This window comes from Nesterenkonia sedimenti, assembly GCF_012641515.1.
GTDB classification, from domain to species: Bacteria; Actinomycetota; Actinomycetes; order Actinomycetales; family Micrococcaceae; genus Nesterenkonia; species Nesterenkonia sedimenti.
Window position 1 is genome coordinate 56,644 of sequence record NZ_JABAHY010000009.1, and the last position, 57,671, is coordinate 114,314.

General features: G+C 62.5%; 48 protein-coding genes and 1 pseudogene (2 of these 49 only partly in view). 12 read left to right on the forward strand and 37 right to left on the reverse strand.

Annotated elements, in window-relative coordinates; genetic code table 11:
* The 8 genes from HGQ17_RS10240 to HGQ17_RS10275 form a co-directional block, all read right to left on the reverse strand.
* On the reverse strand, positions 1–43 hold the 5' end (the start) of the coding sequence (locus HGQ17_RS10240) for an MFS transporter (protein WP_168887848.1). It extends 899 nt beyond the left edge of the window; 43 of the gene's 942 nt are visible here — the first part of the coding sequence; the start codon lies at positions 41–43; its stop codon lies off the left edge, out of view.
* Between the two features lie 40 nt (positions 44–83).
* On the reverse strand, positions 84–941 hold the full coding sequence (locus HGQ17_RS10245) for an ABC transporter ATP-binding protein (RefSeq protein WP_168887907.1): 858 nt from the start codon (positions 939–941) through the stop codon (positions 84–86).
* Complete coding sequence (locus HGQ17_RS10250; RefSeq protein WP_168887849.1) at positions 938–2,077, reverse strand: ABC transporter ATP-binding protein; 1,140 nt, start codon at positions 2,075–2,077, stop codon at positions 938–940. The genes HGQ17_RS10245 and HGQ17_RS10250 overlap by 4 nt, the downstream gene beginning before the upstream one ends.
* A gap of 7 nt (positions 2,078–2,084) precedes the next feature.
* A complete protein-coding gene (locus HGQ17_RS10255; RefSeq protein WP_168887850.1) occupies positions 2,085–3,185 on the reverse strand; it encodes an ABC transporter permease in 1,101 nt (366 codons plus the stop codon).
* Positions 3,186–3,188: 3 nt separating this feature from the next.
* A complete protein-coding gene (locus HGQ17_RS10260; protein ID WP_168887851.1) occupies positions 3,189–4,145 on the reverse strand; it encodes an ABC transporter permease in 957 nt (318 codons plus the stop codon).
* A gap of 525 nt (positions 4,146–4,670) precedes the next feature.
* Positions 4,671–5,420: an alpha/beta fold hydrolase gene (locus HGQ17_RS10265; protein WP_211090591.1), complete on the reverse strand. Its 750-nt coding sequence runs from the start codon at positions 5,418–5,420 to the stop codon at positions 4,671–4,673.
* Positions 5,421–5,449: 29 nt separating this feature from the next.
* Complete coding sequence (locus tag HGQ17_RS10270) at positions 5,450–6,952, reverse strand: amidohydrolase family protein (protein ID WP_168887852.1); 1,503 nt, start codon at positions 6,950–6,952, stop codon at positions 5,450–5,452.
* A gap of 16 nt (positions 6,953–6,968) precedes the next feature.
* Positions 6,969–8,534, reverse strand: coding sequence for an ABC transporter substrate-binding protein (locus tag HGQ17_RS10275; RefSeq protein WP_168887853.1), 1,566 nt, complete (start codon positions 8,532–8,534; stop codon positions 6,969–6,971).
* 214 nt (positions 8,535–8,748) lie between these two features.
* Between HGQ17_RS10275 and HGQ17_RS10280 the strand changes: the two genes are divergently transcribed.
* Positions 8,749–9,405, forward strand: coding sequence for a helix-turn-helix transcriptional regulator (locus tag HGQ17_RS10280; RefSeq protein ID WP_168887854.1), 657 nt, complete (start codon positions 8,749–8,751; stop codon positions 9,403–9,405).
* On the opposite strand, the gene HGQ17_RS10285 is transcribed toward HGQ17_RS10280, so the two are convergent.
* From HGQ17_RS10285 to HGQ17_RS10305, 6 genes are all read right to left on the reverse strand, one after another.
* Positions 9,402–9,905: a M20/M25/M40 family metallo-hydrolase gene (locus HGQ17_RS10285; protein WP_168887855.1), complete on the reverse strand. Its 504-nt coding sequence runs from the start codon at positions 9,903–9,905 to the stop codon at positions 9,402–9,404. The two genes, HGQ17_RS10280 and HGQ17_RS10285, sit on opposite strands and share 4 nt — an antisense overlap.
* Positions 9,899–10,027 carry a hypothetical protein gene (locus HGQ17_RS15550; protein ID WP_267873188.1) on the reverse strand — a complete coding sequence of 43 codons (129 nt, stop codon included), beginning with the start codon at positions 10,025–10,027 and terminating at the stop codon, positions 9,899–9,901. Before HGQ17_RS15550 ends, HGQ17_RS10285 begins: the two co-directional genes overlap by 7 nt.
* A gap of 5 nt (positions 10,028–10,032) precedes the next feature.
* Positions 10,033–10,830 (reverse strand): ABC transporter substrate-binding protein, encoded by a 798-nt coding sequence (locus HGQ17_RS15555; protein ID WP_324615256.1) that lies wholly within the window; start codon positions 10,828–10,830, stop codon positions 10,033–10,035.
* Positions 10,737–11,324, reverse strand: a complete 588-nt coding sequence (locus HGQ17_RS15560; protein ID WP_168887857.1) for an ABC transporter substrate-binding protein — start codon at positions 11,322–11,324, stop codon at positions 10,737–10,739. Before HGQ17_RS15560 ends, HGQ17_RS15555 begins: the two co-directional genes overlap by 94 nt.
* Positions 11,325–11,712: 388 nt before the next feature.
* Complete coding sequence (locus HGQ17_RS10300) at positions 11,713–13,038, reverse strand: M20/M25/M40 family metallo-hydrolase (RefSeq protein WP_168887858.1); 1,326 nt, start codon at positions 13,036–13,038, stop codon at positions 11,713–11,715.
* A complete protein-coding gene (locus HGQ17_RS10305; RefSeq protein ID WP_168887859.1) occupies positions 13,039–14,301 on the reverse strand; it encodes an amidohydrolase in 1,263 nt (420 codons plus the stop codon).
* 138 nt (positions 14,302–14,439) lie between these two features.
* On the opposite strand from HGQ17_RS10305, the gene HGQ17_RS10310 reads away from it, so the two are divergent.
* A complete protein-coding gene (locus HGQ17_RS10310; RefSeq protein WP_168887860.1) occupies positions 14,440–15,516 on the forward strand; it encodes an ArsR/SmtB family transcription factor in 1,077 nt (358 codons plus the stop codon).
* Between the two features lie 21 nt (positions 15,517–15,537).
* Here HGQ17_RS10310 and HGQ17_RS10315 read toward each other — a convergent pair whose 3' ends face one another.
* Positions 15,538–16,419, reverse strand: a complete 882-nt coding sequence (locus HGQ17_RS10315) for an exodeoxyribonuclease III (RefSeq protein WP_324615251.1) — start codon at positions 16,417–16,419, stop codon at positions 15,538–15,540.
* Between the two features lie 48 nt (positions 16,420–16,467).
* Positions 16,468–17,037 carry a hypothetical protein gene (locus HGQ17_RS10320; RefSeq protein WP_211090592.1) on the reverse strand — a complete coding sequence of 190 codons (570 nt, stop codon included), beginning with the start codon at positions 17,035–17,037 and terminating at the stop codon, positions 16,468–16,470.
* A 70-nt stretch (positions 17,038–17,107) separates the two neighbouring features.
* Here HGQ17_RS10320 and HGQ17_RS10325 point away from each other — a divergent pair, with 70 nt between their 5' ends.
* Positions 17,108–17,446 carry a hypothetical protein gene (locus tag HGQ17_RS10325; RefSeq protein WP_168887861.1) on the forward strand — a complete coding sequence of 113 codons (339 nt, stop codon included), beginning with the start codon at positions 17,108–17,110 and terminating at the stop codon, positions 17,444–17,446.
* Here HGQ17_RS10325 and HGQ17_RS10330 read toward each other — a convergent pair.
* The 4 genes from HGQ17_RS10330 to HGQ17_RS10345 form a co-directional block, all read right to left on the reverse strand.
* Positions 17,443–18,885, reverse strand: coding sequence for an MFS transporter (locus HGQ17_RS10330; RefSeq protein ID WP_168887862.1), 1,443 nt, complete (start codon positions 18,883–18,885; stop codon positions 17,443–17,445). The genes HGQ17_RS10325 and HGQ17_RS10330 overlap by 4 nt on opposite strands.
* 178 nt (positions 18,886–19,063) lie before the next feature.
* Positions 19,064–19,657: a hypothetical protein gene (locus tag HGQ17_RS10335; protein ID WP_168887863.1), complete on the reverse strand. Its 594-nt coding sequence runs from the start codon at positions 19,655–19,657 to the stop codon at positions 19,064–19,066.
* A gap of 69 nt (positions 19,658–19,726) precedes the next feature.
* The gene (locus HGQ17_RS10340) at positions 19,727–21,004 is read right to left on the reverse strand and encodes an ABC transporter permease (RefSeq protein WP_168887864.1); all 1,278 of its coding nucleotides are present in this window, start codon (positions 21,002–21,004) and stop codon (positions 19,727–19,729) included.
* Positions 21,001–21,693: an ABC transporter ATP-binding protein gene (locus HGQ17_RS10345; RefSeq protein ID WP_168887865.1), complete on the reverse strand. Its 693-nt coding sequence runs from the start codon at positions 21,691–21,693 to the stop codon at positions 21,001–21,003. Before HGQ17_RS10345 ends, HGQ17_RS10340 begins: the two co-directional genes overlap by 4 nt.
* Positions 21,694–21,866: 173 nt before the next feature.
* Here HGQ17_RS10345 and HGQ17_RS10350 point away from each other — a divergent pair, with 173 nt between their 5' ends.
* Together HGQ17_RS10350 and HGQ17_RS10355 are read left to right on the forward strand one after the other, a co-directional pair.
* The gene (locus tag HGQ17_RS10350) at positions 21,867–22,862 is read left to right on the forward strand and encodes an ABC transporter ATP-binding protein (RefSeq protein ID WP_168887866.1); all 996 of its coding nucleotides are present in this window, start codon (positions 21,867–21,869) and stop codon (positions 22,860–22,862) included.
* A complete protein-coding gene (locus HGQ17_RS10355) occupies positions 22,862–24,601 on the forward strand; it encodes an ABC transporter permease (RefSeq protein WP_168887867.1) in 1,740 nt (579 codons plus the stop codon). The genes HGQ17_RS10350 and HGQ17_RS10355 overlap by 1 nt, the downstream gene beginning before the upstream one ends.
* Before the next feature lie 114 nt (positions 24,602–24,715).
* On the opposite strand, the gene HGQ17_RS10360 is transcribed toward HGQ17_RS10355, so the two are convergent.
* Both HGQ17_RS10360 and HGQ17_RS10365 read right to left on the reverse strand, forming a co-directional pair.
* Positions 24,716–25,126 (reverse strand): endonuclease domain-containing protein, encoded by a 411-nt coding sequence (locus HGQ17_RS10360; RefSeq protein WP_168887868.1) that lies wholly within the window; start codon positions 25,124–25,126, stop codon positions 24,716–24,718.
* Between the two features lie 768 nt (positions 25,127–25,894).
* Positions 25,895–27,064 (reverse strand): serine hydrolase, encoded by a 1,170-nt coding sequence (locus tag HGQ17_RS10365; protein ID WP_168887869.1) that lies wholly within the window; start codon positions 27,062–27,064, stop codon positions 25,895–25,897.
* Between the two features lie 121 nt (positions 27,065–27,185).
* Here HGQ17_RS10365 and glyA point away from each other — a divergent pair, with 121 nt between their 5' ends.
* The 3 genes from glyA (at position 27,186) to HGQ17_RS10380 (ending at position 31,107) form a co-directional block, all read left to right on the forward strand.
* Positions 27,186–28,484, forward strand: coding sequence for a serine hydroxymethyltransferase (gene glyA, locus HGQ17_RS10370; RefSeq protein WP_168887870.1), 1,299 nt, complete (start codon positions 27,186–27,188; stop codon positions 28,482–28,484).
* 11 nt (positions 28,485–28,495) lie between these two features.
* Positions 28,496–29,380, forward strand: a complete 885-nt coding sequence (locus HGQ17_RS10375; protein WP_168887910.1) for a bifunctional methylenetetrahydrofolate dehydrogenase/methenyltetrahydrofolate cyclohydrolase — start codon at positions 28,496–28,498, stop codon at positions 29,378–29,380.
* Between the two features lie 158 nt (positions 29,381–29,538).
* The gene (locus tag HGQ17_RS10380; RefSeq protein ID WP_168887871.1) at positions 29,539–31,107 is read left to right on the forward strand and encodes an ABC transporter substrate-binding protein; all 1,569 of its coding nucleotides are present in this window, start codon (positions 29,539–29,541) and stop codon (positions 31,105–31,107) included.
* 23 nt (positions 31,108–31,130) lie between these two features.
* On the opposite strand, the gene HGQ17_RS10385 is transcribed toward HGQ17_RS10380, so the two are convergent.
* The 3 genes and pseudogenes from HGQ17_RS10385 to HGQ17_RS10395 all read right to left on the reverse strand — a co-directional run bounded on the left by HGQ17_RS10385 (position 31,131) and on the right by HGQ17_RS10395 (position 33,367).
* Positions 31,131–31,496: a hypothetical protein gene (locus HGQ17_RS10385; RefSeq protein ID WP_211090593.1), complete on the reverse strand. Its 366-nt coding sequence runs from the start codon at positions 31,494–31,496 to the stop codon at positions 31,131–31,133.
* A gap of 45 nt (positions 31,497–31,541) precedes the next feature.
* Positions 31,542–32,263: pseudogene (locus HGQ17_RS10390) on the reverse strand (ABC transporter ATP-binding protein); the annotation flags it as partial.
* A gap of 78 nt (positions 32,264–32,341) precedes the next feature.
* Positions 32,342–33,367 (reverse strand): LLM class flavin-dependent oxidoreductase, encoded by a 1,026-nt coding sequence (locus HGQ17_RS10395; protein ID WP_168887872.1) that lies wholly within the window; start codon positions 33,365–33,367, stop codon positions 32,342–32,344.
* A gap of 209 nt (positions 33,368–33,576) precedes the next feature.
* Here HGQ17_RS10395 and HGQ17_RS10400 point away from each other — a divergent pair, with 209 nt between their 5' ends.
* The 4 genes from HGQ17_RS10400 (at position 33,577) to katG (ending at position 38,919) form a co-directional block, all read left to right on the forward strand.
* On the forward strand, positions 33,577–34,533 hold the full coding sequence (locus HGQ17_RS10400) for a hypothetical protein (protein WP_168887873.1): 957 nt from the start codon (positions 33,577–33,579) through the stop codon (positions 34,531–34,533).
* A 108-nt stretch (positions 34,534–34,641) separates the two neighbouring features.
* Positions 34,642–36,099, forward strand: a complete 1,458-nt coding sequence (locus tag HGQ17_RS10405) for a serine hydrolase (protein WP_168887874.1) — start codon at positions 34,642–34,644, stop codon at positions 36,097–36,099.
* Positions 36,100–36,195: 96 nt separating this feature from the next.
* Positions 36,196–36,585 (forward strand): Fur family transcriptional regulator, encoded by a 390-nt coding sequence (locus HGQ17_RS10410; protein WP_324615252.1) that lies wholly within the window; start codon positions 36,196–36,198, stop codon positions 36,583–36,585.
* A gap of 60 nt (positions 36,586–36,645) precedes the next feature.
* Positions 36,646–38,919 carry a catalase/peroxidase HPI gene (gene katG, locus HGQ17_RS10415; protein WP_168887876.1) on the forward strand — a complete coding sequence of 758 codons (2,274 nt, stop codon included), beginning with the start codon at positions 36,646–36,648 and terminating at the stop codon, positions 38,917–38,919.
* A gap of 69 nt (positions 38,920–38,988) precedes the next feature.
* Here katG and HGQ17_RS10420 read toward each other — a convergent pair whose 3' ends face one another.
* From HGQ17_RS10420 to HGQ17_RS10475, 12 genes are all read right to left on the reverse strand, one after another.
* Positions 38,989–39,342, reverse strand: a complete 354-nt coding sequence (locus HGQ17_RS10420) for a DNA primase (RefSeq protein WP_168887877.1) — start codon at positions 39,340–39,342, stop codon at positions 38,989–38,991.
* Between the two features lie 149 nt (positions 39,343–39,491).
* Positions 39,492–39,698 (reverse strand): hypothetical protein, encoded by a 207-nt coding sequence (locus HGQ17_RS10425; protein ID WP_168887878.1) that lies wholly within the window; start codon positions 39,696–39,698, stop codon positions 39,492–39,494.
* Between the two features lie 369 nt (positions 39,699–40,067).
* Positions 40,068–41,069: a putative sodium/potassium/calcium exchanger gene (locus HGQ17_RS10430; RefSeq protein WP_168887879.1), complete on the reverse strand. Its 1,002-nt coding sequence runs from the start codon at positions 41,067–41,069 to the stop codon at positions 40,068–40,070.
* Positions 41,070–41,083: 14 nt separating this feature from the next.
* Positions 41,084–41,962, reverse strand: a complete 879-nt coding sequence (locus tag HGQ17_RS10435; RefSeq protein WP_168887880.1) for a hypothetical protein — start codon at positions 41,960–41,962, stop codon at positions 41,084–41,086.
* Positions 41,963–42,075: 113 nt separating this feature from the next.
* Entirely contained in the window at positions 42,076–43,767 is a 1,692-nt protein-coding gene (locus HGQ17_RS10440; RefSeq protein WP_168887881.1) for an alpha-amylase family protein, read from the reverse strand.
* Between the two features lie 12 nt (positions 43,768–43,779).
* Positions 43,780–44,760 (reverse strand): TIGR03557 family F420-dependent LLM class oxidoreductase, encoded by a 981-nt coding sequence (locus HGQ17_RS10445; protein ID WP_168887882.1) that lies wholly within the window; start codon positions 44,758–44,760, stop codon positions 43,780–43,782.
* A gap of 89 nt (positions 44,761–44,849) precedes the next feature.
* A complete protein-coding gene (locus HGQ17_RS10450) occupies positions 44,850–50,369 on the reverse strand; it encodes a lamin tail domain-containing protein (RefSeq protein WP_168887883.1) in 5,520 nt (1,839 codons plus the stop codon).
* Between the two features lie 284 nt (positions 50,370–50,653).
* A complete protein-coding gene (locus tag HGQ17_RS10455; protein WP_168887884.1) occupies positions 50,654–52,873 on the reverse strand; it encodes an NADP-dependent isocitrate dehydrogenase in 2,220 nt (739 codons plus the stop codon).
* Positions 52,874–52,936: 63 nt separating this feature from the next.
* Positions 52,937–54,271, reverse strand: coding sequence for a magnesium transporter (mgtE, locus tag HGQ17_RS10460; RefSeq protein WP_168887885.1), 1,335 nt, complete (start codon positions 54,269–54,271; stop codon positions 52,937–52,939).
* 152 nt (positions 54,272–54,423) lie between these two features.
* Positions 54,424–56,052, reverse strand: coding sequence for a bifunctional phosphoribosylaminoimidazolecarboxamide formyltransferase/IMP cyclohydrolase (gene purH / locus HGQ17_RS10465; RefSeq protein ID WP_168887886.1), 1,629 nt, complete (start codon positions 56,050–56,052; stop codon positions 54,424–54,426).
* A 104-nt stretch (positions 56,053–56,156) separates the two neighbouring features.
* Positions 56,157–56,837, reverse strand: a complete 681-nt coding sequence (locus HGQ17_RS10470) for a response regulator (RefSeq protein WP_168887887.1) — start codon at positions 56,835–56,837, stop codon at positions 56,157–56,159.
* On the reverse strand, positions 56,834–57,671 hold the 3' portion of the coding sequence (locus tag HGQ17_RS10475; RefSeq protein ID WP_229503469.1) for a sensor histidine kinase. 422 nt of this gene lie beyond the right edge of the window; the window shows 838 of its 1,260 coding nt (coding positions 423–1,260); the start codon falls outside the window, past its right edge — the gene reads right to left on this strand; the stop codon is at positions 56,834–56,836. Before HGQ17_RS10475 ends, HGQ17_RS10470 begins: the two co-directional genes overlap by 4 nt.

A 57,671-nucleotide genomic window follows, 5' to 3' on the forward strand; every position in this document is an offset into this window, starting at 1 on the left:
TGAGAGAGGAGCGACCCGCAGGTGTTCGGGTCTTCTGCCCCACCTCACATCACTCCGTTCTTAGGTGAACCTCTATATGCTGCTTACTTCTGACCGCGCTGGCTGGGATGTTCGATGGGAACAGAGCTCAGCAGTTCCTGGGTGTACTCATGCTGAGGGTTGTTGTAGAGCTCATCGGCGGTGTTCTGCTCCACGAGTTTGCCCTTGAGCATCACTCCCACCCGGTCGGCGAGGTAGCGGACCACACTCATATCGTGGGAGATGAAGAGGTAGGTCAGACCACGTTCCCGCTGGAGCTTGCGCAGCAGGTTAAGCACCTGCGCCTGGATCGAGACATCCAGTGCCGAAACCGGCTCATCGCAGATCAGCACTTTGGGTGAAACCATCAGCGCTCGTGCGATACCGATGCGCTGGCGTTGGCCTCCGGAGAACTCATGGGGGAAGCGCTCGGCATGCTCTTCGTTGAAGCCCACAGCTTCCAGCGACTCCCGGATGCGTTCCTTGATGACCTTCTTATCCCGCTCTCCGACAATCAGTAGCGCCTCCTCCAGAATCTGGCGGATACGACGACGCGGGTTGAGGGAGGAATGCGGGTCCTGGAAGATCATCTGGATATCCCGGCGAAGGTGCTTGGACCCCTTCTTATCGGTGGCGTCCAGCTCCTCGCCGTCGAGGGTGATTGTCCCTTCGGTGGGAATGATCAGACCCTGCAGCAGTCGCCCCGTGGTGGACTTACCGGAGCCGGATTCGCCGACCAGACCATAGGTCTCGCCCCGGTAGAGGTCCAGGTCGATATTGTCCACGGCGGTGACTTCGCCCTTTTTGAACCCCAGGGAGCTGCGGGAGACGAACTTCTTGGTCAGTCCCCGTGCGGTCAGGACCGGGGTGCGGTCCTCCCCCAGGCTGGTTGTGCCCTGCGGCTCAGCGGTGGCTGTGCTCATTTCTGGTCCTCCTCGGCGGCCTTCATCTCAGCCTCAGCGTGCTCCGCGGCCTCGGTGGGTGCCTCCTCCGCCTCTGCGATATCCGTGGCGAACCCGTCCGCGGACTCCCCACCGCGGCGTTCCTGCTCGGCGATGAGCCCGGGGATCTCCTCGGCCCGGATGCAGCGGACTTTATGACCTACACCTTCAACGGCGTCCTCACCAGCATATTCGCGCAGCTCAACCGGCGCTTCCCGGCAGGCCTCGATGGCGAAGGGGCAGCGTGCTGCGAACCGGCAGCCATAGGGAACCTGCTTCAGGGTCGGGACGGCGCCCGGGATGATCGGCAGGTCCTGCGAGTTGTCAGTCTCCACTGATGGTGTGGAGGCCAGCAGCCCGCGGGTATAGGGGTGGGCGGGGGTGTTGAAGAGAGTGTGGACGTCAGTGTCTTCGATGACCTGTCCCAGATACATCACGATGACGCGGTCACAGATCTCTGCCACCACACCGAGGTCATGGGTGATGAACAGTGTGCCGGCATCGGATTTATGGCGAAGATCAGCCATCAGTTCCAGGATTTTGGCCTGGGTGGTCACGTCCAGGGCTGTTGTGGGCTCATCGGCGATGATCAGATCCGGCTCACAGCACAGCGCCATGGCAATGACCACACGCTGACGCTGCCCGCCGGAGAGCTGATGCGGATACTGCTTCATGCGCAGTTCCGGATCGGGGATGCGAGTCAGGGTCAGCATCTCCACCGCCCGTGAATAGGCGGCCTTCTTATCGAGATCGGTATGGGTCCGCAGGGCCTCGATCAGCTGGTTGCCGATGGTGTAGACCGGGTTCAGAGAGCTCATCGGATCCTGGAAGATCATCCCGAGCCGTCCACCGCGGAAGCGGCGCATCTCATCATCGGGCAGGTTCAGCAGATCGGTGCCTCCGTCGAAGAGCACCTCGCCCTCATAGGTCGTCGAGTCCTCGTCCAATAGGCGCATAATCGATTCGGCGGTGACGGATTTTCCGCAGCCCGATTCGCCTACGATGCCCAGGACCTCACCACGTTCGACGCTGAACGAGACGCCGTCGACGGCGGTGACCACGCCGTCTTCCGTGGCGAAGCTGGTCCGCAGGTCCGCTACCTCCAGCAGATTGCTCATTGTGGGCTCACTGTCCTTCGGGTCGTCGTGATGTGGTCTCAAATTCGGCAGCTCGAGTTGCCTGAGCTGGCACCACTGGCTGGGTACCGCCGACGGCTTCCTTCTCACGCTGAGCGGCTGCTGCTTCGGCTGCCTTCTTGGCTGCCTTGCGCTTCTTCCGGCCGGTGGCGCCCTTGCCCTTATAGGTCGGGTCGAGGAGGTCGCGCAGACCATCACCGAGGAGGTTGATCGCCAGGATGGTGGCCATGATGAACAGGCCGGGGAACAGGGTCATCCACCAGGCGTTGTAGATGACGGTCTTACCGTCGAGGAGCATATTGCCCCAGGAGGGAGCTGGCGGCGGAACACCGGCGCCCAGGAAGCTCAATGCGGCCTCGGTGATGATGGAGTCGGCGAAGACAAAGGTTGCCTGAACGATCATCGGGGACAGCACGTTCGGGGCCATATTGATCCAGATGATCCGGCTCCGGGAGGCTCCCTGGGCGTGGAGTGCCTCAATGAAGGTCTGTTCTTTGACCACCAGAGCCGAGGAGCGCACGATACGTGCGACATACGGGGTGAAGACGATGGTCAAAGCGATGACGACGTTGGTGGAATGCTGCCCCAGTGCTGCCATGATGGCGATCGCCAAGAGGATGCCGGGGAAGGCCATCAGTCCATCGGAGATGCGCATCAGGATGGCATCGGCGACTCGGTTATAGGCCGCATAGAGACCGATGGCCAGGCCGAAGATTGAGGTCAGCAGCGCGGTGATGGCACCGACCAGCAGGGATACTCGTGCTCCCTCAACCACTCGGGCCAGCACGTCGCGGCCGTAGTTATCGGTGCCGAACCAGTGGTCGGCAGAGGGTCCCTGCAGACGGTTGGCGGCATCCACTGCTGTGGGCGAGCCGGTCAGCATTGGGCCGAAGATCGCCACCAGTGCCACGAAGGTCAGGATGGTCCCGCCGGTGATGGCGAGTTTATGGGCTGCGAAGCGCCGCAGGAACTTTGACCGGCGTGAGCGGGTCTTGTTGAACCGGTTGAGCGAGCCGACGGTTATATCGTCCTTGCCAGCCGGTCCGGAGGCTCCTGCTGCCCCTGCGCGGGGATCGTTTTCTGTAGACATGGCTTAGGAGTCCCCTCCTGTGAACCGAACCCGGGGGTCCAACACACTGTAGAGAATGTCGACCAGGAAGTTGATGAGTACATAGGAGACCGCGATCATCAGGACTACGCCCTGGATAACAACCACATCGCGGCGTTCCACAGAGTTGACGATCAGCTGTCCGATGCCGGGAATGTTGAAGACTGTCTCGACCACGGCAGCTCCAGCCACCAGCGTGCCCAGTGTCTGACCGATTGTGGTGATGATCGGAAGGGATGCGTTGCGCAATGCGTGCTTATAGAGGCTCACACGGTCTTTGAGCCCCTTGGCCTTCGCGGTTTTCATGTAGTTCTTCGAGAAGGTGTCCAGCATTGCTGTACGGGTCATACGTGCGATCAGTGCCGCCTGCATGGCGCCCAAGGCGATAGTCGGTAGGGCCAGATATTGCAGGGATTCTCCGATGCCGTCCTCAATCGGTCGGTACCCGGCCACTGGCAGCCAGCCCAGGATCACGCCGAAGAGCAGCATCAGGAACAGACCCAGGAGGAAGCTGGGTACCGAAATACCCATCAGCGCACCGACCATGACGGTCTGGTCTGTTCCGGTGCCCTGCTTACGGGCGGCCAGGATGCCGGCGGGGACGCCGATGATGATGGCCAGCAGCTGGGCCTGAATGGCCAGGTGGATCGTCGGTCCCAGGGCATCCATCAGCACCTCGGTGACCGGTCGGTTCATAAAGATCGATGTTCCGAGATCCCCGGTCACTGCGGCGGTCAGCCAGGACCAGAACTGGACCCAGATGGGGTCATTGAGTCCCAGTGACTCGCGCAGCGCTTCGATCTGTTCCTGAGTGGCCTCTGGTCCCAACATGGTCGCGGCCGCATCTCCAGGCATGAAGTAGATGAGACCAAAGGTGACCACAGAAACCACAGCCAGCACCGGCACCAGCGCCAAGGCTCGCTGCAGCAAATAACCCGCCATGGTTTATGTACCTCCGAAGTGTTGTTGAGGTCCGGGAGACGACTCTTTTAAGTCAGTTCTCTGCACTGCAACCAAGGCTGGAGAACACCCCCTCAAATCTTGTGTCACAGGTCACGATAGCAGGAAGTCTGCAGCTCAAGGGTCGAACCACAGCCTCTCTGAGTGCGATGCGTTTGAGCCTAGGGCAGTCGAAGCCGCGATTGCCGAACAAATACCCCATCTGAGCCAATCATGTAACGCAGGCTTAACGCATAGCCCCGTATCGCACCCACGGTGTAACAGCGGTTTTACTCGACTCCGAACAGCTCCGAGCCTCCCAGAGGCATTAGACCGATAGTCCACATGAGAGGAAAACTGCTGGAGCGTTGAGCAGGCTTGGGCCAGCGTGACTACGGGTAGATGGACAGAGTTGCTATCTCCGGGCGCTGAAGCCCCCGAGCTTGGGAAAAGAGTGCACCTGGCTATCTGTGGCTAAGCCCCAGGCCCTATGGCACTGATTTCGATTTTCGCCTCTGCGTTACGCGTCTAGGGAGCGGTTGAGAGGAACTCGCGGAGCGCCTGGGCATAGCCCTCTGGGTCTAACACCTGCGGGAAGTGACCACCGGATAGCTCCCTCAGGTCTGCGCCGGGGATAGCCTCTGCCAGTTCGCGTGAGTGGTGGGGTGGGACCAGCCAGTCATCTGTGGAACTGATGACCAGTGTGGGGTGGCTGATGGTTCCCATTTCTGATGCTCGGCTGTAGTTCAGGAGCATATCTATCCGCTCTGCCATAATCGTTTGGTACCGCTGGTGGTCTTCGGCAGGCGGGGGCTGCGCTCTGGAATAACTGCCGGGAGGCAGCCCCAGCAGGGCGCCGAGGTTCTCATATGCTTCTGCCCCGAGGTGCTGCAGCACTGATTTGCGCATCTGGAAGAGATCTCGGAACCGCTGATCGACGGCAGCCCAGCCACTGCTGAGCACAAGGCTCTTCATTCGCCCGGGGTGATCCAGAGCGATGGCCTGAGCCACCAGGCTCCCGGTGGAATGCCCCACGATATGAGCATTCTCCACTGCGAAGTCATCCAGGACATCTAGTGCGGCCGCGAGGATGCCCTCGATGCTCTGCTGGCCGTTGGAAGCACTGCCTCCCATTCCGGGATGATCGAAACTGATAATCTGGTACTGATCAGCCAGCCTCCCCACCACCGCCTGCCAGACCTGCGCCTTGCCGGCCAGGCCGGGGATCAGCAGCAGCGGTTGACCCGACCCCTGACAGTAGGCCCGGAGGCTGCCCACGGCGATGGCCTCGATTGTCCTTCTCCTGGTTAGGGGTTACTGGGCAGAACGGCACCACCGGGCAGAGCTCCGGTGAGCAGTTCCCCGTCGCTGATGACCGGGGTCCCGCCTACCAGGAGGTGTTCCACTCCCCTGCTGGCTTCCACGGGGCTGATGCTGGTGTTGGGCTGCAGTGCCTCGAGGTCGAAGATCACCAGGTCAGCATCTGCCCCCAGCCCCAGATGGCCTTTGCGTTCCATAGCGGGGATTGCTCCGCGCAGCAGCTGTGCCGGCATGACCGTGGAACGGGCGATGACGTCGCTGAGCTCCAGCAGCCCGCGGTCCCGGTGCAGCCAGGCCAGGGCCCGGGTGAAGCAGGCAGTGGATCGGGGATGCGCCGAGACTCCTTCAGGCAGCGGCCACTGCATGATGTCCACCTCGCCTTGGCCCTGCAGCGGCTTCAGGGGCATGGCATCCGATGCGAAGAGCGCTCCGGGAAGGCTCATCACCTCGGCGAGGTCCGCACCGTCCCAGGGGTCCTGGTAGTAGCGGATCAGACACAGCTGACTGGGATCCTCCTGGCGCAGTCGGGCGATCTCTGCGTAACTTTCTGCCGGCTGTCCCGTTGCCACCGGGGTGATGATGCCCGGTGGCCGACCGGCAGCCTCAAGGATCTCCGGATCCAGGAAGCCTGCTCCGATCACGGTGGAGGAGAACCCATAGGGGTAGAGCTCCGTGGTGAACCGGACCCCCTCGGCTTGGGCTGCCAGGATCTTCTCCCGGGCTTCGCGGGGATGGCTGGAGGCCGAACTGTTGAAGTGGCACATATGGATATGCGCACCTGTGGCCAGGGAGGCCTCCAGGAGTTCTTCAATTCCCTCCAGTGGCGTCTTCCCGGGGAGCATAGGACCGATCCGGGTATGGACGAACAGCGGCATATTGCGCCGGGCACCCAGTTCCGCGACTGCCATCAGCTCCGCCGGTTCAGCCTCTGCGGCGTAGCCCAGGAGTACGCCGATGCCGATTGCACCGGCATCCAGCTGTTCCTCGAGCAGTCTGATGATCTCTTCGCGCTGCTCGGCGGTGGCCGGCGCGTTCCAAAGACTGCCCTGTGCCGAGATCACCCCCATGGAGTCCAGCGGAAGATCCGGAAGAGCGGCCAGGGCGTCGTCATCGTAGTTCTCCAAAACCCTGGCCCGGGTGTGCAGCCACCCCGCGGAGAAGCCGTAGTTCAGCGGCCGGCCCTCTGAAGCTGCCCACTCCAGTGCTGACGCTACCGGGGAGGCCCCTGCCTCCATCTCGAAGGTTGTGGTCACTCCATCGAAGGCCTGCAGCCGGTGGCCAGGGATGTTCTGGGCATGGGAGTGAACGTCGATGAAGCCCGGGGCGATGATCTTCCCCGAGGCATCGATGACGCGGTCTGCCTCGAGGCTCTGCTCACCGAGGGAGGCGATTCGGCCCTGGCTAATGGCGATAGTGGTGATCTCGTCAGTGGAATGCTGGGGGTCGATCAGTCGTCCGCCGGTGATCAGGATGTCGCAGGTTGTGGTCATCTTTATGTGATCTCCCCTAGTCGGCCGGGCGGATGTGGTGGAAGATCTCACCCATTCCTGTGATGTAGTCGTAGCCCTCGAAGTCGACGTGGACGCCGCTTGCATTGGTGCGGTCGCCGAATTTCGCCACCGGCAGGTACTCGGAGTAGGCCTCCTGGAGGCCTTCCATGGCGGAGATGGCGCTCTCCTCGTCCTCGGCGCTGGTCATCGCGGACGCTGCCTCGGCGATCTCGGGGCTGTCGGTCCAGCCGGTCCAGTCCGAGTTGAAGAAGTGGAAGGTGGCTGGAACCACCGGCCAGTTGGAGATGCTGGTGATGGTCAGCTCGAACTCTGAGGGGTCCTCGCGGCGTTCGGTCACAGTGGCCCAGTCGGTGACCACCAGATCGGTGTTCATACCGGCCTCCTCCAACTGCTGCTGGAGCACGACGGCGGCGTTGTAGTGATCCTCGTACTCTCGGGTGGTGAGGATACGGATCTCCTCGCCGTCGTAGCCGGCTTCCTCCAGATACTGCTCGGCCTCATCGAGGTGCTGGTTCTGGTGGAAGTCCTCGAACTCGGCATCGGCGGGCAGATGCCATGGTGAGTCCTCGGGCATCAGGGCACTGTTATTGGTGAAGTAGTCCTCCCCGCCGTAGGCCGAGAGGAGGGTGGACTCGGTCTCCATGGCGGCGATGACCGCCCGGCGCATATTGATGTCACCCATGAGGTCCTCGGCCTTATTGAAGACTGCGAATCCGACGCCGGCCTCACCGAGGTCAACCTCTATATTGGGATCATCCTCGGCGTTCTGGATGTTGTCCCAGGGGATCGGGATGCCCACATCGTATTCACCGGTCTGCAGGCCGCTGAGCCGGGTGGAGTCGTCGTCGACGAACCGGAAGTACATCTCCTCGAAGTGCGCGGTCTTTTCTCCGGCCATTCCGCTGGGTTCACCCTCGGGTGAGGCGTAGTCCTCGAAGCGGTCCATGCGGATGTACTGATCGGTCTCCCAGGTGCCGAATTCATAGGGGCCGGTGCCGATGTAGTCCTGGATGCCGTCCTCGCCGGCTGCTTCGACGACCTCCTCGGGCATGATGTGTGGCATCTGGGCCGGATCTGCGATGAGCTCAGGGGCCACATACATGGGTTCAGGCATTGTGAAGGTCACAACGCCTTCCTCCGGGGAATCCAGCTCGGCGTCTGCGAAGTAGGCCGGGCCGATTGTGCTCAGCTGCTTCCAGCGCTCCAGGGAGGCGATGACATCTGCTGCCTCAACGGTTGAGCCGTCGTGGAAGGGGACATCCTCTCGGAGGTGGAAGGTGATGGTCAGCCCGTCCTCGGAGACCTCGAAGTCCTCGGCCAGCACTGGCTGGACCTCACCGTCTGCATCGAGGGTCAGCAGGGGTTCGAAGATCACTCGGGAGAAGACGCGGGTGGCATGCGCGGTGGTCATCAGGGGGTCCATCGTCGGCGGCTGGGCATTATAGCCGATGTTGAGCTCCTGGGCGACTTCGCCATCCGCTCCCCCGCCGTTGCCTCCGCCGCAGGCGCTCAGAGCCAGCGCCAGCGTAAGTCCACTGACCACGAAAGGACGTTTCTTCATCACGGTTCCCTCAATTCATTCGGCGCGGATCGTAAATTTACGCCACCGGGTAATCCCCAGAGCGAAACGATATGACCTAGATTACCTGTCTATTCTGCTACGGGCCATGTTTCAGGAAAATAACGTTGATGTGGGATGACACAGGGGTTACGGGATATCCTCGGGATGACATCACCTAGAAAAATAGTCCAATCCCGGACAAGGAGACGTTGCCATGAGCTCAACGGCGGACACTATCTTCGCGACGCTGACTCCCGCTCTGGAAGGGATTGCTGCCACCTTCGGTCCGAACTGTGAAGTCGTCCTGCACGATTACCGCACCCCCGAGCAGTCGGTCCATGCAGTGGCCGGCAATGTGACCGGACGCCAGGCAGGGGGTGCGATGAGCGAGATTGGGCTACGCATGCTCAATCGGGGCGCGGATGCCGAGAACGACCTCAACTATTTCACCCGATCCCCTGATGGGCGTCGGCTGAAATGCTCCACGATGCCGCTGCGGGATGAGAATGGAGAGCTCATCGGCGCCCTGTGCATCAATATCGATGTCACCAATCTCGTGGAGGCCAGCAGTCTCCTGGCACAGATAGCCGGTGAGGCGACCTCCGGCCCGCCGGCCGATTCGGTCACAGTTTTTGCCAATGACATTGACGAGGTCATCGACTCCATAGTGGGGCAGGAGGAGATCAACCGGTCCAAACCTGCGGCAGAACTGACCAAACAGGAACGGTTGGAGGTCATCAGTCACCTCAACAGCAAAGGCATCTTCTCTGTCCGCCGCGCCGCACCGCGGGTGGCCGGACGGCTGAAAATCTCCCGCGCAGCCCTCTATAACGACCTCAAAGAGCTCAGCAGCCAGGGCTCTGCCAGCTAGAGCTGTTCATCAAGCGACAGGACGGTCTCGTAGAGCACCTGGACCCCGGTGGCGATATCCTCCACATCGGTCCATTCCTCGGGCACATGAGAGAGCCCTTGGCGGCTGGGGACGAAGAGCATGCCCGCAGGCACTTTCTCGTTGATATGTTTCGAATCATGCCCGGCTCCTGACTGCAGGATTCGGTAGGGCAGCCCGAGATCGGTCACGCTGCGCTCCAGAGCCTCGGTGATCCAGGTCGGAAGGGCCGTGGGCGGGGTCTGCGAAGTGCGCCTCACCTCAAGCTCCACTCCACGGCGCTGACAGGCGGTACTGATCTTGTCGAGAATCTCCTCGGTGACCGCATCCTGTCGCTGAGCCTCCGTGTCCCGAATATCAAGACTGAAGGTGACACTGCCGGGGATCGTCGTGATCGAATTGGGCTGGACCTCCAACCGCCCAACGGTGGCCCGGGTGCCCAGATCGCCGTACTTCCCAGCGATTTCCTCAGCGATCAGCACTGCCTCAGATGCTGCGGTGAGTAGGCCATCCGGGTAATACCCGGACCCGGTTCGCTGATTGCTGCGATCTTCTCCAGCATGATGTTCAACTGGTCGGCATCGACGGTGGCTGTTGTGCTCATCTGGGTCACTCGCTTGGTCGGATGTGGTGGAAGATCTCGCCGACTCCGGTGACGTATTCATAGCCCTCGAAGTCTGTTCTCAGCCCGGATGGGGTCATCCGATCACCGAACTTCACCACGGGAATGTACTCGTAGTACGCCTCTTGGAGATCGGCCATGGCAGCGTAGGCAGTCTCTTCATCCTGTGCTGAGGTGACCGCTTGGGCTGCTTCCTGGGTGGCTTCGTCCTCACCGGTTCCCCACCAGCCTTCGGTGAAGAAGTGCCAGGTGGCCGGAACCGAGGGCCAGTTGCTGATATCAGTGGTGGCGATATCGAATGCCGAGGGATCCTCGCGCATTTCAGTATGCGTGGGCCAGTCGACCACCGTAAGGTCTGTGGTCATCCCGGCTTCCTCCAACTGCTGCTGCAGGACCAGGGCATTGTCATAGTGGTCCTCATAGTCGCCGGTGGTGAGGATGCGGATCTCCTCGCCGTCGTATCCGGCCTCCTCCATCAGCGCCTCAGCCTCTACGGGGTCGGCGTTCTCGTAGAGTTCGTCGAATTCCGGATCTGTCGCGGCGTACCACGGGGAATCCTCAGGCATCAGACCGCTGTTGACGGTGAAGAACTCCTCATCGCCGTAGGCCGAGAGCAGGGATGATTCAGGTTCCATCGCGGCCACAACCGCCTGGCGCATCGCAAGATCAGCCATTACCCCTTCGTCCTTGTTCAGGACCGCGAAGACGATGCCCGACTCTCCGAGAATGGTTTCAATATTGGGATCCTGTTCGATGGCCTCGGCGTTGTCCCATGGGATCGGGATGGAGAGGTCATACTCCCCGGATTGGATGCCGGAGACCCGGGTCGAGGAGTCCTGAACTCCCCGGCCATGCCACTGGGTTCACCCTCCGGGGAGGTGTAGTCCTCGAAGCGGTCGAGCCTGATGTGCTGATCAGCCTCCCAGGCTCCGAACATATAGGGCCCGGTGCCGATATGCTCAGAGACTTCTTCATCCCCAGCCTCCTCAATGATCTCTGCCGGCATGATGTGCGGCATGATCTGGGGGTCAGCAATAAGCGTCGGGGCCACGAACATAGGCTCGGGCATGGTGACAGTGAAGACACCCTCCTCCGGGGATTCGAACTCGGCCTCACCGAAGTAGTTGGGCCCGATGGTGCTGACCTCGCGCCAGCGTTCGAAGGAGGCGATCACATCCTCTGCCTCCATCGGTTCACCATTGTGAAAGACGACGTCGTCGCGGAGGGTGAAGGTGATGGTCAATCCGTCCTCGGAGACCTCGAAGTCCTCAGCCAGCACCGGCTGAACCTCCCCCTCGGCATCCAGGATGATCAGTGGAAGGTGCGGGAGATGATGCGTGTGGCCTGGGCGGTGGTGAGGTAAGGGTCCACGGTCGGCGGTTGGACGTTATAGGCGATCTGCAGTTCCTCGGCCACCCCATCAGCGCCCCCGGCATCCCCTCCGTCTCCGCCGCCGCAGGCGCTCAGGGCCAGGGCTGCAATGATGCCGGTTCCGAGCAGGGATCGGTTCTTTCCGATGTGAGTCCTTAGGTGCTTGGCAGTACATACGAGTGAGCTCCAGCGGCCACACTGCCGCCGGATTGCTCACAGAGTACGTACCAACCATCCCCTTTGACCAGACTTTTTTGCCAAGTCTGGACAAAATTTACACACCCGCAACAGCGGCGTTATTGGGCGGTGAGGAAGCGGTGAAGAACCCGCCCACCGAAGACCAGGGCGTCGACCGGCACGCGTTCGTCCACCCCGTGGAACAGCCCGGTGAAGTCGAGGTCTGCCGGCAGTTTCAGGGGCACGAAACCATAGCCGGTGATTCCCAGGCGGGAGAGCCGCTTATTATCCGTTCCGGCCCCGAGCATATAGGGCAGCACAATGGCCTCGGGGTCCTCCTCGGTGAGCGAGCGCACCATATCCTCGACCACAGCACCGGAGAACGGGGCCTCCAAGGAGGGACCATCATTGATCAGCTCCCAGCTGACCTTCTCCCCGGCCAGACGCCTCAAGGTGGCTGCGACTTTCTCATCCTGCTCGGGAAGGGTCCGGGCATCCACCAGGGCCTCGGCCTGCCCGGGGACCACATTGTGCTTATAACCGGCTGAGAGCACGGTGGGATTGGCGGTGTTCTGCAGAGAGGCTGCGATGAACTTTCCGGCAGAGCCGGTGGCCTCGACCAGAGCCGAGGGGTCCTCCTCGTCGAAGGGAATCCCGGTCAGCTCTGAGACCTGTTCGAAGAGCATCCGGGTGGTCTTGGTGTATTCGATAGGCCACTGATGGTTGCCGATGGCGGCCACCGCCTCGGCCAGATGCACCACCGGATTATCCTGCTGCACGGCCGAGCCGTGCCCAGCAGTGCCGTGGGCAATCATCTTTGACCAAGCCTTGCCCTTCTCCGCGGTCTGGATGAGATAGGCACGGTGTCCGGCGATATCGGCGGAGAATCCGCCGACCTCGCTGACCGCCTCGGTGGCCCCGGCGAAGACCTCGGGGTGGTTTTCGACCATCCAGCCGGAACCGAAGGTTCCGTTGTCCTCCTCATCGGCGAAGAAGACGAAGATGAGGTCCCGGCGGGGTCGATGCCCTTCGCGGTGCATCCTGAACATTGAGGCCAGGATCATCGCATCCATGCCCTTCATATCCACCGCGCCCCGGCCCCAGATCATGCCGTCCTTGACCTCAGCGCTGAAGGGATCCACCTGCCAGTCCTCAGCCTGGGCAGGAACCACATCCAGATGACCGTGGACCACCAGGGCCCCGGCCTCGGGGTCCGTTCCCTGCATCCTGGCAACTACCGTGGTGCGGTCGGCCTCAGGTTCATACATTGTGGGTTCCAGCCCGGCCTCACGCATGAGCTCGGCACAGTATTCGGCTGCTGCCCGTTCACCCTTGGAACGCCCTCCTCCCCAGTTGGTGGTGTCGAACCGGATGAGGTCGCGGCAGAACTGGACCACCTCGGCATCGGCACGTGCATCGGGGCTCTGGTCGGCAGTGGCAGTCATCTATCCCTCCGAACGGAATACGGTCTCGAGCAGATCTGTGGCTATCGCCAGGGACCGCTCATCGATGTCGAAACGGTAGTTGTGGTGAGGTGCTTGGGAGTTCTGTGCTCCGATCAAAATATAGGAACCGACCCCACCCTGTTTCTGCACATCATTGATCAGCAGATGGGCGTCATCGCTGCCCAGTCCCAGATCCGAGGTGCGGTTGAACTCGGTGATCGCGGTCTGGCCCGAGGCTGCGTCCTCGATGAGATCCAGCATCTGCTCGTCAGGCAGAGAGTTGGTGGTTCCACCGTATTGATTGGTGGTGACCTCGACGTCGTACATACTGGCGGCACCTTGGACGACTTTCTCCGCACGCCGGTCCAGTTCACTGAGGACATCGTTGTCATCGGCCCTGACCTCATAGGTGATGACCGCCTCGGCGGGGATGATGCTGGCCGATCCGGAGGCGTGGAAGGTGCCCACATTGACCCGGGTGTCGGAGGTGGCGAACCGAGAGATGCCCAGGACCCCCAGAGTCGCCTGAGCTGCGGCGGCGATGGCATGCCGCCCCTTCTCGGGGGCGCCGGCGGCATGGGAGGGCTCGCCGGTGAACTGGGCCTTCCATTTAGTTGTGGCCTTGAATCCTGAGGCACCGCCGGTGACCTCTCCCAGGGGAAGGCTGGCCACCAGGTGCACTGCCAACATGCGGTCGATACCGCGGGTCACCCCGGCTGCGAGCATGGGAGCAGCACCACGGACACCCTCCTCAGCTGGCTGGAACATAATGCGCACGGTGCCGGGGAAGTCACCGTCTCGGAGCCTCTCGGCCAGGCCGAGTCCGATGGCGGTGTGGCCGTCATGGCCGCAGGCATGCATATATCCGGTCTCGGAGCGGAACCCCTCCCGGGCTGGGAGGTGCTCATCTGTGGCATCTTCGATGATGGGCAGGGCGTCGATATCCACCCGCAGGCCCCAGACTGGGCCCGGTCGGTTGCCCTTCAGCTCTGCGATGACGGCTGTGCCCTGTTCCTGCAGGAGCTTCACCCGCTCAGCTGGAACTCCGGCGTCGATGGCTCGCTGGCCCCACTCCTGATACTCCGCTTCGGTGGGCTTCTCGGCGATGGCGGAGACATCGATGGCCTCGGGGCCGTGGGTGTAGTCGACGCCGAGCTCCTCCAGGATGTCCATCACACAGGAGGCGGTGTGAAACTCGAGGAAGCCCGGTTCAGCATAAGCGTGGAATCGTCGTCGCAGTGCAATGAGATCTTCAGTATCCATATGAGTCTTTCTGCCAGCTGGCGGGCTCGGCCTAGAAGTTCTATCTAGTACTGGATACTCAGTCTATGAGATCAGGAGATGGAGACCGGAGAGGTGACAGTCAGCAGTTGGGCAGCTGCACCGGTATTCTCGCTTGCTATGAGCGTGACGATAGTGATTGATCAGCTGGACAAGCGGGATATCCGTGTCCTGACGAACCCGCTGACCGAGCTGGCAGCACTGCTGCACGCCATCACCCATGGTGAGCATCACCCCCGATCACGCACCGTGCGGGAACATGTCTACCGCATCCGCAATGATGACCTCCTGGCCCATTCGCTCTACTATCGCCCGCTCTACGGTGCGTATATCGCCCGGTTCTTCATGCCCCTGACGGCAGTGGACAAATGGGATGTGCATGAGGAGATCGACAGTCTCCACGAGCTCGACCTCGATGTATTCACCAAACACGCGGTGTCCGCAATCGCTGATCTGCCCACCGGTGATCATGTCGGTGAGCTCAGAGATGATCCCGCACTGCAGAAATCAGTGATCGACCGGGCCAGCCGGATCGCCCAGGCAAGAGCGAAACTGGCCGGCGAAATCATCGAAAACCCACATCAGGCGCTGGAGGGACTCACCGGCTTCCTACATCAGGTCGCCACCCGCTGGTTCAACCAGGAATGGGAGCGGGTCGCACCCCGGCTGCAGACCGAGAAGGCCAGCCGGGAACGACAGATTCTGGCCGAGGGCCCCTCGGCACTGGCCGATATCCTGCCCACCGCCGAGGAGTCCTTCAATCCGCACCGGATAAGCCTCGATAAGCTCAACCACATCTACGTGCCGCCCCGCAGTGAGGGGATTCTTCTGGTGCCCTCACATCACCTGAGCCCGCATCTGACGGTCAAACATGAAGAGGGCCTTCCGGTGGTGGTCGCATATGACCCGACGCCGGCTGACTACGAGGCATCCTCCCTGACCATGCGGCGGCTGGCTGTGCTCAATGATCCCACCAGGGTCGAGATCTGCCGGACCGTGATGCGCACCCCGTACAGCACCCTGGATCTCGCCGAGCGGATGCGGATGAAGCCACCCCAGATGGCCCGGCACCTTCGTGCGCTGCGGGAGGCTGAGCTGGTCACCGCTGAAAGGCGCGGCAAATACGTCCTCTACGGGCTCGATGCCCGGGCACTGGAGACCATCGGCGAGCAGCTGATGTCCCACCTTCAGCGGTGAGTGCCCACCCGGCGGTGGGGATCAGGGTAGCTTATAGTCGATGATCAGCGGGGCGTGATCCGACCAGCGCAGGGAGTAGTCCGCTGCGCGGTCCACCTTGGCATTGGAGGCCAGTTCGGCCAGTGCCGAGGTGGCCATGTGATAGTCGATCCGCCAACCAGTGTCGTTGTCGAAGGCCTTACCGCGATATGACCACCAGGTATAGGGCCCATCGACCTCGCCGGCCAGGGACCGGGCGACATCTGTGTAGCCGGCCTCACCGAAGTATTTGTCGAAGTAAGCCCGCTCCTCGGGCAGGAAGCCGGAGTTCTTCCGGTTGCCCTTCCAGTTCTTGATGTCCAGTTCCGTGTGACCGACATTGAGGTCGCCCATGACCAGGACATGATCGGTGCGTTCGGCAAGCTGAGGCAGGTACTGAAGCATGTACTCCAGGAACCGCATTTTGTGCTCCTGGCGCTCGGTGCCGACTTCCCCGGAGTGCACATAGACGCTGACCACCGTCAGGATGCTGCCGTCGCCGAGCTCGTAGTCTGCCTCGATCCAGCGGCCGTCATCCTCCGGATGTCCCTCGCCGATACCGGTGCGGGTGGCAATCGGTGCCTGGCGGGAGATGATCGCAACACCGGCCCGGCCCTTCTGGGCGGCCTCATGCTCATGGATATGCCAGGTTGCCTGGGAGTCGTCCTCACCGGCCTCCTCGGCGAACTGCTGAACCAGCTTGGTCAGGGTGGCGCCATCAGCGCGGACCTCCTGCAGGGTCAGGATGTCCAGCTCGCGCTCGGCCAGCCACTGGCCCATTCCCTTGCGGGCTGCGGCCCGGATGCCGTTGACGTTGACGCTGCCGATCCGGGTGACCCCGTCAGCTTTGGGGTCAACGATCCGGTGGGGGCTGGTTTCAGTCACGCTTGTCAGTCTCCTTGAGCAGTATTTCTGTGTCCGTGAGCGGAGGTGTCAGTTGACGATGTCGCCCTCGAGGGTCTCCCCGGAGTTGCCGTCGTCGTCGTTCTTTTTCTTCCGTCCGACATGCTCGGCGAGCATATCGCGGCCGTTATGGGCGGTGATCTCCATAGTCTCCAGGGCACGGTCGACCATTTCCATATCCGCTTCCTCGCCCTTGGCCAGCTCCTGCTGGACCACCCGAACCTGGACCTGAACGATCTTGAAGGAGTGGTCGAGTTTCATGTTCCGGGAGTGGGCGTCTTCATCCACGACGGCGGCCCCGCCACCTCGGGAGGCGGCCGCTGCCCGGGCTGCACCCACGGCACCGCGGGTGGCATCTGCTGCCGCTCCGACCTTCTTGGCACCCATCATGATCACCAGGACCAGCACGATCGCCAAGAGCAGCCAGGCTGCGGAGATCACCACCAGAATCCATCCGATGATGTCGTTCTGGTTCGCAGCGAAGATCAGCGCACACAGCAGTACCGTGATCATCACCGCGAAGGCGATGCCGGTGCCGCGGCGGCCGGCGTTGCGCAGAGCAGAGTGGGCCTTATCAGATGCTGGAAGGGATTCAGTCACCCCTCTATTCTTTCAGAACCCCGCGGTAAGCTCGAACCGGCAATGACGCTTATCCCAAGGAGACTGACCGATGACCGAGCTTCCTGAGACCATCAGCGCCGATAGCACTGAGCGGACCACATTCATGCGCCGCTACACCCTGGACCCCGCCCTGGCTGATGAGTTTGTGGAGTTCCTGACTAAGAAAGTCATCCCCGCCCGTGAGGAGCGCGGCTTCACCATTGAGTCGATCTGGTTGGACACTGATAAGTCCCAGCTGACCTGGTTCGTCTCCCGGCCCAGCAACACTGAGGAGTTCCTGGCCGCCGAGCGCGACTGGGAGGAATCCGATCAGCGGGCCGAGATCTTCGCCGGCGTTCCGGACTGGGTGACTCATAAGGATGTTCGCGAGGTCACCCGACTCCGTTAGTCCGCGGCTCGGCGGGCGGCGCGGGCTGCCCCGACTGCGGCGATGACGGCGGTGAGCATCGCTGCTGCCATAACGATGGCCGAGATGGTCATCGCGTGCTGGTGATTGCCCTGGGCCACCAGGGCAAAGTAGAGCCCGGTCGCCCCGGCCATACCCATGGCGGTGAAGATCCGCTGGACGGTCTGCTGCACCCCGCCGGAGGCCCCTGCCATGTATTCGGGGACATCCTGCATCGACATCGTCTGAGCGCTGGGGATCAGCAGCGCCTGGGAGAAACCGCTGACGCCGATGGCCACTGCGATCCACCACAGCGAACCCCATGTGGTTTCCATCAGCCAGGCTGCCCCGGCGAGCATCAGCAGGGACAGGACTGCGAAGACCGAACCGGCTAGGACCATGCGGCTGCCGTAGCGCGGTACGCGTTTGCCCACCTGGGCTGCCAGCAGCAGGACCATCACACCGCTGGGGAGGCTCACCAGCCCCGCGGTGAGCGCTGAATAGCCCAGCCCATCCTGAATATAGAGCGGGATAACCGCCCACATCGCCGGCATACCGATGAAGTAGAGCACCAGAACCGCGGAGTTCCAGGTGTAGCTGGGCAGGGTGAACAGCCTGAGGTCCACCATGGGATCCTCGGGGCGCCTGCGGCCCAGCCGGCGCTCCCATATCACCCAGGCCACCAGCAGGAGCACCCCGGTGACTGCCACCAGCACTGCCCACCAGCCACGGAGTTGGATGAAGGGCAGCATGATCAGCAGGATGGCAGCAGTCAGCAGAACGACGCCGACTGGGTCCAAGCGGCTGAGTCGTTTGGGATGGGCACTGACCCGGTCATGCCTGGGCAGCCAGAGGGCACCGAAGAGCACACCGATCAGCGCCACCGGAACGTTGATCGCAAAGACTAAGCGCCAGGCCAGCTCCTCGGGGGCAACTTCCACCAGCACGCCGCCGACCAGGGGACCCATTGCCACGCCGAGACCGATGACGGTGCTCATCAGACCGTAGGCTCGGCCACGGGCTGCGCCTGTGAAGAGTTGCTGGATGACTCCGATGATCTGCGGCAGCAGCATGGCCGAGGCCAGCCCCATGGCGATCCGAGCCAGAATCAGCAGTTCAGGGTTCGGCGCTGCGGCAGCCCCTAGGGAGGTCAGGCCGAAGAGCCCCACCCCGGTCAGAAACATGCCGCGGCGTCCCCAGAGGTCTCCTGCGCGGCCTGCCGGAACCAGCCCCATGCCGAAGGCCAGTGCATAGCCGGAGAGGATCCATTGGAGGTCAGATTCGGTGGCCCCGATGCCCTCGACGATCACCGGGGCGGCCACGATGACCGAGGAAATGCTCAGCAGTGCGGCGAAGAGGGGAAGCAGCAGGGCGATCATCACCCGGGTGGTAGGCGGCGCCGGTGCCGATTCCTCACGTGAAATGTGGTCCTCTTCACTCACCTACAGCACTCTATACCGCAGAACCGTTCTAGTTGCATTTGGCAACGGTCTGTCTCAGGGACTGGTCCTGCAAACCTTTCGGCCAATGACAGAACCACCTACGGCAGCTGCCGCTCTCCTATGGTGGAGATGACAGTGCCGCAGGCGGTTCCTGGGGATCAGTGGCCTCTGTTCGACCTCAGCGTTTGTGCTGGAAGAGGTAGTCGGCCACCTCTGAGTTGAAGGCAAGCACCAGCCAGTAGACGTTAACGCCCAGCCAGACCAGGGAGATCAGCATGCTGAGGTTGATCTCGCCCATTGCGAAGCCCAAGACACTGAAGACTATGGAGATGATGGCGAAGATGATGCCCAGGATCCGCGCCCAGTTCTTATTGGCCCGCAGACCGAAGTACACCAGGGCGTAAATACCCAGCAGGACCAGGACAAAGATCGTCGTACCGGTGCTGAACCAGCCGTAGACGCTCTCGACCTCAGTGCGCTCCATGGCCACGCCCATTTCCTGGTAGGTGGTCATGAGGTCATCGATCATTGCCTCGCGGAAGGAGTCGTTATTGAACATCAGCAGCATCATTACGCCGCTGATGAGGAACAGTCCGCCCGAGACCAGTGTGAAGATTTTCAGGCTGCGGAACTTCGCAGGTTCTTCCACGGGTCCGCCGAAGGCCTGGGGGTTATAGGCCTCGGTGCCGAACTTCGGTCCGGTCGATGGGTCCTCCCCCTGCGGGGAGGGCTGTCCCCACTGGGGGGTGTTGTCATTCGGCGGGGTGGTCATGGGGTCCTCCCTGAAGTAACGGTGAGCTGATTCCAGGTTCTCACTGATTTCTGACTCGGTGCTGGGACTTTACTCATAGCGTAGAGCCTCGATGGGGTCCTTCTTCGCCGCCCTGCGTGCGGGCAGGCTGCCGGCGAGGAAGGCGATGGCCACAATCAGCAGGAAGATTCCGCCGACTGCCAGGGGGTTGAAGGCGAAGAGGCTAAGCTCCGCGAAGCCGCCCAGAGGCCCATCCTCTGCAGTCAGGGCCATATCTGCCAGGAAGCCTGCTGCCAGCCCCAGCCCGATGCCGAACACCGAGCCCATGATGCCGATGACCACCGCTTCCATGGAGAAGAGCCCGAAGACTTTCCCGGAGGACATGCCCAGGGCCTTCATGAGGCCGATCTCCCGTGTCCGCTCCTGGACGCTCATCAGCAGGGTGTTGACGATGCCGAAGCTGGCGGCCAGCAGGGCGATCAGGGCGAATCCGGCCAGCACCCAGGCAATAGTGTCGATGATCTGCTGGAACATCGCGATCTGGTCCTCAACGGTGAGCCCCCAGAGCCCCTCCTCGGCGAGCGCGTCTTTGACTGCCTCCTCATTGGCCTCGAGGTCCTCGACCTCCACGGCGGCCATGATGTAGCTCTCGGGGTTCTGCCCCTCATAGCCTTCACCGTTGATCTCGAAGATCTCGTGGGTCAGCTCCACGGAGGGAATCGGGGCGAAGCCGACATCGGCCAGGGTTCCCTGGGTGACACCGGTGACCTCAGCTTCGACCTCGCTGATCTGGCCTACCGCATTGGGGGCACCGATGACCACTGTCTCACCGACGATCTCCTCCGGGGAGTCGGCCCCAAAGGCCTCCATCCAATCCTCGGGGATGGTCATCTCCATGGCTCCGCGGTCGGGCAACTCACCGGCGATGACCTCGGCAAGGGTGTCATTGAGGGCGAAGTCCAGATTGGAGACGTACTGGCCGCCGTCGGGGGTTTCGATGTATTCGACCTGTGCGGCGATCTCGGTCTCCACGCTGAGCACGTGGTCGATTTTCTCGATGGTCTCGATATCGGAGGCGCTGAGCATGCCAGTGCCGAAGCCGGCATCGGTGTCAGCCCCTGCCTCGGGATCGTATTCGGGCGGTCCGTCCTGTTCGCTGGCATCCATCTGGGGGACCACATAGATTGATTCGTCATCGCCGAATCCCTCGAAGATCCGGTCCACAGTCTGGTTGATACCGGCTGCCAGTCCGGTGGTCACTGCCAGGGTGAAGGCACCGATGAAGATGGCGATGACGGTCAGGAAGGTGCGCAGTTTGGAGCGCAGGGTATTGCCGAAGGCACTTTTGACGACGTCATTGGCTTTCATCGGGTGCCCTCCTCGGTGATGATCTCCCCGTCCTGCATGATCAGGCGGCGCTGGCATTTGGCGGCGAGGTCCTCATCATGAGTGACCACCACCAGAGTGATGCCGTGGTCCCGGTGCAGCCCGAAGAGGATGTCCTCAACGGTCTCCGAGGTGGCAGTGTCCAGGTTTCCGGTGGGCTCATCGGCGAAGAGCACCTCGGGGTCGTTGATCAGCGCCCGGGCGATGCAGACACGCTGCTTCTGTCCACCGGAGAGGTTGGTGGCCTTGTTCTTGGCCTTATCTGCCATCTCCAACTGCTCAAGGGCCTTCATACCGCGCTTATCGCGCTCAATCTTGGAGACACCGGCGATCTTCAGCGGCAGGGTCACATTCTCCAGCACGCTCTGATTGGGATTGAGGAAGAACTGCTGGAAGACAAATCCGAAGGTCTCGTTACGCAGGGCGGAGACTTTCTTGGGCTTCAGCTGGGTCACCGGCTTACCGTCCAGGGCCACGACCCCGGAGGTCGGCTCGTCCAGCAGGGCCAGCAGGTGCATCAGAGTGGACTTCCCGGAACCGGATTTCCCCACAATGGCCACCGACTCTCCGCGGTGGATCTCAAAAGTCAGGCCTTTGAGCGCATGGAACGCCGCAGACCCTCGGCCATATACCTTGACCAGGTTCTCGGTTTCGAGAACGGGAGTAGACATGCTTGCCTCTCGGTAGTGATTGATCGGAACTGATATCAGTCTTACGGATGACATGGCTTCACACATCCCCCGTGGGGATGATTTCGGGGATGGTTCAGGGATGATTCCGGGTGTGCTCGGGGGCGCCCCTGGACTAGCCCACGGACAGTGGGCTAGATGTACACTTTCGAAACATGTCCACATCCTCTGCGCTGGACACCAGTGCGCCTGCCGATTCCTCCGCTGCACCCGCGATTGAAGCCACCGATCTGGTCAAGCAGTATGGGGATTTCACTGCCGTCAACAACATCAGTTTCAGTGTCACCCGTGGGGAGTCCTTCGGCCTGCTGGGGCCCAATGGCGCAGGGAAGTCCACGACCATGCGGATGATCGCCGCGGTCTCCTCCCGCACCTCGGGGACGATGTATGTCTCCGGGATCGACCCACAGGCCGAGGGACCCCGGGTGCGGGCCCGCCTGGGAGTGATCCCTCAGCAGGACAATCTCGATGAGGATCTCACTGTGCGGGAGAACCTCATTATGTACGGCCGCTACTTCGGGCTGCCCCGGAAGTATCTGCTGGCCAAAGCCGATGAGCTCTTGGAATTCGCCCAGCTGACGCATAAGGCCAAGGCCCGGGTGGAGGACCTCTCCGGGGGAATGAAACGACGGCTGACCATTGCCCGGGCTCTGATCAATGAACCGGAGATCCTACTGCTGGATGAGCCGACCACGGGCTTGGACCCACAGGCCCGCCATGTGCTGTGGGACAGGCTGTTCCGCCTCAAGGAGACCGGGACAACTCTGGTGCTGACCACTCACCATATGGAGGAGGCTGAGCAGCTCTGCGACCGCCTCATTGTGGTGGACCACGGAGAGATCATGGCCGAGGGGTCTCCGGCGGGGCTGATCCGGGAGCACTCCACCCGGGAGGTCCTGGAGCTCAGGTTCGGTATGGACCGCAATCCCGAGATCGCCGCTGCCCTGGAGACCGAATTGGGTAACCGTGAAGGGCTGGGCTACAGCCATATCGAGGTTCTGCCTGACCGACTTCTGGTCTACGCCGATGACGCCGAAGCCGCCCTGGAGGCTATCCACGCCGATGGGCGCCGGCCGATGACTTCGCTGATCCGCCGCTCCTCCCTGGAAGATGTCTTCCTGCGGCTGACCGGACGGACGCTGGTGGACTGATGAGCACCTCCTCCCCCACCGCCGATAAGGATGCGATCTCGGCGAAGGTCGGTGCCCGCGGTGCGCTCTACCAGGCCGAGCGAATCCTGCGTTCCATGCGCGCCTATGGCGGAGTCATCCTCTTCTCCTCCACCTTCCAGCCGATTATGTACATCCTGGCCATGGGCCTGGGACTCGGTGCCCTGATCGGCGCAACCGATGACTTCGTCGAATACGGCGCTGAGTCCTACCTGATGTATATCGCCCCGGCGATTCTGGCCTCCACGGTGGCCATGTCAGCCGGTATTGAGTTCACCTTCCCGGTGATGGCCGGTTTCCGATGGCGACGCGAGTACTACGCCGCCCAGGCAACTGCCATCACCCCGGGACAGATCGCCCTGGGGCATATCATGGCCGCCAGCGTGCGGTTCCTGGTCCATTCGGTGATCTTCCTGGCCGTGCTCTTCATCTTCGGGGTGCTCAGCTCACCTCTGGCCTGGCTGCAGCTGTTCACTGCGGTCCTGGGCGCCCTGGCCATCGGGCTGCCGATTATGGCCTATATCAGCACCCTGCGAGAGGAAAAGGGCCATGCGGCGCTGATCCAGCGGTTTGTGATTATGCCGCTGTTCCTGTTTTCCGGGACCTTCTACCCGCTGAGCAACCTCCCAGTGTTTATGCACCCCATTGGGTGGCTCTCCCCCATCTGGCACACCAATGAGCTGGGCCGGGTTCTGGCCTTCGGCCAGCCCACAAGTGGACTGATGATCGGGGTGCATCTGACCTATCTGGTGGGCATCGTCGTCGTCTCCTATGTGTTCATCCGGCGGACCTATATCCGCCGGCTCGGTTACGAGGAATGGGGTGGGCGCACGCCCGGGGCCAAACGTGCTGCACGCAAGCAGCAGGCCCTGGAAACTAAGGAGGCAGCCCAGGCCGCTTGGCAGGGAGATGCCCCGCAGCCCACCGTGCGCAGCGGACTGTTCAGCAATATGTACTCGGGCAATATCCGGGCAGTCTTCCAGCGCGGCATTATGGCCATCCGGAATTCCACCGGGCTGATCTTCGTCTCCGGGTTCCTGGAGCCGGTGCTGTTCCTGGCCAGTTTCGGCCTGGGCATCTCCCCCATGCTCGAAGGCGGGGTCGAGGCTGCCGATGGGACCATCAGCTATGCGGCTTTCATCGCCCCGGCGCTATTAGCTGTTGCCGCGATGAACGGCGCGGTCTTCGACTCCACCTGGAATGTGTTCTTCAAACTGCGGATGACCAAGCTCTACCGCACGATGATGGCCACTTCTCTGGGGCCCTTGGATGTGGCTGTGGGTGAGATTCTGCTGGCACTGTTCCGGGGTGCGCTCTATGCCCTGGGCTTCCTGGTCATCCTCACCGGCGCCGGATTGGTCTCACCGGCAGCAGCCCTGCTGATGTGGATCACCGCACTGTTCATCGCCCTGGGCTTCGCCTGTGTGGGCATGGCTGCGACCAGCTTCATGAAGCGGTTCCAGCAGATGGACTGGATGATGATGGTGCTGATCCCGATGTTCCTGTTCTCAGCCACCCTGTTCCCGATCTCCGTCTACCCCGCCGGAGTCCAGGCTGTGATTCAGGCCCTGCCCCTGTGGCACGGGGTTGAGCTGATGCGCGATATCGCCTTCTGGGAGTTCAGCAGTCTGACCCTGGTGCATATCGGCTATTACCTGGTGATGATCCTCGTCGGCGGCACAATCGCCACCTACCGGATGAAGGCCCTCTTCCTGCGCTAGTCGGAACTAGTTTCCTGTCCGGATAACCGCCAGATTGTGTCGTAATTCTGGACAAGGGCCACGAGGTAGCGACGTGATCTGCCGGTTCAGTGAGAAGAGCCTACTGCGTAGTCGTTATTGACTCTCGGAGGCCTGCCACCCCCGGGCCTGAAGTACAGAGCGCACATGGTTGACGGCAGTAGCGAACCCCTCCCGATCGTCAGCAACGTTGAACCGCAGGACCGTCCACCCGGCAGCAACGGCCCGATTGTCCCGACGCTGGTCAGCTCGGGCCTGGTCCGGTGAGAAGTGGGTGGCGCCGTCGTACTTGATGGCAACGCGATAATCCGGATAGGCCGCATCTGCCGGCCGAGTGCCAGGTTGCACGTCATTGAGCGGGTACTGCAGTTGTGGCTCCGGCAGTCCGGCCTGGAGCAGCGCCAAGCGAAACTCCGTTTCCTTCGGGGAATCGGCTCCTACCCGGATGAGAGTCACCGCCTGTTGTGCCTTCTGCACACCCCGCACACCAGCGGAACCATCAGTCACAGCTCGCAGTTCCTGCACGGTTGCATACGCGAGGTCCCTCCCGTCAGCCCAGTAGCGGGGTTCGCGCACCAACCAGTCACCGATGCAGACCAATTCAGCGAGGCTGCAGCAGCTGGCCAGTTCAAGCATCAGCCAACCCGGAGCCGTAATACGCGTCTCGCGCGACCCGGGGAGCGAGAACCATTGATGGACCGGTGCTGCCTCGTGACCAGTCACCCCTCGCCGTCGCGGTCTGGGTTCAGGTCGATGCACTGAGAGGTGGACGGATGCATCCTCGTCGAGTCGCCTCGGCAATGGAGCGGCAAGGATTTTCGCAGCCGTGGTGTGGGATAACCAGGCATGGGGGTATTCACGAAGCAGCGCTAGGGCCTTCATCCGGTAGATCGTGTCCTCACTCGCAGTGGCTATCCGAGAGCTTGTCGCGTAAAGGCCTGCTCCGAGGCCACGGATGTCTCTGCGCCTAGCGCGCTGAGTCGAAATTCCTGCCTCGCGAAGGTCCCTCAGGCTGAACGCACCACGTTCCAGCCATCGGGGCAAAGGGCACGGATCTCGCATGGAGATCAGTCTCGACGCTTCTACTCATATGTCGAGCCCGCCGCCAGAAATCTGTGGATAACTTCCGAAACGGGGGATTCTCTCCCGACGTAACGGCAAATCGCATCGCTATTTCACTGTCCTGGCAGATTTAGCAACAGAATGTGACAGCGCGATGACGCCTCGGCTTGTCCAAGGTAGGACTTGGCCGCTGGCGGCACCCGCGTCAGTCGGTCAGCCGGTGGCAGTCTCGGCTGCTTCGAGCTCCTCCTCGCGTTCGGTGTCAGTGCCGGCGATCAGCGCATCCAGGGCCAGGGAGAACAGTTCCTCCCGGTGATCGGCGATGTCCTCGGTGTCATCGGTGCGCAGCATGATCACCACATTGCGGTGAGTGCCGTCCTCGGCGACGGCCTCCCAGGTGCCAGTGACTACCCCAGGCAGTCCACCACCCTTGAAGGAGACTGTCTCCCACCATTCGTCATCCACCTCATCGATCAGTCCCGGGTTCTCGGTCAGAACGTCCTCGAGCTCTTCATGCTCGGCTGAGCGCTCGGTGAGCTGGCGGTGGACGGCGACCACATCATCAGTGGTGGCATACCAGTCCACCGCATAGTCGATATCGTGCCGGGAAGTCTCCTGGTAACCGATGCTCAACGGCTCCTCGGCCACTTCCTCGAGGACCTCGCGTCGCTCGGACTCATCCAGCTCAGCCCAGTCCTCCCCCAGTTCGGGAACGCCCCAGCGCAGCTGGAAGAGCTCGCGGGTGGTCATAAACGGCTCCAGCAGCGCAGGATCATGATGCCCGGCATCGGCCACCGCCTGTTCCACGGCATCACGGCCCAGGAGGTCGATGAGCATATCGGTGCCGGTATTGTCGCTGATCGCGATCATCCGCTCGGCCACATCATGAACCGATGTGGAGTAGCCGGTGTACTGATCCTGCAGGGTCCCCGAGGGCAGGCTGCGCAGCTCATCGGTCAATGTCAGGGAGTCATCCCATGCCACATCGCCGTCATCGATGGCATCCACCAGTGCGTAGAGCACATACATCTTCACCACTGAGGCGATCGGGGTCGGCTCCCCCTCGCCGATGCGAAGCAACTGCTCACCGTCTTCGACCACCAGGGCCTCGACATCGCCGGGGAGTTCCTCGAGCCGTTCGGCGATCTCCTCAAAGCCCTCGGCCGGCTCAGCTTCTTCCTCTTCCTCCTCCTCGGCGGAGTCGGCGTCGTCGTCGTTGTCCTCTGTGTCCTCAAGGGCTTCCTCGCCACCATCGAGGGCAGGTTCAGGGGAGCCAGTGGGTTCGGGTTCGGACTGCTGATCTGCCCCGCAGCCGGCGAGGACACTGCCAACTGCGGCGAGGGTGAAGAGGCTGAGAATGCGGGTGCTGGGCGGCGGTGTCACAACCGTTGAGCGTACCGGATAGTGAGCTTCAGGAGGTGACCCTTTCGCCGTGTGCTGTGGGCGATAGACTGACCATCGCGCCGAATAAACCAATGCCGAAGCGCACCGCATCAAGGAGGCCATGTTGACTGATATCAATACCGCTGCTCTGGCAGAGGTTGACCCGGAAATTGCTGCCGCGATTGCTGATGAGCTGGGCCGTCAGCGTGGAACTCTGGAGATGATCGCCAGTGAGAACTTTGTCCCCCGGGCGGTGCTGGAGGCCCAGGGATCAGTGCTGACCAATAAATACGCCGAGGGGTACCCGGGTCGGCGTTACTACGGCGGCTGCGAGTTTGTCGACGTCGCCGAGAACCTGGCCATCGAGCGGGCCAAGGAGCTCTTCGGCGCAGATCACGCCAATGTCCAGCCCCATGCCGGGGCTCAGGCCAATGTCGCGGTGATGACTGCATTCCTCAAGCCCGGCGATAAGCTCATGGGCCTCTCCCTGGCCCACGGTGGGCATCTGACCCACGGTATGAAGCTCAACCACTCCGGTAAGTTCTACGAGGTTGTCGCCTATGAGGTCGACCCCGAGACCGGTGTGATCGATATGGAGAAGGTGCGCGAACTGGCCCTGGCTGAGAAGCCGGACATGATTGTGGCCGGCTGGTCTGCCTACCCCCGGCAGCTGGACTTCGAGAAGTTCCGCGAGATCGCCGATGAGGTCGGTGCGATCCTCTGGGTCGATATGGCGCATTTCGCCGGGCTGGTGGCCGCTGGTCTGCACCCCAACCCGGTCCCGCATGCCGATGTGGTCACCACTACCGTGCATAAGACGCTGGCCGGTCCGCGCTCGGGCATGATCCTCACCAAGGAGGAGCATAAGAAGAAGATCAACTCCGCTGTCTTCCCCGGCCAGCAGGGCGGACCGCTGATGCATGCCATCGCCGCTAAGGCTGTTGCCTTCAAGATCGCCGGCTGTGAGGACTTCAAGGAGAAGCAGCAGCGCACGGTGGCCGGGGCCCAGACCCTGGCGCAGCGGCTGACCGCTGAGGACGTCACCGGCCACGGGATCAGCGTGCTGACCGGCGGTACTGATGTGCACCTGGTGCTGGTGGACCTGGTGAACTCGGAGCTGGACGGCAAACAGGCCGAGGACCTCCTGCATGAGGTGGGCATCACCGTCAACCGCAATGCGGTTCCTCATGACCCCCGACCCCCGATGGTCACCTCCGGTCTGCGGATCGGCACCCCGGCACTGGCCTCGCGCGGATTCGGCCCCGCTGAGTTCGAGGAGGTCGCAGATATCATCGCCGAGACTCTGAAGCTCGGGGCCGCTGGCCAGGCCGAGGATACTGCGGCCCTGCAGCCGTTGAAGGACCGGGTGGCCAAGCTGGCGGCGGACTTCCCGCTCTACGACGGCCTCGAGGACTGGTGATCGGCTCTCCTATGGCGGCACAGATCCTCGACGGCCGGGCCACGGCCAAAGCCATCAAAGAAGATCTCGCCCAGCGGGTGTCAGCGCTGAAGGCCAAGGGCATCACCCCGGGTCTGGGCACTGTCCTGGTGGGCTCGGATCCGGCCAGCCAGTCCTATGTGGCCGGTAAGCACCGGGACTGTGAACAGGTGGGTATTGAGTCCATTCAGGTGGAGCTTCCGGAGGATATCTCCGAGGCTGATCTCCTGGGTGAGCTGGACCGACTCAACAACGACGACGCCTGCACCGGTTATATCGTCCAACTTCCGCTTCCTGCCCATCTGGACACCCAGCGGGTTCTGGAGGCCATCGACCCTGATAAGGATGCCGATGGTCTGCATCCAATGAACCTGGGCCGGCTGGTGGCCAATGTCAGCGATGAGGTCAGCTCACCGCTGCCCTGCACTCCCAAGGGCTGTGTGGACCTGCTGGCCCATTACGGGATCGATCTGGCCGGTAAGCATGTGGTCATCGTCGGCCGCGGAGTGACCATCGGCCGGCCCATCGGCCTGTTGCTGACCCGCCGTGCGGTCAACGCCACGGTGACCCTCTGCCATACCGGAACACAGGACCTCGCCGCACACCTGGCTGAGGCTGATGTGGTGGTCGGGGCAGCCGGGGTGAAGCATATGATCGACCCCGCTGATCTCAAGGACGGGGTGATCGCCCTGGATGTGGGTGTCACCCGTGAGCCGAATCCGGAGAAGCCGGGGAAGTTCATCACCTATGGCGATTTCGGTCCCGGAATTCAGGACAAGGCGGCCTGGTACTCCCCCAACCCTGGTGGAGTGGGCCCGATGACGCGGGTGGAGCTGCTGCAGAACGTTGTGCTCTCAGCCGAGCAGCAGGCGGGCTGACCAGTAATCACTAGCTGCCACTGAGGGAGGGCTCCGGCATTGCCGGGGTCTTCCCTTTTTATTGCGGGTAGACCCTTTTGGCACCATGTGACATACCACACCCTTGACACCCCTTGTGAGCTGGAATACCTTTTCTCCAACTACTAGAGGGGAAATAAATGAACACTGGGTCTAGCAAGAAAATGAAGTCTGGATTGGCCATCGCCGCCACCGGCACCTTGTTGCTCACTGCCTGCGGCGGAGGAAATGGTGGCGGGGAGGCCGCCGATGCAGATGTCTCCGAGTTCACTGTGGCCTGGCATGCCCAGCCGCCAACTCTTGACCCGGTGCTCAGCACTGCCGCGGCGACTCATTCGATGGCACGAAACGTCTATGAGCCTCTGGTGACCCTGGATGCCGATAATGAGCTGCAGCCGGTTCTGGCGGAGTCCTGGGAGGAGGACGGCGCCAATATCGTCTTCACCCTGCGCGATGACGTTGAGTTCCACAATGGCGAGCCGATGACCGCAGAGGATGTTGCTGCCTCCCACAACCGCTGGTTTGAACTCTCCAATGTCGGTCCCCTGTTCTTCCCCGATAGCACTATGGAGGTCACCGGCGAACATGAGGTGACCCTGGTCAACGAGGAACCGATGTACCCCGCCCTGATTCTGATGGGCCGGAATGGATCGCCGCCAGTGGTCATGCCGGAGTCCCTGATCGAGGACGCTCCGGCCGAGGGCGTTGATGACATGATCGGCACCGGTCCTTATAAATTCGAGGAGTGGGTGACCGATCAACACATTCACTTCACACTGAACGAGGACTACTCCCCGCCTGCAGGTGAGCCCTCAGGTCTTGCCGGTGACCGAACCGGCACCTACGAGAACATCTACTACGAGATGGTCCCGGACACCTCCACCCGTGTCTCCGGTATTCAGAGCGGAGAGTACGACGCCGCCATGAACATTCCCTATGACAACTTCGACCAGGTGGATGAACACCCGGAGGTCAGCACCTTCCTCTATGACGGGGGCTTCGGCGGTGCGGTCTTCAACAAAGCCGAGGGCCCCATGGCAGATGAGAACCTCAGGCATGCCGTCAACGCGGCCTTGGATATGGAAGCGATTTTGACCGCGGCCTATACCGATGATCGGTTCTACACGATGAACGGCGCCCTCGCCGATGAGGAGTCCATGTGGTTCACCGATGTGGCTCTGGAGAACTACAACGTCAACGATCCAGAGCTGGCCGAGGAGCTGATCGCTGAATCCGACTACGACGGCGAGCCGATCCGGATCGTGACCACCCGTGAGTACGAGGAGTATTACAACACCGCAGTGGTCATGGAGCAGCAGCTGGGCGATGTCGGCTTCGACGTCGAACTTATCGTCACCGACTGGGCGACAGTCACTGAGATGCGTGACGACCCCTCGGCCCATGAGATCTCGATGACAGCCTGGTCACCGGTGGAGATGCCCATCGAATACACCTTCTTCAATCCCACCTGGAGCGGTTGGACCGAGGATGAGGCCATTGCCGCAGCCATTGAGAAGACCACTTATGCTCCCGATGAGGAGACGGCGATGGAAGGCATCACTGAACTCCAGGAGGCCTTCTATGAGTACCTTCCGGTGATGAACTTCGGCTACCGGTCGAATATCGTGGCCATCCGCGATGGCTTCGACGGCTATGAGCCACCGGCAGGTATCGGCGATATGTTCTTCCGGGTACAACCCGCTGAGTGACCGACGGGCAGCAGCAGGGGGTGTTATTTCACCTCACTGCTGCGAACCCGCATCGCACCCAGTACCAGCGGTAGGACAACCCAGATGAGGGTGGCAACACTGAACTGTGCCCATTCGGTCCCACCGATGTCTACCGGCTCCCCCATGAGGTTCGTGCCCTCTGCAAGGGGCATCGAGGCGATGGTCTGATCGGTCAGGGCGGTCACCAGCAGCACCAGAGCAGCGGTAAGCATCAGCAGGGCGAAGGTGATGCTCAGCAGCCAGAAACCGGACCGGGTGTTGACCATTTTGCGCAGTTCAACACGGACTAGACGACTGAAGGGCACCGCCGCAGTATGTGTGGTGTCGATGACGAGTTCTCCCTCGTGGTGAGGACCGGTGGTAGTCACTTGGCTCCCCCTTCGGTATTCGCCTCGGCCACATGGCCCTCACGTTGCCTCAGCAGCGGCGGCCGAGAGCGCTGAATTATCAAGGGATGAGACCAGGGTGATCTCACCCTCGGCGTTCTCCAGAAGTGTCTTCTTACTGCCCTGGGCTACGATGCGCCTTCGGCCGATGAGGATCATCTCATCAGCTATCAGCTCGACTTCGTTGAGGAGGTGACTGGAGAGCAGGACTGTCCCGCCCTGATCCGCATAGGACTTCAACAGGGTGCGCATCCAGCGGATACCCGCGGGGTCCAGCCCATTGGCCGGTTCATCGAGGATAAGCACCTCGGGCTCGCCGAGGAGAGCATGGGCGATGCCGAGGCGCTGACGCATCCCCAGGGAGTAGTTGCGCAGCCGCCGTTTGGCCTCGTTCTGTGAGCGCGAGACCATCTCAAGCATCTCATCGACCCGGGCAGGGGCAGGCCCATCTGCTGTGCCCCCAGGGTGAGAATCTCCCGTCCGGTGCGCCCGGCATGCTGGGCTGATGCATCAAGAAGCACTCCGACATGCCGACCCGGGTTGGGTATCTGGGCGTAGCGGTGGCCACCGACGGTGACCTCACCGCCAGTTGGAGATGTCAGGCCCACCATGATGCGCATCGTCGTGGTCTTACCGGCGCCATTGGGCCCCAGGAAGCCAGTGACGCGCCCCGGCTGGCAGGTGAAGGTCACATCATCGACAGCAGTGAAACCGCCGTAGGTCTTGGTCAGACCGTCCACTGTGATCATGACCCACGCTACGCATGCTTCTGGAATACGTATATCCCCCAAACGGATGATCCACCGCGGGGATCACAACTCTTTGGGTCAGCGCCAGTCCAGTGGCTTCGCCACATGGGTGAGCAATGACTCCATGAGGTGAGCGTTGTACTCCACCCCCAGCTGATTGGGGACGGTGACCAGGAGAGTATCGGCCTCCTGGATGGCGGTGTCTTTGGCCAGTTCCTCGACCAGTTCATCGGGCTCGGCCGTATACGAGCGTCCGAAGACCGCCCGCGTCTTCTCATCGATCATCCCGAATTTGTCCTCGGAGTCCCGCTGCCCCAGGAAATAGGCCCGGTCCTCATCGGAGACGATCGGAATGATCGAACGGCTCACCGAGACTCGCGGTTCGAAGCCGTGGTCGTGCTTGGCGAACTCCTCGCGGAACTTCTGGATCTGCCGGGTCTGCTGAATATGCAGTGGTTCACCAGATTCATCATCCTTCAGCGTGGAGCTCATCAGGTTCATGCCCAGCTTTCCCGCCCATTCGGCGGTGGCATCGGAGCCGGCTCCCCACCAGATGCGCTGGCGCAGACCCTCTGAATAGGGTTCGACCCGCAGCAGCCCCGGCGGGTTGGGGAACATCGGACGCGGGTTGGGCTCGGCGAATCCCTGGCCAGTGAGAACTTTGAGCGCGATGTCCGTGTGGCGCCGGGCCATATCGGCGTCGGACTCCCCCTCGGCAGGGTGGAATCCGAAGTATTTGTACCCGTCGATGACCTGCTCCGGGGAGCCCCGGGAGATGCCCAGCTGGAGCCGTCCGCCTGCGATCAGATCCGCAGAGGCGGCATCCTCGGCAAAACGCATCGGCGGCTCATACCGCATATCGATGACACCGGTGCCGATTTCGATGCGCTCAGTGCGAGCGCCCACTGCCGCCAGCAGCGGATATGGCGAACCCAATTGTCGGGCAAAGTGGTGAACCCGGAAATAGGCGCCGTCGAAACCGAGCTCCTCAGCCGCCACGGCGAGGTCGATGCTCTGCAGCAGGGCATCCTGGCCGCTCTGAGTGCGTGAATGCGGTGAAGGCGTCCAGTGGCCAAAGCTGAGGAATCCCAGTTTCTTCGTCATATCCGCCCCAACCTCGTAGCCCACTGCAATATTCCGTGCGACTGGCCCGGCAGCTCGGCCTGCGCCGGAGGAAAATTCGTAACATGCTAACGGCACTCAGGGAACTTTCAGATTTCGATGGGAAGGTCCCATACCGTCCGACGGCGCCTGCTTTGGGTATCTCCTCTGGCGCCACAGCCCCCAGACTGTATGGGAATTTGAATCACATGATGAGCACCTTCTCTCTTTTCACCCCCAGCCTTGGCACCGCCCCCGAAGAGCCCCAGCACAACCGTCTGGGCATCAAGGCCTTCACCGGTGTGGCCCTGGCTGCCACCCTGGCTCTGACTGCCTGCGGAGGCGACGACGAGGACGAAGACCCCAACGGCAATGGTGAGGATGAGGCCTCCACTGAGGAGGACACCACTGAGGAGGACACCGACGGCGAGGACTCCGATGAGGAGGCCGGCGAGGACGAGATTCCGTCCCTGAGCGAGATCCAGTCCGCCAGCCTGGAGACCATTGACTCCGCGGAGTCCCTGACCGTGGAGGGATCCGGTGATGGCCTGGGTATGGACCTCGAGGCACTGGGCCAGCAGCTCGGCGCTGAGGATGTCGATGAGCTCGGCTTCCACATCGAGGGCAACCTCGATGAGTCCGCTCCGCTGACCTCCTGGGTCATCGGCTTTGGGGATAATTCCATGGAGGTCGTCATCGACGGCCAGGACCCCTATATGAACGCTGAGACCTTCGCTCCGATCTTTGAGAGCCAGCTGGCCGCCGATGGCATTGAGTTCGACACTGAGGGTTTCGCCGCTGAGATCGAGGGCTACTGGGTCGATATGACCGGCGCCCTGCCGCCGGAGGATATGCACCTCACCGACCTCCTGGCCAACCTGGCCGAGCCCATCGAAGGCTCCGATGCAGGCATGGAGGCCAGTGCAGGCACCCATGAGGGTCAGGATGCCTGGATCTACTCCGATGCCGAGGGTGAGCTGACCTTCCTGGCAGATGCGGATTCCCCCTACCTGTTGAACATCACCGGCATCGATCCGGCCAGCGATGAGTCCTTCTCCATGGAGTTCTCCGAGTGGGACTCCACTGAACTGCCCGAGGTTCCGGCTGAGGACGAGGTGCTCAGCGACCAGGAGCTGAACTCGCTGGCTGAGCAGTACGTCTCCTTCTGATCTGCGCAGCCGCCTAGGGCGGTTGGGCAGACATCATCAGCACCGCAGGGGTGGGGCATTCCGAGTCTGGGATGCCCCACCCCTGTTTCATGCGGCAGAATCATGAGCATGCATAATCACTCGTCATCCAGCTTCTCCGCATCCCACCTTCCCGGTATTGCCGCAACTGCTCTGACTGGCGCCCTGCTGCTCAGCGGCTGCGGAAATGGTGAGGACCCCGAGGCTGAGCTGGAGGAAGCACAGGAGGAGCCCACTCCTCTGGATGCCGGTGATGACGAGGAGGAAACTGACGGGGAGGATGAACCGGACTCTCCCGAGGCTGAGCCGGTGGACTTCCCCGGCACGCTCTCCGGGGAGACTGCCGAATACATCGTCCAAATCCTCAACGCCGAGGAGGACAGCACCGCTGAGGACTGGGAGAACCGGCTCAGTGAAACATTCCGCTCCGAATACGATGAGACCGAGCTGGCTGAGGTGATCAACACCGGTCTGCGGCCTGCTGCCCCCTTCACACCCACTGATCACAGTGATACCGGGGACGCCTCGGTCACCCACCTGGAGTCCGAGGATGCCGAGGTGGAGCTGCATATCCAGCTCGATGAAGATGAGCTCATCGAGCTGCTGGTGTTCCTGCCACCGCAGGAACCGGCTGAGGAGGCCACCTCCTTCGAGGAGATTCAGCAGCGACTGCCGGAACTTCCCGGTGACGGGGCGATGCTGGTGCTCGAGGACGGCGAGGAGCTCCTGGGCATCAACACCGACCAGGCCGCCGGGATCGGCTCGACCTTCAAGCTCTATGTGCTGCTGGCCCTGGTTGAAGCCATCGAGGAGGGTGAGACCTCCTGGGATGAGACTCTGGAGCTGGCCGAGGAGCATATGAGCCTGCCCTCCGGGAACCTGCAGAATGAGGATCCCGGCTATGAGGTGACCGTCCAGGAGGCGGCCCAGGCGATGATCGAGATCAGCGATAACACCGCCACCGATCTGCTCATCGACCATCTGGGCCGCGATGCCGTGGAGGCCGCCGTCGAGGATTCTGATCATCATGACCCCGAACTGCTCCAGCCTTTCCTGACCACCCGCGAACTCTTCCAGCTGCGCTGGGGTGCCCCGGAGCTGGGTGAACAGTTCAGCGAGGCCTCCGACATCGAGCATCGCCGCGAGATCCTCGATGAGGTCGCTGAGCTTCCCCTGGAGCTGGAGGCAGCGGATATCACCGACGACGACGGCGCGGCCCGCGGACTGGAGTGGTTCGCCACAGTTGAGGACATCGCTGATCTGCTTGCACTGCTGGAGACATATGCCGAGGAGCATTCCGAGCTGCGCACGATCCTCAGTGAGAACCCCGGCATTCAGGCGGAGTCCCCCTGGTGGGACTATCTCGCCTTTAAGGGCGGCTCCTCCCCCGGTGTAGTGGCCGGGGCCTGGTATGCCACCGATGAGGAGGAGACCGAACGCACTGTGGTCTTCATCGCCTCCGGTGACCCTCAGGGCATCTCAACAGCGACCATGGAGTACTTCGGGCTGGCTACCAATGCGCTGGAGCTGGAGGCCGACTCCGAGTAATTGTGAATTACTCATATTTACGGCAAGATAGTGGGCATGACGACATCACAGTCATCGCACAATTGGCCCGAGGCCCTCAGGGGTCGTGGGCTCCGTGTGACCCGGCAACGTCTGGCTGTCCTCGACGCCGTCGCTGCCCACCCCCATCAGCCGGCTGAGGCAGTCCATGCCGCTGTGGCACAGGAACTGCCAGAGATCACCGTGCAGTCGGTCTACACCGTGCTGCATGATCTCACCGCACAGCAGCTGCTGCGGCGGTTCGATCCGCCTGGATCGGCCGCCCGTTATGAGACCCGCACCGAAGATAACCACCACCACGCCATCTGTACCCATTGCGGTCGCATCGAGGACGTGGACTGCGTCCATGGTGAAGCCCCCTGCCTGGAGGCGCCGGCTTCGCTGGGCATGCAGGTCGAGGTGGCAGATGTGGTCTTCCGCGGCATCTGCTCCGACTGTGCGGCAGCCCAACAGGCTCAGGCTGCCTGAGCCTGCCAGATTAGTCCTTGTCCGCCCAATGTTCCTTTGATCCACCCAAGAAAGGAAGCCATGACCGAAAACTCGAACGGCTGCCCCGTTACGCACAACGAAGGCAGCGGGACCGCCCCCACGGCTACCAAGCCCTCCGGTCCGCCCCACCCCACTATGGGCGGCGGTAACCGGTACTGGTGGCCGCACCAGCTGAACCTGAAGATCCTGGCGAAGAACCCCGAGGTTTCCGATCCGTTCGGCGGTGAGGACTACGACTACGCCGCTGAGTTCCTCAAGCTTGACCTCGCCGAGGTCAAGCAGGACATCCAGCAGGCCCTGACCACCTCCCAGGACTGGTGGCCGGCAGACTTCGGCCACTACGGTCCGCTGATCATCCGTATGGCCTGGCACTCCGCCGGTACCTACCGTGCAGTCGACGGCCGCGGCGGTGGCGGAACCGGTCAGCAGCGCTTCGCGCCGCTGAACTCCTGGCCCGATAACATCGGCCTGGATAAGGCTCGCCGCATCCTGTGGCCGGTGAAGAAGAAGTACGGCCGCCAGCTCTCCTGGGCTGACCTCATGATCCTGGCCGGCAACGTAGCCCTTGAGGACATGGGCTTCCCCACCTACGGCTTCGCCGGTGGACGCGCCGATGTCTGGGAGCCCGAGGACGATGTCTACTGGGGTGCAGAGGAAGAGTGGCTCGGCAGCGATAAGCGCTTCTCCAAGGGCGATGAGCGCGACCTCGACAAGCCTCTGGGTGCTACCCACCTGGGTCTGATCTATGTCAACCCCGAGGGTCCCGAGGGCGAGCCTGACCCCGTCAAGGCCGCTCACGATATCCGTGTGACCTTCGCCCGGATGGGTATGAACGATGAGGAGACCGTGGCTCTGATCGCCGGCGGTCACACCTTCGGCAAGAGCCACGGCGCCAACACTGACGACCACCTCGGTCCCGATCCTGAGGGCGCTTCCCTCGAGGAGCAGGGCCTGGGCTGGAAGAACTCCTACGGCACCGGTAAGGGCGATGACCAGATCACCTCCGGCCTGGAGGTCACCTGGACCTACCACCCGACCCGCTGGGACAACGAGTTCTTCCACATCCTCTACGCCTACGAGTGGGAGGTCTACAAGGGCCCCGGCGGCGGCTGGCAGTGGCGTCCCACCAATGGTGAGGGCGATGGCCTGGTTCCCGAGGCCCACAGCGACGGCAAGCGTGAGCCCCGGATGCTCACCACCGATCTCTCGCTGCGCTTCGATCCGGCCTACGACAAGATCTCCCGCCGGTTCCATGAGAACCCCGAGGAGTTCCAGACTGCATTCGCCAAGGCCTGGTTCAAGCTCACCCACCGCGATATGGGCCCCAAGGCTCGTTACCTCGGCCCCGAGGTCCCCGAGGAGGACTTCATCTGGCAGGATCCGCTGCCTCCGGTGGACCACGAGCTGGTCGACGCAGCCGATGTGGCTTCCCTAAAGCAGGCTGTGCTGGACTCCGGTCTGACCATCTCCGAGCTGGTCTCCACCGCTTGGGCCTCGGCATCCACCTTCCGCCACGGCGATAAGCGCGGCGGCGCCAATGGTGCCCACATCCGCCTGGCTCCGCAGAAGGACTGGGAGGTCAACAACCCGCAGCAGCTGCAGAAGGTGCTCGGAGTTCTGGAGACCATCAAGGAGCGCTTCGACTCCGAGAATGCCGTCAACGGTAAGAAGATCTCCCTGGCTGACCTCATTGTGCTGGCCGGTAACGCAGCCGTTGAGAAGGCTGCCTCCGATGCCGGTGTCCAGGGTGTGGAGGTTCCCTTCAACCCCGGCCGCACCGACGCCAGCCAGGAGCAGACCGACACTGAGAACTTCGCCTACCTCGAGCCGGTCACCGATGGGTTCCGCAACTACGTGGGCCCCGACTCCAGCCTGCCGGCAGAGCATGGCCTGGTGGACAAGGCCAACCTGCTCAGCCTCTCCGCTCCGGAGATGACCGTGCTGGTCGGCGGTATGCGTGTGCTCGGCACCAACTGGGACGGCTCCGACTACGGAGTCTTCACCGACCGGGTCGGCGTGCTCTCCAATGACTTCTTCGTCAACCTGCTGGATCTCGGCAAGAACTGGCGGGCACTGGACGAGGGCAAGCACGCATTCGAGGGCACCTACGAGTCCACCGGTGAGGTATTCGGCCGTGGCACTCGCGTCGACCTCGTCTTCGGCTCCAACTCCGAGCTGCGCGCCCTGGCGGAGGTCTACGCCTCCGACGACGCCCAGGAGAAGTTCGTCAAGGACTTCGTCGCCGCTTGGCACAAGGTCAGCGAGCTGGACCGCTTCGATCTGCGGACTCCGGCTGGCAAGACCGCTGCCTAAGCCCTAAGGCATAGAAAAATCCCCGGCCGGGTCATCCGGCCGGGGATTTTTCGCGTGTGGGGCTAGCTCTTAGAGGCCGCCCTCATCGTCGTCGTCCTCGTCGTCGTCGTCGAGGCCGAGACCATCGTCGTCACCATCGTCGTCGTCCTCGTCGTCCATGCCGAGGTCGTCGTCCTCATCATCTTCAACGCCGGGTGCGTCGTCATCTGCAGCGTCGTCGTCACCCAGGTCGGCGTCGGCGTCGTCGTCGCCGTTCAGACCATCATCGCCGTTGTCCGGGTCAGCGGGCTCTTCCTGGTCGACGTCGTCATCGCCGTTCTCGCCGTCGCCGTCATCACATGCGGCGGCGCCGAAGAGAGCCAGGGCGGAAACGCCCAGGATGCCGGCTGCACTGCGAAGCTTGGTGTAATTCTTGTCTGCCATTTGAGGAGTTAACCTCCATTGATCAGTTTGGCGGTAGTTCTTCTTCAGCTTCTATTAAGTTTTTCTCGGCTAATGCCGGACCCCCTTCCGGAGAACCGAAAGGGGGTCCGTACGCTAAGTAGAACTCAGCGCTTAGCTAGAGAGAATGCTTAGCCTGCATCCTCGTCGTCAGCTGCGTCGTCACCGGCGTCATCAGCTGCGTCGTCGCCGGTGTCAACTTCTTCTTCAGTGCCAGCGTCGTCGTCACCGGCGTCGTCTCCGCCGTCGTCGCAGGCGGTCACGCCCACCAGTGCGATCGAACCGATACCGAGGATTGCGGCGATCGAACGAAGCTTGTTGTTCTCGGTGGTAGCCATAAGCTTTGTTACCTCCGTGATTGACTGCATCTGGTCTGATGCTGGGCGGGCTTTCCGCCTTCCACCCAGTGATGCTTGGGTCACATCCCTGGATGATCTGACTCCATCATCACCACAAAACTTCCGTGAGGAAAAGTCCCAAAGGGGGGTTTTGGGTGAACTCTGGGGGGACTCATGGGAAGTGTCCAGGTTCAGAATGTCACCAGTGTTGTTTTTTAAGCTTTTGTCCAGGTTCAATGGTCTTTCCTGAACATTCCATTGGCGTCGGCGAGGCTGCCTAATCGCTAATGAATCCAGGTCTGACGTGGACAAAACGGCCCCGGACCGCATTTGCAGCCCGGGGCCGTCTCGGAAGGAGACTTTCTGTGCTTACATCGCGGACTCGCCGATAGCGTTCAGCTCCTCCTCGGAGAGGGCCTCAGTGGGCTCTTCCTCGGGCTCAGCCTCACTCCAGTCACTGAAGGTGATGTTCATGACCATGCCTTCGACATTCATGTCGATCTCATGCAGCACCGGTGCTGATTCATCGGCCAAGAAGACGAACTCAAGGTACTCCTCGCCATTTTCCTCGCGGTAGACCCAGACATCCTCACCATCGCGATCTTCGGACTCTCCGGTGAGCGGAGCTTCGCCCAGGGAGGAGATTCCGGCCTCCTGCAGCATGTCGTCGCGGAAGTTCTCGATGAACTGCTCAGGGGTCTCGATCTGGCCGCTCAGGGTGCTGCTGACATCGATCCACTCCGCGCCCTGGGCCTCCAGCTCCTGGCGCAGAGCCTCAGGATCTACCCCGGCCTGAGCATCGGGTTGCAGGGAGGTGTACTCCTCGATGAAGGAATCCACCGACTGGTAGATGGTGCTGCCCTCGTCAAAGAGGCGGTAGTCGATGATGTCCGCCATCTGCCAGGTGCTGCCATTGCCCTGCATATCCCCGGAGATGATGATCTCCACGGTTTCGCCTTCGGATTCTGCCTCCAGCTCATCATCCTCGGCACCGGAATCCTCAGTGCCGTCCTCAAGCTCATCTGTGGGCAGCTCTTCCATTCCGAACAGCGCCGCGGGCACTTCCGCGGTCACGGTCACGGAGTCCTCAGCCAGGGAAGCCTCCCAGACCTCATCGCCGATCTCGGAGAGCTCAGGGGCCTCTCCCCCATTGCCCTGGGCCTCATCTGGATCAGGCTCCTCGCCATCCTCATCGGCGATCTCACCGGGGGTGTCGCCCTGTTCCTCAGCACCGTCGGGATCGACATCCTCCTGTGCGGAGTCATCGGGGGAATCGTCACCGGCGGTGGTCTCTTCTTCATCGGGGCCGCAGGCGGTCAGCGCCAGAACGGCGACGCCGAAAATGCCAGTAGTACGGTACAGCTTGCGCATGTGCTGCGTCCTCTCTATTCATCGTTGACATCATCTGCATCCTCTTCGAGCTCCTCAGTGGGCCAGCCATATTCTTCGGCGATGGCCTCGAAGATCTCGTCGAGGGTGATGTATTCATCCGGCTCTGGTGCATCTGGTGCCGGGGAGTCATTCCATTCGGTGAAGGTGTACTGGGCCTCGAAGTCGTTGATGCCCAGCAGATACGGCTCGTCCTGTGCTGAGACGATGTATTCGGTCTCGCCGTCGGCAGTTGTGTAGACCCAGACCTCCTGGTCCTCGCGGGTCTCGGCCTCGGCTTCCATGGCGTCGATCTCGTCGTCGTTGAGCTCCTGCTGCCAGGTGGTGATGAACTCTTCAGCGGAGAAGACACTGCCGCCCTCCTCCTCGAATTGCACCCATTGGTCCCCTACGAGGTCCTCGACGAAGTCCTGGCTGATCTCCTCAGCGACTTCCTCGTCGAGTTCGCTCAGCAGCAGGGCGGCGAAGTCCTCGCCCAGGAAGTACTCCGCTCCCTCGACGGCGCGTTGGGTCACGCTGGCGTCCCCGGCGGTGAAGCTCATCTCTGAATCGGTGCCGTCCAGGGCTCCGCTGATGCTGATCTCGCCGGTGGTATCACCGTCGATCGTGTCGTAGAGCTCGTCGAGGTCAGCCTCGCCGGCTTCGACCTCCCCGCTGATGGTCACTGATTCTGCCTCCAGCATGGCGGTGAAGACATCCTCACGGATATCACCGAAGCTGGGCGGCTGACCGGTTTCGGCCGTATCGGCCGCATCGGTTTCGCCACTGGTGCCCACCGGCTGGGCATCCTCGCGGTCAGTTGCGTCGAAGGGGTTGCCGCAGCCGGTCAGCCCGACGGTGGCGATGGCGGCGAGGGGGAAGATGCTTCGCCTCACTGGATTCCTCCTGATCGATTGGATCTCACGAGAGGGTAGTTCTGAACTCTGAACGCCCCCTGAAGCCTATCCCCATATCAGGTGGGTGAGACTGCATTTGGCCGCCGCAGCCCTCAGACGAGACGGTGATCACCGGGACGCTTCAGCCGCAGCCACCGGTAGCCGTATCCGTCCAGGGGCAGTTCTGTGGAGCCATCCTCCCCGACCGTGCAGCTTTCCTCGGAGAGGAGGTCCACCAGAGTGATTCCGGGGTCCTCCTTCTCGAGAGTGAACTGCGCTGTGGTCGGCTGCGGGACAAGGTTGTGCAGCAGCACCATCGACCGGGACTCCCAGGTGACCGTATGAGCCAGGACTGCGGGATCTCCGGCATCGAGAATGGTGTAGTCACCCCAGCCCAGTTCCGGGGACTCTCGGTACCGCTTGGCCAGCCGGCTGATGTGATGCAGCAGGGAGTCTTCATCGCGGCGGGCATCGGCGGCGTTGACATGTTCGGGGCCGAAGGAGCCCTGGGTCACTGCCCGGGAGAGCTGGGAGGGTTTCGCCCCGGAGAACCCGCCGTTCTTCCCAGAGGTCCACTGCATGGGGGTGCGTACGGCTTCTCTACCGGGAACATCGAGGTTCTCCCCCATCCCGATCTCTTCACCGTAGAACAGCACCGGGGTGCCGGGCAGGGTGAACAGCAGCGAGTAGGCCATCCGCAGCCGGCGGGGGTCGCCGTCGAACATTCCCGGCAGTCGCCGGCGCAGGCCGCGGCCGGCGAACCGGTGTTCCTCCTTGGGGCCGAAGGTGTCGAGGATTTCCTCCTGTTCGGTCTCCTTCAGAAGGTCCAGGGTCAGCTCATCGTGATTGCGCAGGAAATTGGCGTACTGGGGCTCGACTCCGAAATCGGTGGGCCGGGATTCCAGCGCCTCAGCCAGGGGCTGGGCCTCCTGGCGGGCCATCGCCAGGAAGAGCCGTTGGTTGGTGAAGAAGTCGAACTGCATGGTCAGCTGATCCCCGTCTTCCCCTCCGAAGAAGGTCAGCTGCTCCTGATGCGGCAGATTCACCTCACCGAGCATGATGGCTGAGCCCTGGCCTGAGGCTCGGCGCTGCAGCAAGGCTCGCAGTGCCCGCAGATAGTCATGGGGTTCTTCGAATTCGTGCTCATCGCGTCCGAGCAGGGTCTGCTGGTTGATGGCGAAGGGCACTGCATCCACGCGGAAGCCATCCACCCCCAGCTGCAGCCAGAAGCCCATCATCTTCGCGATCTCATCTCGGACCTGGGGGTTGGCGGTGTTCAGATCCGGCTGGGTGTGCAGGAAGTGGTGGAGATACCACTCCTCTGTGCGATCGTCATAGGTCCAAATCCCGTCCTCGGAGTCAGGAAACATGGTCTGGTCGGAGGTATCTCCGGGGTCCTCGGCGCGCCAGACGTAGTAGTCGCGATAGGGGTTGTCCTTCGAGCGCCGGGAGGCTTTGAACCAGGGGTGTTGATCTGAGGTGTGGTTGATCACGAGGTCCACAATGACCCGGATGCCCCGGTCGTGGGCCACCCGGATAAGTTCGACGAAGTCACCGTGGTCGCCGTACCGGGAGTCGACTCCATACATATCGGCGACGTCGTATCCGTTATCGCGCCGGGGCGAGGGGTAGAAGGGCATCAGCCAGATGCAGTTGACCCCGATTTCGGCGAGGTAGTCGATCCGTTGGGTGAGCCCATGCAGATCGCCTGTGCCGTCGCCATTGGAGTCGAGATAGGTCTCCACATCGATGCAGTAGATGATGGCGTTCTTGTACCAGAGGTCTGCCGTTTCGGTGATTCTCACGAGGCTGGCCTTTCAGTTGGAGCGGAGATTGGGCAGGACCTCTTCCCCGAAGGTATCGAGGAAGGGCGCCTGGTCCTGACCCACGTGGTGGAGGTAGGTCGCCTCAAAGCGTTCGGCCGCCTCGGCTATCCACTCGGTATGCGCCGCTGGCGAGGATGAGGTCCACACCGCATCCAGGACTGTCTGTAGGCCGACCTCATCGGCGGCGGAGTCGAAGTGCTGGGGTGTGGGCAGGTCCTGGTCCAGTGGAGGGCCGAAGATATTGGTCCGCCACTGGTCGTAGGCGATCTGTTGGGCCTGCTGGTCGGTCTCTGCCCAGCTGAGGTGGATCTGCAGCATCACCGGGCCTTCTCCTCCAGCCTGCCGGTAGGCATCCAGCACCTCGTAGTGGGCACCACCGGGCTGGTTGAGGGTGATCATCCCATCAGCCCAGGCGGCTGCCCTTTCGGCTGATGCGGGGGTGATGCTGGTGGCGTAGAGCGGGACGGAGTTCTCCGTCTGCCCCTCGGTAGCGGGCCGGTCGTAGAGGTAGGCGTCCTCCACGGTGACCAGACCCCGGTGGGCGGTGATCCATTCACCGGCGTGGAGCCTGCGAATGATATCGGCTGATTCCTCCAGACGGCGGCGCCGGTCCTCTTGGTTCAGCCACCTCTGCCCGGTGATGTGCTCGTTCATCGCCTGGCCAGCCCCCAGCGCGGTCCAGTATCTGCCCGGGAACATCTGCCCCAGGGTGGCAGTTGCCTGGGCGACGACGGCGGGGTGGTAACGCTGTCCGGGGGCACATACTGAGCCGATCGGGATGGTGGTGCTGGCCAGGGCCGCACCTAACCAGGAGAAGGTGAATCCGGAATGCCCCTGCCGCTGCGACCAGGGGAAGAAGTGGTCCGAGCTCATCGCTGCGGTGAAACCGGCGGTTTCTGCGTGCTGAACATCGCGCAGCAGTTGGGCCGGCGAGATCTGTTCCTGGGATGCGTGAAATCCGTATGTGGTCATAAAAGCAATCATCCAGATAAGTAGTCAGTACGTTCTCCCTTGTCAGAGAGCTTACCGACACTTACCTGGGTGATTGCTGAATGGCCTGGTCAGGCTTCGGTGCTCACCTGCTCCGCACGCTGTGCCCGACGGTGGCGGCTGATGGCCACCAGTACTGCTCCGATCAGTAGCAGCAGAACGGCCCCGAGTGCCAAGACGCTCATCTGGGTACCGGTGACTGCGAGGCCGCCGGTCTCAGTGTCTTCCTGACCGTCGAGCTCTGCCAGGGCACTCTCTGCGTCATCGTCGTCGGGGACGATGACAGTGGCGTAGGTCCAGCCGATGAGTTCGCCCTCGGCGGTGTAGAGCGCCAGCCGGTGTTCACCGGGGCTGACATCCTCGGGCACGCTCAGGGTGGCGATTCCCTGGTCATCGACCTCGGATGTGCCCAGTGAGACGGGCTCGGAGAACAGCCAGCCGGCCACGGTGGGCTCGTCCTGGTGGTCCTGCCCAATCTGGACCTCAGCGGTTCCGCCCGGGACAAGCGGCGGGTTGAGCAGCTCGATGAGACCTTCGTACTCATCAGTGAGCTCGCCGGCCTCAGGTGCCCCGGAAACCGGATCAGCCGTTGCCTCCTGTGTCGGGGTCGGCGTCGTTGTCTCAGACTCCGTAGGTGTTGGCTGCGTGGGATCCGAGTCACCGGGCTCCGTCTCACGGGGATCAGGCTCGCCGGATTCTGTCTCGGTCGGCGCAGGCTCCGTGGGAGCAGTCTCCGTGGGTTCGGGCTCGGTGGGCTGAGCCTCAGTCGGATCAGGCTCCGTGGGCTGAGGGTCGCTCGGTCCGGGGTGGGTGGGCTCGGGTTCGCTCGGTTCCGGCTCAGTTGGTTCCGGCTCCGTGGTCTCTGGCTCCGTCGGCTCGGGCTCAGTCGGCCCCGGTTCCGTGGGCTCCGGTCGAGGGCTTTCGCTCTCTCCTGGATACGGGGTGTCCGGTTCCTCCTCTGGAACACCGGCTGTGAAGGTCTGGACTGCTGAGGGGCGGTTCTCATCCACCCGTCCCAGAGATTCCGAGGTGGTCAGCGCGTACCAACCATAGGCCTCGTCCTCGGTCAGACCCTCCCATGCGGTTTCCGCGGGCTCCTCGGCAGTGACTTCCTGCTCTTCGCTGAGTGCCTCCACCTCGGTCAGCACGGTCAGTTCCTGACTACTGACCTCCTTGGACCACATGAGGTCGATGGACATCATGGCCTCATCCAGTTCTGGTCCGAACTGGCCCGCACGCTCCGGGGGCTGGAACTGATGCGGTTCGAAGCTGTCATAGATGGGCGTGTAGTGGTTGACCGCCATCTGACCGCTGTCGACGTCGATCTGCATCAGACGGTTGAACAGTGCAGTCCTTCCGCCCTCGTGCTCATAGGACTGGAAGTCCGCCACGGTCTCGACCACCCAGCGGTCATCCTGGGTGCCCTCCTCGCGCTGGCGGATACCGTGCAGATGTCCGGAGAGCACCAGGACCACATTGGCATTGGGCTCCACGAGGCGTTCGAAGTAGACATCACCCTGCGAGGACCAGCGACCGTTATCGGGGTTGGCCCGCTCATCGATCTCCGGCCGGAGGTACTCATGGGTGCCGATGACCACGTTGTGGTCGGGATGTTCGGCGATGATTTCCTCGGCCCACTGCAGCTCCAGCTCGTGGGTGTAGTAGGCCAGGGAGAGGAAGAGCATCTTCACTCCGTCCTGTTCGATCACGCTGTAGCTGGAGCTGTTGCCCAGCGGTCCGGCTTCTCCGTACCACTCGTAGTCGGCGTAGCGCTCCTCGGGGAAGTACTCGAGGTAGAGCTCGTTGTTATTGCCCCAGAAATTGTCGTGGTTTCCGGGCAGCACAGCATGCGGCAGCCCCGAATCCTCGAGGATCTCCTGGATCACCGAGACCCGTTCGAACTCCCGGTCAGCCCGCTCCCGGGTCTGGTTGCCGCGCAGTGCGTTTTCGATGATGTCGCCGGTGTGCATCTGGAAGGCGATGTCTCGGGAATCCATATTGGCGGCGAACCAGGCCTTCATGGCCGTGTAGACCCAGGGGTTCTGCTCGGCTGTGTACTGGGTGTCGGTGAGGTGGCCAATGCTGAAGTCGTAGCTTCCGGGGTCCTGGAAGGAGAGGTTCTCCTCCTGGTCCAGAATCTCCAGGGTGCGGGGACCGTCCTGGATCAGTACGTTGATCGCACCTTCCTGGATATGCTCCGGATCGGGCTGGGCGGTCAGCGTGATCTCCCCGCCCTCCTCCGCGGCACGGGCATCGATCAGCTCCCAGCTCTGGCCGTCCCAGAGGTAGAGCTGCAGCTCATTGCGGTTCTGCGAGGATCCGGTCCAGATGATCTCGGAGGACTCCCCGAGCTCATCGGCCTCGATCTCCATGCGGAGATAGGGGAAGCCACGTTCGGCATCGGCGATCTCAGTCTGCACACCCTGGGTCTCGATCTCATCCTCTCCGGTTCGGCCGGCGAGCCCAGCCTCAGCGGCGACACCGGTGAAGGTGCGGAAATCAGGTTCGACGACGCCGCCGCCGCGCAGACTCATAGTTCCCTCAGCGCCTGCCTGGGCGGTGAGCTCCTGAGCGGGGTCCCCAGTCTCCGCACTGACCTGGGAGGCCAGTTCTGCCGGGGAGCTGAAGGAGAACCGGTCGAGGTTGACCGGATCGAGTGCGCCCTCCTCCGGGACCAGGGGGTCCACATAGTCCAGCTGGACGTATTCGCCGGGGTCCCGGTCGGTGGCGTAGTAGTCCTCGTAGTTGTCGCCGGTGTACTGCACCCGGTGCCAGGAGAAGCCGTATTCGAAGGCTTTATCCACCGATTCCTTGGCCACCCGGACATCTAGGGGCATCTCCCCGGTGCAGAGGCTGGGCGGAGCATTGGTCACCGCACCGGCGTAGGAGTAGTAGACCCCTACCCGGTCGACGATGGCGCCCTCCTCGTCGGTGATCATCACACCGTAACCCTCGGGGTCCAGTTCGTCGCGGGCCACTGCATCATGTCCCAGGCCCTCGGCAGGGTTGGGGTTGGCCAGAGTGAAGACCTCATCGGGGGCAAGTGTGGCGCCTTGTTCGAACTGGGCCTGAGGTGTGGGGATGCGCCGCCCATCGGCGGTGCAGTAGTAGACCTCCCAGTCGGAGATGTCCACTTCTTCCTCACCGCGGTTGGCGATCTCGACGAAGCCCTCGCTGGTGCTGCCTTCGAGGTCTACAGGACCGCCTGCGGCGAGCTCCACGATCTGGACATCGGAGGGCTCCAGCACCTCGGGCTGGACAGAGACCAGTTCCTCCCCGTGTTCGCCGGGAGTACGCAGGCCACGGTCGAAATCGGCCCGGTTGTCCCCGGATGTGTCGGTGCGCTGCCAGGATTCGCCTTCGACGAAGTCGAGATCATTGGGCAGGGCTTCCCCGTCCGTGCAGGGTGAGTCCACGCCGGAGAAGACTCCGACAGTGTCGATGATGGTGCGATCGGCGTCGGTGATGACAACACCGAATCCGCCGTCGGTGGCGAAGCTGGTGTTGTAGAGGGCATCGGCTTCCCCGGAGAACCCGTTCTGCCGGCCTGCCACGAAGGACTCCCCCGGTGCCAGAGTGTGATCGGGCAGGGTCAGCTGCAGGGTCTGTTCGTGGACCCGGCCGGTGCCAGCGCAGCGGTAGAACCGCCAGCCACCGATGTTGACCTCTTCATCGCCGAGGTTGGTCAGCTCCATGAAGTTATCGGCGGCGCCTTCGGGACCGCCATTGGCGACCTCGGTGACCAGGACATCCGATTCGGTGCGGGGCCGTTCCCAGGTCTCGGGGTCGTTAACCCGTCCCGGGGTTCGCGGTGCCAGGTGCCAGTCCTGTTCGGCATCGCCGGTGAGGTCGATGCGCTGCCAGGATTCGGCGTAGAGCCCATGGGCAGTTCCGGGCAGTGCCCCGTAGTCCTGGGCGCAGTAGTTCTGCACTCCGGCCGGAGCTGAACCGACCCGGTCGACCACACGGGAGTTCTCATCGAAGATGATCAGTCCGTACTGGTCGGCGAAGCTGATGTCGAAGGTGAAATCGGCAACGGCCATGATGTCGGGTCCGGCCTGTTGGGCGCGGGCTGCGGTGAGCATCTCACCGGGTTCTAGGACGACTCCCTCGAGGTCCTCTAGGGCCAGCTGCGGGACAGAGGCCCGCACACCGGTTCCGATGCAGCGGTAGACGCTCCAGCCGGAGAGGTCCTGGGGCTCATCACCGTAGTTGGTGAGCTCGAAAAAGATATCCCCTGCACCCTGGGGGCCGTTATTGGTCATCTCGGAAACCAGTACATTGGCTCCGTCCTCGGTGGAGAGGAACTGTTCGGTCTCCTCCTGTTCCACGGGGTCATTGGCCTCCAGCTGGCCGGGGCTGCGTTCGGCCTGCACGAAGGTTTCGGCGTTCTCCCCCTCGGTGCTCTCCCGCTGGTAGCTGTTGCCGGCGGCGACGTCGAGGTCGTAGTACGGCAGGGGGTCGCCATGGGCGCAGGCGCCGGTTTCGTTATCGGCCCAGGCCACGGCGTCGACCAATTGGCCATCGGCGTTGCGGAGCACGACTCCGGCGTTGTTTCGGCCGGGGACGAATCCATTGGGAGCCTCGACGACGAGGGCCTCCCCCGGTGCGATGCTGCTGAGATCATCGGAGAGCTGATCGGCGGCGAAGCGCTGGCCCCATTCATTGCAGCGCCAGAGCTCCCAGCCTTCGAGGTCCACCTCGGTGTCGCCGTAGTTGCCCAGTTCCACGAGGTGGTCGTCCTCGCCCTCCGGACCGGCATGTGCCACCTCGGAGATCAGGATATCCCCGCCCACAGGTCCCGGTGCTGGTTCCTCAGCATTGGGCTGGCCGGGGGTGCGTTCTGCTGTGATGAAGTCTGCGGAGTTATCTCCGGTGTCGCCTATCCGCTGCCAGGACTGGCCGGCGTAGGAGTCGGTGGTGTTGGGCAGCTCGGTGCCGTCCACACAGGCGGTTCCTGCCACGTTCGGGAATTTCACCCCGACCCGGTCGACGATCTCTCCCTCGGCGTCGCGGATGATCGCCCCGTAGGAGTCGTTTGCGAAGGACGTTCCGTAGCGCTGATCGACGATGTCGTCGCTGAGGGTGGACTGTGCGTGGGTGCGGGCCAGCAGCAGCTGCTCCCCTGGTTCCAGAGTCCCGTCCAGGGTGACCTGGGGGTCTGCGGCCTGATTCCCGGCCCCGGTGCAGCGGTAGACGGTCCAGCCCTCGAGATCCTGGGCTTCTTCGCCCCAGTTGGCGATCTCGATGAAGTTGTCGTGATAGCCGCCGGGGCCGCCGTTGTTCAGTTCGGAGACCAGGACCCGGGCGCCGTCGGCTACCTCCTGCTGGGTGGTCTGGTCTGGTTCCTCCTCCTCGGAGGGCTCATCCTCCTCGTTGGGGGTCTCAGACTCTTCCTCGGTGGGTTCCTCTTGGTCTGAGTCCTCTTCGCCGTTGAGCTCCTGGTCTTCACTGACCTCAGAGTCCGGAGGAAGTTCTTCGGGCTGGTTCTCCGTTCCGGCGGCCCAGGACGGGGGTAGAACGGTCAGGACCATGGAGGCTCCGAGGAGCGTGGCCATACTGATCCGTCCGCTGTGTCGTGATGTGGACACGCGTGATTCCTTCCACTTCTGATGTACCTCATAAGGTGCTGGGGATTCCCTGACGATAGAAGCAACAGAAGGTGGAGCAGCCCTTGCGCAATGATGAACCGGTGGTGAACTGATTCATCTGGCCCAGCGCAAAGCTGCTGCTGGGTGCCGGTGTTCTGCGCTCACCGGGCGACTGGAGCGTTCTACTGGCTGTGACCAGCAGTTTTTATTGTTAACGCGAAAGCGCCGGGAGGATCCACCCGTTGTGACGGGGGTCCTCCCGGCGCTTTGTGGCTACCTGGCGATCAGCCTGCCAGGGAGTCCACAATTTCGTTCAGGGTTGCGGAGGGACGCATGACCTTGAAGGCCTTCTGCTCATCGGGGCGGTAGTAGCCGCCGATATCAGCGGGGCTGCCCTGCACCTCGGTGAGCTCGGAGACGATCTGCTCCTCCTTGGCCACCATGGCCTCTGCCACGGGCTTGAAGACTGAGGCGAGTTCGGCGTCGTCGTCCTGCTTGGCCAGTTCCTGAGCCCAGTACTGGGCGAGGTAGAAGTGGCTGCCGCGGTTGTCGATAGTGCCCAGCTTGCGTCCGGGGCTGCGGTTCTCCATCAGGAAGGTGGCAGTTGCCTTGTCAAGGGCTGCAGCCAGGACCTTCGCCTTGGGGGCGGAGGCCTGCTCGGCGTACTTCTGCAGGGAGGGCACCAGTGCGAAGAACTCACCCAGGGAGTCCCAGCGCAGGTAGTTCTCCTCGGTCAGCTGCTGCACGTGCTTGGGCGCGGAGCCACCGGCACCGGTCTCGAAGAGGCCGCCGCCTGCCATCAGCGGAACGATGGAGAGCATCTTGGCGGAGGTGCCCAGTTCCAGGATCGGGAAGAGGTCGGTGAGGTAGTCGCGCAGCACATTGCCGGTGACGCTGATGGTGTTCTCACCGCGACGGATCCGGTCCACGGAGTACTTGGTGGCCTCCACGGGGTTGAGGATCTCCAGGGTCAGCCCGTCGGTGTCGTGCTCGGCGAGGTAGGTCTTGACCTTGGCGATGAGGTTGGCGTCATGGGCGCGGTTCTCGTCCAGCCAGAACACTGCCGGCCAGCCGGTCTCCCGGGCCCGGTTGACGGCCAGCTTGACCCAGTCGCGGATCGGGGCGTCCTTGGTCTGGCAGGCGCGCCAGATATCGCCGGGCTCCACCTCGTGGGAGATGAGCACCTCACCGGCGGAGTTCAGCACCTGGACGGTGCCGGGAGTCTCGATCTCGAAGGTCTTGTCGTGGGAGCCGTACTCCTCAGCCTTCTGAGCCATCAGCCCCACATTGGGCACGGTGCCCATGGTGGTCGGGTCGTAGGCACCGTTGGCCTTGCAGTCGTCGATCACGGCCTGGTAGACCCCGGCGTAGCTGGAGTCGGGGATGACGGCCAGGGTGTCGTCGGTGTCGCCGGTGGGGCCCCAGAGCTTGCCGCCGTTACGGATCATCGCCGGCATAGAGGCATCGACGATCACATCGGAGGGCACATGCAGGTTGGTGATGCCCTTGCGGTCATCGACCATGGACATCCGGGGGCCGTCCTCCAGGGCCTTCTTGTACTCGGCCTTGATGGCTTCACCGGTCGCGCCCAGCTTCTCGGCACCGGTGAGGATGGAGGCCAGGCCGTCGTTGGCGGAGAGGCCGGCCTCGGCCAGCTGGTCGCCGAACTTCTCGAACAGGGTCGGGAAGAATGCCTTGACGATGTGACCGAAGATGATGGGGTCGGAGACCTTCATCATGGTGGCCTTGAGGTGAGCGGAGAAGAGCACATCCTTCTCCTTGGCGCGGCTAACCTGCTCGGTCAGGAATGCGTCCAGTGCTTTGGCGGACATGAAGGTGCCGTCGACGACCTCACCGGCCTGGACCTTCAGCCCCTCCTTCAGCGGGGTGACAGCGCCATCGGCTGCCACATGCTGGATGGTCAGGGTGTCCTCGGACTCGATGGTCACCGACTGCTCATTGGAGGCGAAGTCGCGCTCGCCCATCGTGGCGACCTCAGTCTTGGAGTCTGCACTCCACTCCCCCATGCGGTGGGGGTTGGAGCGGACATAGGACTTGATGGACTCCGGTGCGCGGCGGTCGGAGTTGCCCTCGCGCAGCACGGGGTTGACCGCGGAGCCCTTGACCTTGTCGTAGCGGGCGCGGATGTCCTTCTCTTCATCGGTCTGCGGGGATTCGGGGTAGTCGGGCAGTTTGTAGCCGGCGGCCTGCAGTTCAGCCACGGCGGCCTTCAGCTGCGGCACCGAGGCAGAAATGTTCGGCAGCTTGATGATATTGGCCTCGGGAGTCTTGGCCAGTTCACCCAGCTCGGCCAGAGCATCGGACTCGGCCTTGTCCTCACCGACGTAGTCGGGGAACTGAGCGACGATGCGCCCGGCCAGGGAGATGTCCCGGGTCTCGATCTTAACGCCGGCGGGGGAGGCGAAAGCCTCGACGATGGGCTTGAGCGAGAAGGTGGCCAGCATGGGCGCTTCGTCGGTATTCGTGTAAATGATTTTTGCCATAGGGCAGTGACTCCCTCGAGGTCATGATTGGTACAGCTAACTGAGACTCAATCTATCAAGCATTCAAATCCCCAGCACCGACATGGCGATGAGGAAGTAGACGATGAGTCCGGTGGCGTCTACGAAGGTGGCGATGAACGGGTTGGCGAAGACTGCGGGGTCCGCGCCGAGGGCCTTGCCCAGCAGCGGCATCAGACCGCCGGCCGAGGCGGCCAGGGTACAGATGGCCACCAGGGTCAGGCCGATCACTGTCCCGATTTCCCAGTCATAGGCCAGGCCTGCGATCAGGAAACCGAGTGCACCCAGTGTCGAGCCCAGGGTGATGCCCACCCGGACCTCTCGCCAGAGCACTTTGAACACATCTCTACTGGCCACATCACCCAGCGCCAGGGCGCGGGTAATGGTGGTGGCTGCCTGGTTGCCGGTATTACCGCCGGTACCGATCAGCAGCGGCACGAACAGGGCCAGAGCGGTGACTGCCTCCAGCTGGTCCTCGAAGGCATCGAGCACCGAGACGGTCAGGGCGGCGCCGACGGCCAGCACCAGCAGCCAGACGATACGCGAACGCATAATCTGCAGCACAGGGGTGGACAGATACGGCCGGTTCAGCGGCTCGGCACCACCATGGCGGGCAGCATCCTCGGATTCGGCCCGTTCGATGATGTCTAGGGCGTCGTCGACGGTGAAGATCCCGACCACACGGTGTTCCTTATCGGTGACCGGCATGGCCAGATGCTTACGGTCAGCGCAGCGGCGGGCGGCGTCCTCGGCGTCGTGGTCTGCATCCACTGAATCGGCCTCGCTCATCAGGGATTCGACGATGACGTCGTCGTCGGTGGTGATGAGATCACGCAGGGAGACCACACCTTTGAGCAGGCGCTGACGGTCGACCACCGGCAGGGTGTAGATGGTTTCGGCATCCACTCCGGCCCGGCGGACCTTCTCCATGGCCTGTCCCACGCTCCAGTGCTCAGGCACGGCCACGAACTCCGGGCTCATCTCACGTCCGATGGTCCCGGAGGGGTAGCCCAGGACGATATTGGTCAGGGACCGCTCCCGTGGATCCAGGTGGCGCAGCATCTTCCGCGCCACCGAGGCGGGCATCTCGTCCATCAGGCGGACCCGGTCATCGGGGTCCAGGGATTCGAAGAAATGGGCGACGTCGCCGTCTTTGAGTCCTTCGATGATCTCGTGCTGCAGGGACTGGTCCAGCATGTCGAAGACTTCGACTGCAGTGTCCTTGGGCAGCAGGCGGAAGGTCACCGCACGGTCTTTGACCCCGAGCCGTTCCAGAAAGTCGACGATATCGCCGTCGTTGAGCTCATCCATGGCGATCCGCAGATCGCGCAGTTTCTCATCGCGGATGAGGTCTGCCAGTTCGTCTAGTTGTTCGGTCACCGAACGCCACCCCCTTCGTCAGGGTTTATTCTGCTTCATTGGTCACGGCGCGCCCCGGCGGGCACCGCGACCATGGAGGCGGCTGTGCCCAGGGGCTAGATACTAGATCGGTCCGTGGGTGATGCGGTCATAGCTTTAGAGTATCCAAAATTTCAGTGGTAGAAGTGCCGGGCGCCGGTGAGGTACATGGTCAGACCTGCCTCCTCAGCTGCGGCGATGACCTCGGAGTCCCGCTGGGATCCCCCGGGTTGAACCACTGCGGTGACCCCGGCGGCGATCAGCGACTGCAGCCCGTCGGCGAAGGGGAAGAAGGCGTCCGAGGCTGCTACTGAACCCCGAGCTCGTTCGACGCCTTCACCGGCGAGGGTATTGGCCCGCTGCACGGCCAGCCGGCAGGAGTCCAGCCGATTGACCTGCCCCATACCGATGCCTGTGGTGGCCTGGTCCTTGGCCAGCAGGATGGCATTGGACTTCACCGAGCGCACCGCGCGCCAGGCGAAGACCAGATCAGCCAGCTGGGCCTCATCGGCGGCTTCACCGGCGGCCAGTTTCCAGTTCTTGGGATCATCGCCCTCGGCGGTGAGCGCATCGGATTCCTGCAGCAGCATGCCGCCGGAGATCTGCTTGTACTCCACCTGTTCGCGGGCGTGGCCCTCGGCCAGCTGGATCAGCCGGATGTTCTTCTTCTTGGTCAGAATCTCGCGTGCCTCATCGGAGAAGGCAGGTGCGACGACGACCTCGGTGAAGATCTCGGAGACAGTCTGGGCCATCTCAGCGCTGACCTCACGGTTGGCGGCGATCACCCCGCCGAATGCCGAGAGGGGGTCGCAGGCGTGGGCGGCCTGGTGGGCGGTGGCGATATCCTCCGCGACAGCCACACCGCAGGGGTTGGCGTGTTTGATAATCGCCACTGCCGGTTCGGTGAAGTCATAGGCGGTGCGCACGGCGGCATCGGCGTCGACGTAGTTGTTGTAGCTCATCTCCTTGCCGTGCAGCACAGTGGCCTGGGCCAGCCCGGGGGCACCGGAGTCGTCAGTGTAGAGGGCAGCAGGCTGGTGGGAGTTCTCTCCGTAGCGCAGGGTCGCAGCCCGCTCCAGGGCCAGTCCGGCGTAGGGCGGGAACTGGACCCGGCTGGAGCGTATCTCTGCAGGTGCCGGCAGCGAAGAGGCGTCGAGGTCGGCGTCGAACTCTGTTGAGGTCCAGCGGGCCACCGCAGTGTCATAGGCGGCGGTATGGGCGAAGGCCAGGGCGGCCAGACGCTTGCGCTCACCGAGGCTGAAACCCTCCCCCTGGGCGGCGGTGACGGTCTGGTCATAGCGCAGGGGGTCGACGACGACGGCCACACTGGCATGGTTCTTGGCCGCGGCGCGGACCATGGCGGGACCGCCGATGTCGATCTTCTCGATGATCTCGGCCTCAGAGGCGCCGGAGGCGACAGTGTCGGCGAAGGGATAGAGATTGGCGACCACGAGGTCGAAGGCGGCGATGCCGTGCTCCTCCAGGGTGGAGGTGTGCTGCGGGTTGGACCGGTCGGCGAGAATGCCGCCGTGGATCCGCGGATGCAGAGTCTTGACCCGGCCGTCGAGCATCTCAGGGAATCCGGTGACCTCTTCCACCGCGGTGACCGGCACGCCGGCCTCGGTGATCCGAGCGGCGGTGGAGCCGGTGGAGACAATCTCGACACCGGCTTTGTGAAGACCCTGGGCCAGTTCAGTCAGCCCAGTCTTGTCGAAAACGGAGATCAGAGCTCGTTTGATGGGCTGGGTTTCTGCATGGCTCATAAGGCGTCTCCCTTGTTTGTCATCTCCGGTTTCAGACCGCGCATTAGTCTACCGGCCCAGCAGGCGACTCCTCAGGCCTCGAATTTGTCGGCATGCGCCGGAGACTACGCGTCGAACTTGTAGCCCAGTCCTCGGACAGTGACCAGCAGCCGAGGTTTGGCGGGATCAGCCTCGATCTTCGAGCGCAGCCGTTTGACGTGTACATCGAGGGTTTTGGTGTCGCCGACATAGTCGGAGCCCCAGACCCGGTCGATGATCTGCCCGCGGGTCAGCACACGTCCGGCGTTGCGGATGAGGATCTCCAGCAGCTCGAACTCCTTCAGCGGCAGGTTCACACTGCGGCCGGCGACTTCGACGATATGCCGTTCGATGTCCATCCGCACCGGACCGGCCACGATCGTGGAGGAATCGTCGAACTCCGTGTCGACATGCCGGCGCAGCACTGCCCGCACCCGTGCCAGCAGCTCCCGGGAGGAGTAGGGCTTGGTGACGTAGTCGTCAGCCCCCAGTTCCAGGCCGACGACCTTATCGATCTCGGAGTCCTTGGCAGTGAGCATGATCACCGGCACCTGCGAGCGCAGCCGGATTTGGCGGCAGACCTCCGTTCCGGGCTGGCCGGGGAGCATGAGGTCCAGCAGCACCAGATCCGCACCTTCCTTATCGAAGACTTCCACGGCCTCTGTGCCATCCTCTGCGACGACGACGTCATACCCCTCCTTCTGCAAGGTGTAGGAGAGCGCCTCGGAGAACGAGGCCTCGTCTTCGACGATGAGAATCCTGGTCACGCATTTCCTCCTGCAGTTGACTGGGGTGCCCCAGCGGATTGTTCCTTAAGTTGCAATGTTTCTGCGACCTCGCGGCCCTCGGTGCCGAGGCCGGTGAGGTCATTGAGTCCCTCTTCCAGCTCGGGCAGCCGCACGGTGAAGGTCGATCCCTTGCCCTGCTGCGACCAGAGTGCCACCTCACCACCGTGGTTGCCGATGACGTGTTTGACGATGCTCAGTCCCAGCCCGGTGCCTCCGGTCTGGCGCGAGCGGGCGGCATCGACCCGGTAGAAGCGCTCGAAGATTCTTTCCTTATCCTCCGGGGAGATACCAATGCCCTGGTCGGTGATGGTGACCTGGGCGATGCCATCGCGGGAGGAAAGCCCGATGCCGACGCGGGTGTCCTCCGGGGAGTAGCGCACCGCATTGTCGATTAGGTTGCGGAAGGCCATGGTCAGCTGGTCGAAGTCGCCGTGGACCCGACGCGGCAGCTTCCCGCCCAGGCGCAGTTCAATGTTCTTGGCCTCGGCAGGCAGTCGGGAGCGGTCCATGGCTTCGCTGATGACTTTGTTGAGGTCCACCGGCACTCCGGCGTGGACCACGTTCTTGCCCTGGACCCTGGAGAGTTCGATGATGTCCTGAACCAGGGCAGCCAGCCGGTTGGACTCTTTGTGCAGCCGCTGGGAGAACCGGCGCACCGCATCCTCATCCTCGGCGGCGTCTTCAATGGTCTCGGCCAGCAGGCTGATGGCGCCCACCGGGGTTTTCAGCTCATGGGAGACATTGGCCACGAAGTCATTGCGGACCGCCTCAGTGCGGGAGACCTCTGTGCGGTCATCGGCCAGCACCAGGATA

Excerpts from the sequence above, each read along its gene's own strand:
- HGQ17_RS10345 (WP_168887865.1), bottom strand. The coding sequence starts at position 21,693 with ATGTCTACTCCCGTTCTCGAAACCGAGAACCTGGTCAAGGTATATGGC.
- HGQ17_RS10375 (WP_168887910.1), top strand. The coding sequence starts at position 28,496 with ATGGCGGCACAGATCCTCGACGGCCGGGCCACGGCCAAAGCCATCAAA.
- HGQ17_RS10255 (WP_168887850.1), bottom strand. The coding sequence starts at position 3,185 with ATGTCTACAGAAAACGATCCCCGCGCAGGGGCAGCAGGAGCCTCCGGA.
- HGQ17_RS10300 (WP_168887858.1), bottom strand. The coding sequence starts at position 13,038 with ATGACTGCCACTGCCGACCAGAGCCCCGATGCACGTGCCGATGCCGAG.
- purH (WP_168887886.1), bottom strand. The coding sequence starts at position 56,052 with ATGAGCCATGCAGAAACCCAGCCCATCAAACGAGCTCTGATCTCCGTT.
- HGQ17_RS10395 (WP_168887872.1), bottom strand. The coding sequence starts at position 33,367 with ATGACGAAGAAACTGGGATTCCTCAGCTTTGGCCACTGGACGCCTTCA.
- HGQ17_RS10380 (WP_168887871.1), top strand. The coding sequence starts at position 29,539 with ATGAACACTGGGTCTAGCAAGAAAATGAAGTCTGGATTGGCCATCGCC.
- katG (WP_168887876.1), top strand. The coding sequence starts at position 36,646 with ATGACCGAAAACTCGAACGGCTGCCCCGTTACGCACAACGAAGGCAGC.
- HGQ17_RS10445 (WP_168887882.1), bottom strand. The coding sequence starts at position 44,760 with ATGACCACATACGGATTTCACGCATCCCAGGAACAGATCTCGCCGGCC.
- HGQ17_RS10270 (WP_168887852.1), bottom strand. The coding sequence starts at position 6,952 with ATGACCACAACCTGCGACATCCTGATCACCGGCGGACGACTGATCGAC.
- HGQ17_RS10405 (WP_168887874.1), top strand. The coding sequence starts at position 34,642 with ATGCATAATCACTCGTCATCCAGCTTCTCCGCATCCCACCTTCCCGGT.
- HGQ17_RS10355 (WP_168887867.1), top strand. The coding sequence starts at position 22,862 with ATGAGCACCTCCTCCCCCACCGCCGATAAGGATGCGATCTCGGCGAAG.
- HGQ17_RS10325 (WP_168887861.1), top strand. The coding sequence starts at position 17,108 with ATGACCGAGCTTCCTGAGACCATCAGCGCCGATAGCACTGAGCGGACC.
- HGQ17_RS10420 (WP_168887877.1), bottom strand. The coding sequence starts at position 39,342 with ATGGCAGACAAGAATTACACCAAGCTTCGCAGTGCAGCCGGCATCCTG.
- HGQ17_RS10335 (WP_168887863.1), bottom strand. The coding sequence starts at position 19,657 with ATGACCACCCCGCCGAATGACAACACCCCCCAGTGGGGACAGCCCTCC.
- HGQ17_RS10455 (WP_168887884.1), bottom strand. The coding sequence starts at position 52,873 with ATGGCAAAAATCATTTACACGAATACCGACGAAGCGCCCATGCTGGCC.
- HGQ17_RS10280 (WP_168887854.1), top strand. The coding sequence starts at position 8,749 with ATGAGCTCAACGGCGGACACTATCTTCGCGACGCTGACTCCCGCTCTG.
- HGQ17_RS10430 (WP_168887879.1), bottom strand. The coding sequence starts at position 41,069 with ATGCGCAAGCTGTACCGTACTACTGGCATTTTCGGCGTCGCCGTTCTG.
- HGQ17_RS10260 (WP_168887851.1), bottom strand. The coding sequence starts at position 4,145 with ATGGCGGGTTATTTGCTGCAGCGAGCCTTGGCGCTGGTGCCGGTGCTG.
- HGQ17_RS10250 (WP_168887849.1), bottom strand. The coding sequence starts at position 2,077 with ATGAGCAATCTGCTGGAGGTAGCGGACCTGCGGACCAGCTTCGCCACG.
- HGQ17_RS10400 (WP_168887873.1), top strand. The coding sequence starts at position 33,577 with ATGAGCACCTTCTCTCTTTTCACCCCCAGCCTTGGCACCGCCCCCGAA.
- HGQ17_RS10425 (WP_168887878.1), bottom strand. The coding sequence starts at position 39,698 with ATGGCTACCACCGAGAACAACAAGCTTCGTTCGATCGCCGCAATCCTC.
- HGQ17_RS10275 (WP_168887853.1), bottom strand. The coding sequence starts at position 8,534 with ATGAAGAAACGTCCTTTCGTGGTCAGTGGACTTACGCTGGCGCTGGCT.
- HGQ17_RS10305 (WP_168887859.1), bottom strand. The coding sequence starts at position 14,301 with ATGGATACTGAAGATCTCATTGCACTGCGACGACGATTCCACGCTTAT.
- glyA (WP_168887870.1), top strand. The coding sequence starts at position 27,186 with ATGTTGACTGATATCAATACCGCTGCTCTGGCAGAGGTTGACCCGGAA.
- HGQ17_RS10245 (WP_168887907.1), bottom strand. The coding sequence starts at position 941 with ATGAGCACAGCCACCGCTGAGCCGCAGGGCACAACCAGCCTGGGGGAG.
- HGQ17_RS10340 (WP_168887864.1), bottom strand. The coding sequence starts at position 21,004 with ATGAAAGCCAATGACGTCGTCAAAAGTGCCTTCGGCAATACCCTGCGC.
- HGQ17_RS15550 (WP_267873188.1), bottom strand. The coding sequence starts at position 10,027 with ATGAGCACAACAGCCACCGTCGATGCCGACCAGTTGAACATCATGCTG.
- HGQ17_RS10350 (WP_168887866.1), top strand. The coding sequence starts at position 21,867 with ATGTCCACATCCTCTGCGCTGGACACCAGTGCGCCTGCCGATTCCTCC.
- HGQ17_RS10310 (WP_168887860.1), top strand. The coding sequence starts at position 14,440 with ATGAGCGTGACGATAGTGATTGATCAGCTGGACAAGCGGGATATCCGT.